The organism is Paenactinomyces guangxiensis (genome assembly GCF_016055185.1).
Taxonomy (GTDB): Bacteria; Bacillota; Bacilli; order Thermoactinomycetales; family Thermoactinomycetaceae; genus Paenactinomyces; species Paenactinomyces guangxiensis.
On record NZ_JAECVR010000008.1, the window covers coordinates 1 to 57,671 of the forward strand.

Consider the following 57,671-nt stretch of genomic DNA (forward strand, 5'->3'; position numbering starts at 1 on the left):
CTAGACTGGGTTTCTTAAGTTTTGCCTTTTTTAGATAACAGGGGCTTTATAATTTCCAATTTCCCTGTTTCAATGGCTTGACATATTACCGCAGGACTGTTTGTACTTGTTGTGAATGTAAAAACCTAATCGTTAAAAAAATGATAAGCATGATCTTTTCCTGCACGGAAACCCATTTTACCGTTATGAACTTATTCAATGCCCGCTTCACCCAAAACAACCAAGTCCGAGTCTTTCTCTCTTTAGCACAACAGTTCATGTTGACGGGCTGGTCATTGACATGAATCATTCCCGTTTCAATTAAGTGAGTAACTATGACACACACCTTCAATATCCCGGCGTGTACCAAACCAATCAATTCGCAGGGAGTGCCGACTACGCTTGAATTCTCTCCCTCACAATTGGCGGGGACACCACCGTGCCCTTTTGCATTGGAGCTTAGATTTTCCCGAATCGGAAATCCATACTATATTTAATATCCCGTGTACGGGAAACTTGTATGCACGGTTAGAAGGAAACACCCCTAAAAAGAACCTGCTATCCTAAACCCAAATTTTAACGGGCAGGATGCTATCTAGGGGCTTCAACATTCCGTTTTCGTATACGGCCTACCATCAACAGTAACAACGATCGAGAAGGAAAATCGGCCCCACCACTTCGGCCTACAGCAAGGGTCAGCACTGCACCCAGCATCACAGCAATCCATGCATCCTGTTTCGGAGAGCGGGGTTAAGCGCATTATAGGCCTGAATGCTAAACATTATCCAGAACAGCTGTGAGCTGGAAAGTTTCACGTGTCCTCCTCCTTCGCTACGGACTATAACAGGAAACATTTCACCGAAGTTAGAATTACATTACCTTCCCGTTGAGTATTCATCTCCGAGCCGCTACCAGTTTCAAATCTTACCATTGTATTATTTAACAATTTTATGTTCAGAGTATGCCAGAAAAATTATTGGAAAATGTTTACCGATTAACGAGACACAAAATTATTGCACAGAATGCGTGCATTGGGTATTAATAAAAATCCCTGCCTTCAAATTCGATGGAAGGGGAAACGTACAAACTATATGCCACTCACCTAAACATTCGTCTAATCTTTTATAAATAAACGACGGTAATGAATCCTGAAAATCAACCGTTCGATTTTGTCTGCTTGCAGTTGCAGAATAGATATTTTCTTCCCATTGTCTGCCAGATACCATTTTCCGGTACCCTCAGCTTTCATGAGGTCAGTCCCCTCACCGGATAATGACCGTTTTATCCCGTTTAAATTTGATGTTTCCGTTATAGGCAATCATAGATCCCATCTTAGCCCATACCTGTCCATTCAGGTTTACTTCCAATGTCCTTGGATTTTCTAATTCAAAAAACCCTTCTCCCTTGTCTTTTTGAGCGGTTTGTTTCATAAATTCATCAATAGAATATCTGCTCATAATCATTCTCCTCCGACTTGAATTCAGCAGAAAAGCGTGGCAAAGATGATACTCAACCCCGCTTTCCGATTTTGGCGAAGGTTATATCATCTTCATCCTATTGATCTGTTGATCAAACAACAGTACATTTTTTATTTTTCATCAATAAAGATTCATTTTCCTCCTTCAATAAATGAAGCTACCTAAATACAAAATGCCGTTAAAACAAAAGCAGTCTATTTTAAAATATTCCCGTATATGGCAGCCTGTTGAACTTCTTTCCAATGCTATAATGTGAGAAAAGACAATAAGAAGCGAGGGTAAAACGTGACCGAGGGAACAACTAATCCCGCAAACTGTCCCATCTGTGGCAAAGATAACAACTGTGGCAATCTTGCTGATAAACCGCAAGGAACCTGCTGGTGCAGCAAAGAGATCTTTCCCTGGGAAATATTTGAACTGGTACCGGCCCATGCATTGAAACAATCATGCATATGCAAAGGCTGCCTGGAGAAATTTAAGGCTCAAAACTCTTTGTAAAGACATTGATCAAGGCTGTTATTGTATGCAATTTCCATTCTGTTTCATTCACTTCCAATTATTTCTACTTAATAAACTCTCAACTTATGTTACCCTCTAATAGAGTAAAGTTCACCAGAATGGTTGAACTAAACTACTAGGAGGGTGATTCTGTGAAAAATCGTCGCTTTTTGACTTCATTGGCCATTGCGGGAGCATTGGTCGTCACAAGTCCGCTTAGTGCATTTGCTGAAGGAAAGCAGGATCCCGGGACGGCAAATCAACCGGTCTCCTCTTCCTATCGCACCCACATCCAGGAAGTTCTGAAGGATTTGAATCTTAACATACTTCTTGAAAAATACGGAATCCGTTTGGATTTCCCAGAACTGACCAAAATCCAGCAACAACCGGTTCAACCGCAACCGGCAACAACAAAAAAACAACCTTATCCCGAAAAACAACCGGCTCCAAAGCAAACAGTAAACCAAACACCATCCCGCCCAACAGCTCCCGGGCAACAACAAACCAGTTACACACTCAGTGAATACGAACAACAAGTAGTGGATCTCACCAATAAAGAGCGGGCCAAATACGGATTGCCTGCGCTTAAAGTGGATCTGAAATTGAGTAAAATGGCGCGTGACAAAGCACAGGATATGCATGATAAAAACTATTTCGACCACAACAGCCCAACCTACGGCTCCCCGTTTGACATGATGAATCAGTACGAAATCCGGTACAACGCCGCAGGTGAAAATATTGCAATGGGACAACCCAGCCCGCAAGAAGTGGTAAATGACTGGATGAACAGTAAAGGGCACCGTGAAAATATCTTGAGCAAAGATTTCAATTATATCGGTGTGGGCTATGTAAAAGACGGAAACTACTGGGTACAAGAATTCATCGGGAAATAAGACCAAACAGGCAGCTCCCTCTCAACTTCCTCAGAGGGAGCTGCCTGTTTCTATGTATCCCGATTCAGCGGTAGCGTTCTTCTTTAAAAGGGTTAGCCGTCATTGAATAGCCCAATTCTTCCCAAAAACCTGCTTCATCTTCTTTCATAAATCGAATTCCCGAAGCCCACTTTGTACCTTTCCATAAATAGAACGTGGCGGGCGGAATAAATCGTAAGGGATAGCCATGTTTGGGGGTAATATCCTGCCACTCATGATTTTGATCCTTCCATCGGTAAACAAACAAGGCATCATCTCCTAACAGTGCGTCAAGAGGCAAATTAGCCGAATATCCGAATCTGTCACCGTTATAGTAGCCGTATATTTTAACATATTTTACATTCTCATTTATTGCAACTATTTTCATTAAATCACGGAATGCAATTCCCTCAAACGTAGTAGCAAATTTTGACCATGTAGTCACACAATGCATATCAACTGTCGACACCGTTTTTGGCAGCTTCATTATTTCCTCATATGATAGGGATATTTCTTCTTTCACTTCACCAAATAATCTAAAATCCCATGTAGCTTCGTTAAATTCGTAAACATCTCCCTGGTGCAGGATGGGCCATTTTTCTGTTTCAAATTGTCCAGGAGGCAGCCGGTTTCCCATCTTGCTTCATCCTTTCTTATAACTTGATACTCCGTTTGCGCCGCAAGCGATAGAAACCAAATTCTGCAAATCATTTCCAACCCGGAACAATACCGGAATTTGTTTATGCACAGTTTGGATTACATAATACTATTATTAGTTTACATTATTCAAACCATGCACAGGTTTTAGCAATTAACTTGTTCTATTTTGAAACAAAACAAAACAATTGATAAAATATAAGCACTCGCCATTATAAAGAAAGAAGATGAAAAAATGTCTATAGATAAAAACACAAACCAACTTAGTGATATTCCTGTTTCAGTACTTGATCTTTCCCCTATTGTCGTTGGCGGTACTCCCTCCGATTCTTTACGAAATACCCTTGATCTTGCTCGCCATGCCGAAAAGTGGGGTTATCACAGATACTGGCTGGCGGAACACCATAACATGCCCGGTATTGCCAGCTCGGCAACATCCGTCGTCATTGGCTATGTGGCAGCCGGTACTTCAACAATCCGAGTAGGCTCCGGTGGAATCATGCTGCCCAATCATGCTCCCCTGGTCATTGCTGAACAGTTCGGAACACTTGAATCCCTGTTTCCCGGACGTATTGATCTTGGCCTTGGCCGCGCACCGGGGACAGATCATCTTACCGCGCGTGCTCTCAGGCGGGACCGCAGAAGCGATGGAGAGGATTTCCCTGAGCAATTAGCTGAACTGCGTGCCTACTTTAACCCTTCTTTAGCTTCTGGAAGAATGCACGTAAGGGCAATTCCGGGTGAAGGGCTGAATATTCCGATCTGGCTGTTAGGTTCAAGTGGTTTTAGTGCTCAACTGGCCGCACAGCTCGGTCTTCCCTTTGCCTTTGCCAGCCATTTCTCCCCTCATTACACACAGACGGCTCTGGATTTATACCGCAGTCACTTCAGTCCGTCAGAGGTGCTTGATGAGCCATACGCCATGGTCGGGGTAAATATTATTGCCGCCGATACGGATGAAGAGGCGCAGTGGCTGGCAACCTCAATGCAACAACAATTCCTGAACTTAGTTCGGAATAAGCGAGAGCCGCTGCAGCCACCAGTGGAAAATATGGATGACCTCTGGAGCGAATACGAGAAGGCAGCCGTGAAGCAGCAGCTTAGCTCCTCCATCATCGGTGCCCCTGAGACTGTTAAAGAAAAACTGCAGAAATTTTTAACGGATACTCAAGCAGACGAGATCATGATAAATGCCCAGATTTTTGATCACCAGGCGCGTCTTCATTCCTATGAGATTGTGGCCGAAATTGCCAAACAGGCAGAACCCTGCTTATAACAGCTGATCTGATCAATTTCCGGCGAACCAATCCATAATGACATGCCCTAAAAATGTAAATCAGCCCGCTTTTCTTCCAGAGACAAGCGCAAAGGATTCCAGATGGGTAAGGTGACAGCGGTTCTGCTGCACATAAAGCGAAAATACATGTTATATCGAAAGATTCATAACCAAACGCCATCTTTTCTCTGTTACTATGAGAAAGGATGGCGTTCAATTTTTTAGAGGCTTTGTACGTTACCATAGAGAAAGGAGGTATTTTTGAAACGATTTTACCACTTTATCGCGCTTTTTTTGGGAATGTCTATTCTTTCAGTTTTCATCTTATAATGCTCAAGGTGACCGCATATCCCTGGGTTATCACGGTCAAACCATGATGTTGCAAGGAGATGAATACTACGATAATGAACGGATGGAGTTTCTCAAGAAAGATTTTGAGGTCAGCGTCCATTTTTCGGTCGGCTCGAGTCAAAAAGGGAAAAACCCTGTCTACCGTATGGAAATTGCCCCAAGATCCGGAGAACCTGTATTTGAAGACAAGATTGAATTTAACGGAACCGGTTTATTTATTCCCCTTCCTGTGGAACAATGGAAAGACGGAACTTACATCATCCGCTTATTCCGCGATAACCGGTTAACGGCCAAGCGAACATTCCGTCTGGTTTCCCACATGCCGTGGTGGCAGAAATATTTCCCCTGGACGGAAAAACTGTTTCAGTAAGTCCAGGGGGTTAAGACTTCAAGCAAACATTTGGCTAAACTTGACACCACAAAACTAGCAGGGTCACGTACAATATATTTTCAACTCACCCAAACGCACAATTCAACGGCGGCTTGTGACCTTCTTGAACGTTGATCTTCTCTGCATCACATTGGTGATCTGTTACATTCGCAAACCATGATACAAGAATGGGATGTATTGTCTGGCACCACTCATCTTTAGGAGTCAAAGCTTATGGTAGCCTTAGCATAAAACAGTTTTCGTGTTCACGGTCCATTTTTGTTATTCATCATTTGCTGGCGTCTATTTTTTATCGTCCATGTTTTCGTCCATCATCTTGCTGTCATCCATTTTTTTATCGTCCATGTTTTCATCCATCATCTTGCTGTTATCCATTTTTTTATCGTCCATGTTTTCATCCATCATCTTGCTGTCATCCATTTTTTGCTCAGCCGGTTGACCATTGGTGTCTGAACATCCTGCGGCCAGCAAACTCGTCCCCACAAATGCAGACAACATTATCAGTTTCCATTTTTTCATTTTCAATTTTGTTTTCTCCCTCCATTCGTCTATGTTCAGGATTCATCTTAGCGAAAGAGGCTAACATTTCTCGAACGAAACCCTTACATAACTCTTACAGTTTACTATCATCTTTGTAAGGCTGCTGAAGAGGGAGGCGAAACCAAAACTCGCTGCCACGCCTTCCGTCAAGCGGTGGACGAACACCAATCGTCCCATGGTGTAACTCAACGAGTGAACGGGCGATGGCCAAACCCAGACCGGCACCGCCCGATTCTCGGTTACGCGATTGGTCGGTTCGATAAAACCGTTCAAAAACCCTAGACCGTTCTTTTTCCGGAATTCCGTCACCCTGGTCGCGAAGACGGATTTCTACTTCTTTTTTTTCCTGAATCAACCGGGCTTCCAACTGAATAGTTCCACCGATGGGAGAATAGCGAATCGCGTTTTGTAACAGGTTGCTGATGACACGGGCAATTTTATGCGGCATGATCGGCAAACGGGGTAAATTGCTGTCGACATTGACGTCCAACTGCAGTTTTTTTTCGCGAAGAAGTAAAGCATGACTATCCAAGACTTCGATCAGTAATTGATCGAGATAAGAAGGAATAGGGGTAAACGTTTGTTGACCAGCTTCGAGCAATGATAATTCAAACAAATCGTCAATCATCACGTTCAATCTTTTTGTTTCTGATCGGATCGTGGACAGATACTGATGAAGGGTGTCAGGATCTTTAAGGACTTGATCTTGCAACGCTTCGACAAAGGATTGGATGGAAGAGAGAGGCGTGCGCAAATCATGGGATACATTGGCTACCAATTCTCTGTGTGCCCTTTCGCTTTGCTTTAATTGTTCAAAACTGGATTGCAGCCGTTTGCTCATGTTGAGAAACGAGCGGGCCAACTGCCGAAGTTCCAGCGGGCCCGTTTCTTCGATTTCACTCGTTAGAAATTGCCGTTCTGCCATCTGTTCTGTCACCCGAATCAAACGGATAAGCGATCGGATGATGGGCTTCGTCATTAGCCAATAGGAGACTGCAGAAACAGCACCTGCTGCCATCGTAAAAAGTGTGAGCCATTTTGTTTGCTCTAACGTCAGCAACATTTGTCGATAGCTGTAAACCAGGGCAATAAGTAATACAGAAAGACTGATAAGGTTGATGATTAACAGTTGTGTACGCAATCTCACAGAGAAACTCCTCCCCCTCCCGGTTCAAACCGGTACCCGATCCCCCACACCGTATGAATCCAGTAAGGTTCAGAAGGATTTACTTCAATTTTCTCTCGCAGCCGGCTGATTTGCACAGTCACCGTGTTGGCATCGCTTTCATATTGGGAACCCCAGACAAGGTCCAGCAGTTGCATCCGTGAAAAGACTTGTCCGGGCCTCTTGGCCATTAAATAGAGCAGTTCAAATTCTTTAAGGGTCAAATCAATTCTATTTCCATTTACAAAAACGCGCCTCGCCTGTGGATCAATGAGAAGCCCTTCAAATTTCAGCTTCTGGTTTTCCCTGTTGTCTGTATGTGGTTTCATCCAATTTCTGCGACGCAAGATGGCCCGAACCCGCAACACCAATTCGCGGGGAGAAAACGGTTTGGTAAGATAATCATCTGCGCCAATCGTCAGTCCCATCAACCGATCTCGCTCTTCCCCGCGCGCTGTTAACATAATGATGGGAATATCGGATTCCTGGCGAATTTCCTCACACAGGCTCCAGCCGTCTTTTTTGGGCATCATCAAATCGAGTATCAACAAAGAAGGGGTCGTCCTTCGATAGAGCTCCCAGCCCTCCAGGCCATCAGTTGCCGTATACACTTCATATCCTTCTTGCTCCAAATAACGACGGCAAACATCCTGGATGTTCGTATCATCTTCCACGATTAAAATCCGCATTTGCATCTTCTTTCCTCCCCTCCTTTAACCAAAGGGAATGGTGCTTACTGGCCCAACTTCTTTTCACTTTACCACAAATGATACCGAATAACGCATGACGCGTTGGTTTATAGAGGGTTGCCAAAAATACGTGACCGCTTACTTGAATCGTGAGTAGATAAAAAAGCAATCGATGCCAGGAGTAGAGAAACTCCCTGGTTTCATTTGAGATGAATTGCTGCTGCCAGATGAAAAATCCCGTGCTTGCTAAACCGATCATCCAGATGGTCACCAATAGGAAATTTAGCTTTTGACCCCCGTTAAATTTATGCGCCTGTTTCGTTTTTCCCTTTAACCAATCAAGTTCTACTTGTCTCCAATGAGTCATCTCACGCAAAAAAGCGGCTAATGATTTGTGCCAAACTGCGATAAATAGGAGAGGGATGATCATCAGCGATAATCCTGCATAATGGTGTATTGTCCGGACGAAATATCGTATGCTCCCCAACTGGGACCTCATCCAATCCACGTAAAGACATAATCCAGTGGTGAGCAGAATTAAAAACAAAAAGACTACCACCCAGTGCAAGATTTGTTCCTGCAGGTTAAAACGCGTCATCCATTTCATCGTGGAGGAGTCACTCCATCTACATTATAGCCGTACTGTTCCCAATATCCTAAATGTTGATAGTCAGTAAATTCGATGCGATGCAGCCACTTAGCTCCTTTATAACCGTACATGCGGGGAATGATCACTCGCAGCGGATACCCTTGCTGCGATGGTAATTCTTTGCCGTACAGACCGTAAGCCAACAGCGTTTGTTCTTCAGATGCTTCGGAAAGGGTTAGACTTTCGGTGTATACACCGCCCAGGGAATAGAAGGTGACATGAGATGTTTCCCGTTTTGGTTTCACTGTTTCGATCAATTCCCGGAGCCGAACCCCTGTCCAACGCACGTTTTTCACTCCCCAACCTTCTACACAATGAAAATCAGAGATTTGTTCTACTTCTGTCAGCTTTTCCTTCAGATCGGCAAATGTCCACTGAACCGGGTGTTCAACTAATCCATCGACATTTGCCAATTCAAATTTGAAACACTGCTCCCAACCCCACAAAATCTCTCATGAGGCAAACTAAAAGAGCTGGAGGTTTCCCTTCCAACTCTTTTGGCAAGATCCGTAACAAACTCCTCAAAACAATTCTAAAATGATGTAAACTGTACTTATCCCATAAGACCTCAAGAAAACATGTAGTTAACTTAACACCACAAAACAAAAATCCCTGCCGGCTCCACATTACACGGCAGGGTCACGTATACACTATATTTTCAACTCACCCAAACGCACCAATTCAACGACGGCTTGCGACCTTCCTTTGACGTTGAGTTTCTGCATCACATTGGAAATATGATTACGGACCGTTTTTTCGCTGATAAATAACTGTTGGGCAATTTCTTTAGTAGTTTTGTCTTGAACCAGTAATTCAAACACTTCCCTCTCCCGGTTGGTCAACAAGGGTTTGCCTTTTTGGTTATTCAAATTGTGCCACCCTTCCTTGCTCGAGCACTTAGAACACGAGGGTCAGGGACCAGTCAAGTTATAGTATGAACGGGCTTCCGTCGTGGTGAAATATAAGAGGAAAAATAGGCTTCATTTTCGATGGATTTTTCAGTCCTTCTCCACTATGCTTTCACATCCTATGCAGAGGGAAGGTGTTAGGTTCCATAAGGTTTTATTACGCTAGGATGCGGCAACTCCCCGTGGAAAAGACACCAGACCCGTTAACTGTAAAGAAGGGCGGCAGATTCCAAAAGACTCCATATACAAGTTTTTTTATTATCCCGCCGGAATCCGGATCAATTCTTCGCTGGCAAAGGTAATGGGCTCCAAACCATTTTCCGTTACCAGATAGGTATTTTCAATTCCCACAACGCCACGGCCCGGGAAGGTGAATTTTGGCTCAATCGCGATGACCATTCCTGTCTCAAGCGGCTGGTCAAAAGCTGTGGCCAGGACAGGCAGCTCATCAAATTCCAGCCCGACACCATGCCCCAGAAACTTGGCCCGGTCTTGGCCGTAACCCATAAAGTGTTCGGTTAAGCCAGCCTCTTCCACCATTTCAAGCGCTCTGGCATACAAAAATTTCCAGGGGACTCCCGGTTTTCCCATTGTCTCTGCTTCTTTTAGGATTTTTCTCGTCAGCTCATAGGCACTTTCCAGCTCTTGATCCAGTTCCCCGATCACGGCAATGCGTGTTTGATCAACGATATATCCCTCATTTACCATACTAATATCTACCAAAATCGGCTCCCCGGCAGCAATCGTTTCATGGCTTGCCCCTTGCGGACTGGCGGTTGTAAGGCCCAGTCCTCCTGCGGGGCCGTCAAAATAAGTAGGTGTGGCTGCCGCGGACCCTGATGCTACAACTCCCAATGAGAGTTCCTGATTATAGCCGCGCATGCGATATATACCCGGATTCCCATGTAAATGAAGTTTATATTCAATTTTTGCCGCCAATTCTGCCTCACTCATCCCGGGGCGAATGATTTCCGGCAACAAGGCAACAATCTCATTCACCCGTGATGCAGCGACCCGCAATTGTTCCAGTTCATAGTCTGATTTTACCGCCCGCTGCAGGCGAAGCGGGAAAGAGATATCCACAGGCTCCCCGTCCGGAAACATGCTTAAGTAACGAATTGCCAAACCATATGGGAGTACATCCATCTCAATGCCTATTTTTTTGACCTGCCCAAATCGGGACTGAATCTTTTTGCCCAGTTCTTTTATTCTGCCCATCGCCTCGACAGGAACAGAAGCTTCCACCTCTGCTCTGGAAACACTTTTTTTCACATAAAACCGGGGCTGTCCGGATGCCGGAACAAACAGCACTCCATTTTGCATGCTGCCGGTCAAATAATAGATATCTACGTTTTGTGTGATAAGTGCTCCGTCCAATTCAAACTGCTGCAGTGTTTTTTGAAATTTGTTGATTCTGTTTTCCACTTCAGTTGCTGGCACTTTTGGCAGTTGATGCATGAGGCATTCATTCCTTTCTGTAGTCGAAGAATCCCGTTCCCCTCTGTTTTCTCGACAGAAGGGTTGAAATCCTTTTCTTCCTGCACCTCCTCTTTAGTATAAATAAAAAACCTCTGTGCAATGATAGAATTAGCACATGAAAAGAGGATGGAACGGATGCAACCCAAGATGATGTTTGCCATTATTGCTCTCATTGTAATCGGAATCTTTGTAGCTCAAACTTTTAAGCCCGACAAAGCAGAGGTTAAACCGTTAACCATTTCACCAGCCTCCCCCCGGCCGGTAATGATGATTGTGATCGATTCCTTGATGGATGCCCCTTTACAGAAAGCCATTAAAGACGGCCATACCCCGGCGATGAAGTTTCTTACACAAAACGGATATTACTATCCGCGAGTGGTTTCCGGATTCCCAACAATGTCTGTCTCAATTGACAGTACCCTGTTAACCGGAACTTTGCCCAATCAGCACAAGATCTTTGGATTATCTTACTTTCACCCCGAGCAAAACCGGCTGGTTAACTTTGGTACCGGTCTGCGCGAAGCCTTTGCTGTCGGTTTAAAGACGGTGGTTAAAGACGGCATGCAAAACCTGAATCAACAATTTTTAAGCAAAGACGTACAAACCATTCATGAAGCTGTAGATAGACCAACCGCTTCCGTCAATGCGATGATTTACCGTGGAAAGAAAAAACATATCCTTAAATCTCCCTGGCTTCCAGTGGCAGCCGGTGTGATTCCGGATCAAGTGGAAACGATTGGGCCAGATCTTTTTTCATTTGGCACCTTTTCTAAAATTGATCCGAACAGCGGGCATGATCAACCCTGGTTCCGCTATGGAATCAATGACACATTTGCCAGAATGGAGATTGTCTCCTTAATTAAACAGAACCGGCTTCCTCTGTTCACGATTGCTTATTTTCCCAAAAACGATGATGTTGTCCATAAAAAAGGAGCTTCCGCAACTGCGGGGATTAGAAAGGCAGATAAAGAGCTGCAGGCTATATTGGATGCTTTCCCCTCCTGGGAAGAAGCGATTCAACATGTCACCTTTATCATCCTGGGTGACAGCGGTCAGGCAGATCTGGTCAAAGACCGGCAGCAAGCTTATATTGACCTGAGAAAAGTATTAAACAAATATTCGATTATGCCTTTAAAACGAAAAAAGCCCTTGCCTCAAGACCAAATCGTGCTCTGTGTCAATGAGCGAATGGCTTATATTTATCCTATGGATGAACGGCTTTCAATCAGGGAAATGGTTGACCAGCTGCGCCGTGAACACCGGTTGGACATTATTGCCTGGAAAGAAAACGGATCAATCCAAGTGGTAAGCGGGAAAAGAAAAGGAAAACTGGAATTCCGTCCCGGTGGTGACAAGGCTGATCCCTATGAACAATCCTGGAAACTAAACGGCGATTTGTCCATTCTCGACCTTACTGTAAGGGATGAGAAGCGAATTCAATATGGAATGTACCCCGATGTTTTAGCCCGTTTATCCGGAGTGATGGATACAGCCAAACGGGTCATCGTGGTCACCTGCGAACCAGGTTACGAGATGGTGGGTGAAAGTTCCCCCACACATAAAGGGGCTTCACACGGCTCCTTGCATCAGGCCGATTCTTTGGTCCCCATGATCGTTTCCGGTACGGAAAGCCGACCGGAGCATTTACGCCTGATTGACTTTAAAAATTGGATTCTGCAACTGCTCTCTCCGGATCACAAAGAAGTACATACGCATCACTGAATCGCCAGCTGTACCTTCTTTTTCCGTGAATGTGTGTACCAGGGTAAGGCAGAATACTGTCTCGCTCCCGATCGGCGCCCTGCAAGTAAGTAAAAGCGGCCGCTCCAAAAACTGCACAAGGGGCGTCAGGCATTCGGCAAGGAAGCCAGTACAAGGAAGAGTTGCCTCGCTTTATCCCTTGTTCCGTTTTTTCCGCTGGGTGGGTCGCCAAAAGGGTGGCTCCCCGGATTTTTGTTTCACGGCATGATTCAAACTTTCTTCCCGGGTTGTGTGGTATGTTTCTATATCAAATTTGGAATGGGCCAAGCTGAAATCGTCATACAAGTGAATTAAAAAATGCCGAAACGAGGAAAGCCTATGAAAGTCTTAGCGACGAGTAAGAAGCCTTCTGACACGAAAAGCAAACGCCTTAAATATGTTTCTCTGGAAAGAAGCTGGCCGGTACTCAACCCTGTCTTGCTCGGATTTATGGAACTGAAGCAGGATAACTATTTTCCATTTATCCCTAAAGAACAAATTCCTTTCTATATAGAAAAAGCGATCCAATTTGGACAGGATGCTGCACAAAGATATGCCAATGATTTCAGTTTGAAAGAGTTTATCAATATACTTCTCAAACAGGGCGTGCGTGTAAACTTTGTAAACACACACCCTTCGGACCAATGGATTCGTGCTCAATATCTGGAAAAAAAATCGACCATAGAAATATATCGGCCCTCACTTGTACAAATCAAAAGCTTCTTTCAGGAGATTGACGAGTCTGTTGATGAAAAGGATATTATTGTCCTCCATCTGTATCATGAATGGTTTCACCATCTGGAAGAAAAAAAATTCGGCCGCACAGACCGCTCGCTCCCCAAAACAAGGATTAAAAAATGGGGACCTTTCGTCTACAAAAGAGGAATTCGCCGTACAAGAGAAATTGCCGCCCATGCATTCACACAGGCTGCGATGAACATCAATTGGTCACCGCTGCTCCTGGACTACCTGTTGCTCTTTACCCGGCAGGGGTGGACCAAAACGCAAATCCGTGAACACTTTCAACAGATTAAAAATCAATATGAACAGCTGACAGAACCAGAATTTGCTGAAGATGATGAACAGGCAAATCCTTAACCGATTTGCCTGCTTCTATTTATGTGTCCAATGTCAGGCGCAGTCTGTCGGTGCTTTTTTCTCCTGCCCGGACAATATTTGGTTACAAGTTATTTGCTCTCGTTCTCAGTCAGTTTTGAGTATTTTAATCCGCGGTGTTTCATAATTACTTTTCTCAACAGAACATGACATTGAGCACCTTTGGGAAATATAACAGATGGAGGTGTCTTTGATGTCATTTCCTTATCTGTGCCCCGCCTGCGGAACCAACCGAAGCCGTTTTAACATCATTGAGCAGGTGGTACAATCAGTTAAAAAAGATGCCAAAACTGGCGAAATTATAGGACGTGTTGACCCTTCGGACCCGTTCCAGCATCCGTACCGCGGTGAAAAATATCGGGTGCAATGCGGAGTCTGTGGCATCGTTGAGTCCGAAGAGCGGTTCATCCTTAATGCCAAACGAAATCATTTAAAAGCGGACGTCTTTCCCAACATCTAGTTATCCGACGCCTTACTTCCAAAAGTAAGGCGTATTTATTTGGATATACACAAAATCCGGGATAACTATTTTCATATTTTACAACTTCTTAACTTCCCTGTTGCAACGCCGGGCTAAGCTCATATTTGGGTCCCAGAGTGATTGCTTCAATCTTCAAAGTAGATTACCATTTTACAAAATACGATAAAAAGGTGGAGAGAACATGCAAATTACACCCGTTGAACTAAAAGGGAACCGGGTTCGTCTGATTCCGTTGGAACCGTATCACACAGAAGCCCTCTTCAGGGCCGGGAACCATCCTGAGATATGGACCTATATGACAAGTCCGATGAACAATCCGGAAGATATGGAAAAAATCATTACTCATGCGTTGGCTCAAAAGGAAAAGGGATTGGAACTGCCCTTTGTGGTTATTGATCAAGAAAGTGATGAAGTGATTGGAAGCACCAGATTTCTTAACGTCTCCCGGCAAAACCGCAGTCTGGAAATCGGCTCCACCTGGTACACTCCCAGGGTTTGGCGTTCCCCCGTCAACACAGAGTGCAAATACCTTTTACTGCGGCATAGCTTTGAGAAATTGCATGCCCTTCGCGTACAAATCAAAACAGACTCCCGCAATCTCCGTGCGCAAAAAGCAATCGAGAGATTGGGGGCTGTCAAAGAAGGGACCCTGCGAAACGAACGAATATTGTATAATGGATATATCAGGGACGCCGTCTATTACTCCATCATTGACGAGGAGTGGCCGGCGATCAAAAGGAAATTAGAAAGTTTTCTATCACAAAGCGGCGAGGTTCCTGAGCGATGACGGATGAAATATTGTTCAGCAGCCGCGGCCCTTGCTTAAGTAATTATAATGGTAAAAAGAATCATTGTTTTATAATCCGTACACAAAGAGGGGTTTCATATGAAGGCATTTAAAGATTCCATATTACAACTGATCACTGAAACATCAACCAACTTACCTCCTGACGTACGCCAGGCGATCCGCACCGCGAAGGAAAAAGAAGATGCGGGCACTCGTGCCGCCCTGGCATTGACGACAATTTCCCGCAATATTGACATGGCAGAGGAAAACGTCTCCCCCATCTGTCAGGATACCGGAATGCTTACTTTTAAAATATATGTGCCTGTCGGAGTCAACCAGATTGAGATGACCGCCGCCATTAAAGAAGCAGTGGCAGAAGCTACCAGGCTGGGGAAACTGCGTCCAAACTCCGTAGATTCATTGACCGGAGAAAACAGCGGGGATAATCTGGGTGAAGGAACTCCGGTTATCCACTATGAACAATGGGAGAAAGAAAAGATCGAAGTGCGCCTCATTCTGAAAGGCGGCGGATGTGAAAACAAAAACATTCAGTACAGCCTCCCCTGCGAACTGGAAGGGCTTGGACGCGCCGGACGGGATCTGGACGGGATTCGCAAATGTATCATGCACAGCGTTTATCAAGCGCAGGGACAGGGATGCAGTGCAGGATTTATCGGTGTCGGAATCGGAGGTGACCGTACAACCGGCTATGAACTGGCGAAAAAGCAATTGTTCCGCAAAGTGACTGATACCAATCCTAATCCGGATCTGGCGAAACTGGAAGAATACGTGATGGAAAAAGCGAACACCTTAAGTATCGGCACGATGGGCTTCGGGGGAAACACGACTCTCCTGGGCTGCAAAATCGGAGCAATCAACCGAATTCCGGCCAGCTTTTTTGTCTCAGTTGCCTATAATTGCTGGGCTTTTCGGCGTCAAGGAGTTTCCATTGATCCCCGGACCGGAGAGATTGTTGACTGGCTCTACAAAGAAGAAACTCCTGCCGGTGTTCAACAAACAGAGGAAAAAATTTCCGTAGCAAAGCACCCCGAAGGCTCACGGCAAATCGAGTTGACCACACCGATCACTGAAGAGCAAATTCGTGAGCTGAAAGTGGGAGACGTTGTTATCCTAAACGGTTACATCCACACCGGCCGTGACGCCCTGCACAAATACCTGATGGATCACGATGCACCTGTTAACCTTGAGGGAGGTGTCATCTACCACTGTGGTCCTGTCATGCTGCGGGATCAAAACGGAAACTGGGAAGTAAAGGCGGCAGGCCCAACCACCAGCATCCGTGAAGAGCCCTATCAAGCTGACATTATCAAGAAATTTGGGATCCGTGCCGTGATCGGGAAAGGCGGCATGGGTCAAAAAACACTGCAAGGCTTAAAGGAACACGGAGCTGTCTATCTTAACGCCATCGGCGGGGCCGCCCAATACTACGCAGACTGCATCACCAAAGTAGAGGGTGTTGACTTGATAGAATTTGGTATTCCTGAAGCGATGTGGCACTTGCATGTAAAAGGATTTGCCGCCATTGTCACCATGGATTCGCATGGTAACAGCCTTCATGAAGATGTGGAGAAATCATCGCTGGAAAAACTGGCTGAATTACAAGAGCCGGTTTTTAAATAACGATAAACGGGGATAAAAGTAGGGAACCATTTCACTAATTCCCTACTTTTTTACTGTTCACAGGAGCACAAAGAAACGATAAAATAAAATTTGGTATATCCCGTTGATAAGCTTCAGACGCCTGCTCATGCCCCATCGACCACCATAACTTTTCCTTTGTCATCAAATCTTCAAAACATACGTTTGAAACTTATCGGGAATCTTTCGCGTCTTTACTAAAAAGGGGGTTTCATTGCCGATGAAAAGCTGGAAAAAAATTGGCATCTTTGTCCTTGCTGCTTTTACTGCTGTCTCCATTCTGATGCCGTCAATCGCTTCTGCCGATGCCGTTGTTGGCGAAACAGTAGTAACTTTGGGAAAAGACTTAACCGGAACACAACGTGACAGTATCCTCCAAGAAATGCAAGTCCCCAGCGATGTCAAGATCATTGAGGTCACAAACGAGGAAGAGCATCAGTATCTGGGCAAATATATCAGCAAAGCAACGATTGGGACACGCGCGATCTCATCCGCAAAAATTGTGCTGGCAGACAGTGGAAAAGGGATCTCTGTTAACACCAAAAACATTACCACCATCACTCCCAGCATGTACGCCAATGCTGCGATTACAGCCGGGATTAAAGATGCCGACATTTACGTAACCGCACCGTTTAAAGTTTCCGGTACCGCCGGTTTGACTGGTATTATTAAAGCATTTGAAACAGCGACCGGGCAAAAAATCGATGAAAACAAAAAACAAGTCGCAAACGAAGAAATCGTGCGCACCTCTGAAATTGCCGAGCAGATCGGCGATCCCAACAAAGCGGCTCAATTTATGAACCGGGTTAAGGAAGAAGTTGCCAAAGAGCAACCAAAAACCCAAGAGGAATACAAAGATATTATCATTAACGTATCCAATGAGTATAACATTAACTTGAACGAACAAACAATTAACCAATTGGTTCAATTCTCACAAAACTTCTCTGAATTAAATATCGACTGGGACCAGCTGAGCGCACAATTTGAAAGCCTTCGCGGGGATATCAACAAAATCCTCAATGATGAGCAAACTCAGGGAATCATTGATAGTATCCTGGAATGGTTTGGAGACCTCTTCAGCGCAATCGGTGACTTCTTCACCTCTTCTTCCTCCCGCCAGTGAAATAGCAATCCCCCTGCAAAGATGGGGCTGTTGACAAATTAAAGGTAAAAGCATGATTAATGGCTGACTCTGTCGAATAAAATGCAGAGTCAGTCATTATTTGTTTGGAGGAGTAATCTATGACAATGGGTAAAATGGAGAGCCGACAAGGTCAGTTCGTATATTTTAATCTGGAAGATTTTGTTCCCAAAGACCATCTTCTTCGTCAGATCAATGATGTAGTTGACTTTTAATTTCATCTATGAAAAGGTTAGCCACCTTTATTCTGAAAGAGGGAGGAAATCGGTAGACCCAGCACTTCTTATCAAGATGCTCCTTCTGGGTTATTTGTACGGGATTAAGTCAGAGCGTCGACTCGAAGAAGAGGTAAGGATGAATTTGGGGTATCGGTGGTTTCTTGGGCTATCGATTGAAGATCCTATTCCTGATCATTCTACTATTAGTCAGAATCGGCGTCGCCGATTCAAGGATAGCTCTGTATTCCAAGAAATATTTGATCAAATAGTTATTCAATGTATAGAACTTGGGCTTGTAGATGGCGAGGTAGTAGTGACCGACTCCACCCATATCAAGGCATGTGCTTCAGAAAAATCGTAAAGGTATATGAGCAGCCAGCTACCTACCTGGAAAGTTTAGATGAGGAAATTCGTCTATATCGTCAAAAAGAGGGCGGAAAAGCGCAATGGTGCCAAGGTACGCGGTCGAAAGCCTTCACCCTCCAAACCAATCGAAAAAACGGTGATTAAAAGCTCGACAGACCCCAGTGCAGGCTATATGAGCCGTTCTGGGAAGCCGAAAGGCTTCCATTATCTCGCCCATGCCAGTATTGATACAATGATCGGAATCGTACAAATATAATTCTTCTATAGACTGTCCATTCCACTTCTTCACTGTCAACATGTTAAAACTGTCCGACTCATACAGATCGGGAATTTTAGACCTGACGCATGGAAAATAAATATATAGAGGCGGGACTTCTATGAAGAAGAGTATCTTTTCAATTATATTTATTTCAGTTTCATTAATCTGTACTTTTGCAATAACTGGGTGCCGAAAAGCCCCCAAAGTCAATCCTAATTTCGGTGATTATGAAAAAAATAAACAAACTGATAAAAAACCTGATAATAATCAAAAATATGACCATTTAGAAGAACGTCAGAGCAATCTTTACCCTAGTCTGAATCATCGATCAACGGCTAATGCAATCTTCGCTATTCAGACTTTCACCCTACGGACTACGCCTATACCGAGCAAAGCACAAAAGACGACAAAATATTGTTTTTTTGCCATCTTTTGTGCGAAAAGCAAAATATTTATGAAGAGAAGACATTTGGAAAAACGGCATGAAGAAACAGGTCAGCAGATATATGTGCAATAATGGCGTATTCCAAGCCTTTTTTCCAGTACAAATATCCAAAGTAAATCCCTAATAATCCATTCATTAGCAATCCTCTCGTCACGATCAAGGGCGTCAACTCACCAAAGGCTTGCTCGGTTGTTGGTAAATGAAGGGATCCGAATAAGAGAGCCGCCGCAAAAATTCCCAGCCAAAAAAAACCAGCCGGAATATTCCCCCGCTCTTTGCCGGTTATCTGTGCCAATAGCCATACGAACAATGTCATGACAAATAACCGAGCTAAAACCTCCTCAACGATCCCACCATATAACATAGTCAGCAGACCGCTCCACCACGGACTTGGTTCTACTTTCGCCAGCTGGGAGATATGGGGAACAAAAATGAACTTGTCAATAAGAACAATCAGGAGTGCTCCCAACGCTCCTCCCAAAAAGGAAAAGCAAAGCCAAGATGTTGAAAAGGAAGGTTTATGTCTTTGGTATAGCCATTTTGATAAAATTGGAGTTGATAATCCTACTCGTGCCGCCATTTTGAGACCAATGAAACTCCCGACAAATACCATCGCTCCCGTTTGTAAAGCAAGCATCCAGTAAAGCAAGGGCAGCGGCAACGGAGGATTCTTGCCTGAATCCATTCCGACCAGATTTAGTTGATAAGGAATAACAGCGAAAGCGGCTATGATCCCTAATCCTGTAAAAAAGAAAACAATCCGAAGATTTTTTTGCTTATTCATTTATATCCTCCCTGTGTAGTCATCGTACATATCATGAAGGATAACATACAATGCCACTCCCTATTGCTTTTCAATTCGATAGTAACGTTCCCCCGTATTGGGGTTATAGTACACGCGACGTTTTTCATTAGTGACGGGATCAATCGTCACTTCTTTCGTTGGCTCAAACCCGTTGCAACCAGGCGATATAAGAGGCAAACGGTGGAACGTTTTTCAGTTTCGCTTCTTTTCCTTCGTAAATGGCCCGGTAAAACATCTGCCAATCTTTGAGAACTAACGGAACGCTCCATCCATCGAGTAAGGCATTATGGAAACTCCAGATAAAGCGGTACCCATCGTTTAGCCGGAACAATCCCCAACGCATCAACGGCGCCTGAACGATGTCAAAATTGCGTTTTCGGTCTTCCGTGAGATAGACCAGCAATCGCTCTTCCAGTTGGTCTATCGGGACATGACGCCAATCGTGATGTTCAACGCAAACTTCCACCTGCTTGTGAACGATTTGGTGTGGTTTTTCCACCGCTTCCCAGACGAAAGAAGTGCGTAAAACGGCATGCCGATTCACAACTTTTTTCCAGGCCTGTTCAAAGGCGGAAATATCCAGATCGTTTGACAATTTCATTACGAGTTGGACAACATAATCACCCTCTTCTTGAGCGTACAGAGAGTGGAATAACATCCCTTCTTGAAGCGGGGTCAAAGGATACACATCGTCAATCTGATGATCACAACCCAGATGACGGTCAATGCTTCTCTGGCCGAGCTTGGCAAGCGGGAAGTCCGACGGTGTATAGCCCCCCGCTTCTTCTGTACGGCAATGGGTAATAATCCCCCGCAAGGCCTCCATGTAATCAAGGGCAACAGCTTCCAATGTGCTGTACTTGAATATATCTCTACTGAACATCCAAGTTACTTGCAGTTGTTCATTGGTGACCGAACCAATGATGTCAATCAGGTGGGCCCGCTTCTCATCCCCCTTCACATTGGAAACAGACCAGTTTGGAATCAGTTCAAACAGCGAATGCTCCGATTGTCCTTGGTCAAATTGTCCCAAGTAGTTAAAGCTGATCTGAGGTTGCGGCAACAACTTGAGCCGCTCCATGCCCTCCTGATCTTCGCCGAGATAACGGCATATACCGTAAGGGATGCCCTTGTTGGGAATGCTGCGAAGCTGTTCCTTCACCGATTTCAGCGTATCCCCCCACGACTTCCCATGATCCAGCTGAAGCAAAACGGGGTACATGCTGGTAAACCATCCCACCGTACGGGACAAATCAATTCCCTCTATGATATCTTCGCGCCCATGTCCCTCCAGAGTGAGATACATTGTTTTTTTGCCGGTCCAACGGCAAATTACTTTGGTAAGAGCACTTAACAAAACATCATTAATCTGCGTCCGGTATGCAGCAGGCACTGTTTGCAGCAGGGCTTTCGTCTCTTCCGCGTCCAATGAAAGGGTAATCTGTTCCACATCCGCTTCCGTATTGGAGCCTTCTGGATTGTCAGCCAGGAGAACAGGCAATGATTCTGGCTGAATTGCCACCCAATATTCGTCAACGTCAACCGTTTTCGCGTACTGCTCCAATGCATGGGCCCATTGTTTGAACGATGTCGTTTTTGCGGGTAATTGCACCTTCTGATTGTATCTCAGTTGCTGGCACAGGTTATGCAAATCCTCCAGAATGATCCGCCATGACACCCCATCGACAGCCAGGTGATGAATTGCTATAAACAACTGGTCCTTATGCTCCGGGGCAAGTTTGAAGTATACCGCTCTCATCAGGGGACCTTCTGAAAGACTCAGGCTTGCCTGGGCTTTGTCGGTTACCTCGACCATTCGGTGTTTCTGCTCGGTTTCCGACATAGCCGAAAGATTTTCCACCCACAGCGGAACTGAATCCGTCAAACCTTCGTTATACTGTTCACGCTTTCCATCCACCTGTCGGAATCGCAGGCGCAGTCCGTCATGATGCTTCAGAATGCAGTGCAAAGCCTGTTCCAGTATTGGAATATCCAAAGGTTGGTTCAACTTGAGCATGACAGACTGGTTCCAATGATCAACATGGACAAGCTCTTGCTCAAAAAACCACTGCTGAATCGGAGTCAGCGGCAGAGTGCCCGTCACCTCACCTTGCTCAGCTACTGTTTCACGCAACGCGTTGTCAACCATGACGGTAGCTGCAATCTCTGCAATGGTCTGATTTTCAAACAGTTGTTTCGGTGTCAGGTGCAGACCGGCCTGGTTCGCCTTGGATACGATCTGAATGCTCAAAATTGAATCGCCGCCGAGTTCGAAGAAGTTATCGTGAATGCCGACCTCTTCAACTCCCAGTACCTCTCTCCAGATCTCTGCCAATTTTTTCTCGACAAATGTCTCTGGCGCCACAAATCCCCCGTCCGAACCCGGTTTTTGGGAATAATCCGGCACCGGCAAAGCGCTGCGGTCCACTTTGCCATTTGGCGTCAGCGGCAAACGGTCCATCATTACAAACGCCGACGGCACCATGTATTCCGGCAGCTTTTCTTTCAGGTACGCACGCAGATCGTCTGCCTGTACCTCCTGCTCCTCCTCCGTCACCAGATACGCGGCGAGCCGTTTGATGCCGGGTACATCCTCACGAGCCAGGACCACCGTTTCCCGCACGGCCGGATGACCGTACAGCACGGTCTCGATTTCTCCCAGTTCTACGCGGAAGCCCCGGATGCTGGTCTGGTGGTCGCCACGACCGATAAACTCGAGGCTGCCATCCGGCAGATAGCGAACCACATCGCCTGTTTTGTAGAGACGGGCGCCCGGTTCGGCCGAGAACGGATGGGGCAGGAATCGTTCGGCGGTTAAGTCCGGCCGGTTCAGATAGCCGCGCGCCAGACTGTTTCCGCTGATATACAATTCGCCCGGTACGCCGACCGGTACCGGCTGCATGTGCTCGTCAAGCACGTACACCTGCACATTGTCGATCGGCCGCCCGATGGAAGGCGCTGCCGTCTGCCCCGCCTGAACCGGCACCACGCCGGCCGTGGCAACTACCGTATTTTCCGTCGGTCCGTAATGGTTGACAAGGGTAAACGGCACCTCCTCCGACGGATAGTGGTGCAATTTGTCGCCGCCCGTGAGCAAATAACGAAGCGGTGCATCCGCCGGCCATTCGAGTGACAGCATACTCTCTGCCAGCGGGGTTGGCAGGAAGCTGATGGTCACCCCTGATTCCACCAGCCAATCCCGCAGTTGCTCCGGAACCAGACGAATTTCTTCCGGTGGCAGCAACAGCGTAGAACCTTTAGTCAGATAAGGCCAGATCTCCCAGACGGAGGCGTCAAAAGCCGTACCGGCCATTTGTGTGGCCCGGCTGTCGACGGTTACGCCATAGGTTCGTTGATGCCACTCCACCAGATTGAGAAGCGAGCCGTGCTCGATTTCCACCCCTTTGGGCAGGCCGGTGGAGCCGGAGGTGTAGATCACATAGGCGAGGTGCTCTGCGGCCGTTTCCTCCTCCGGAGCCCGTTCGCTCTCCTCAGCGATCATCGGCCAGTCACGGTCCAGGCAAATCAAGGTGCCGTCTTCCGGCGAAAGTTTCACCTTCAAATCTTCCTGGGTGAGGACAACCGGCATGCGGGCATCCCGCATCATGAAGGCCAGCCGTTCCTGCGGATAGGACGGATCCATCGGAACGTAGGCCGCACCCGCTTTCAAAATCCCGAGCAGTCCGATGAACATCTCCACCGAGCGCTCCATGCAGATGCCCACTGGGGTTTCATAACCGACTCCCTGCTTCCGCAGGTAATTCGCCAGCTGATTGGCGCGGCGGTCCAGTTCTGCATACGTGATGTTCGCGTCGCTGGCGACGACCGCCGGGCGGTCCGGCCACTGTGCCGCCATTTCCGCAAACAGCTGATGAACGGTTTTCCCGCGCGGATAATCCACGCTCGTCTGGTTCCATTCCGTTAACAACTGTTTCTTTTCTTCGTCGTGCATGATCGGCAGAACCGAAATGTTTTGTCTCGGCTGCTGTGCAATTGACTGAAGCAGTGTAGACATATGGGCTGCCATTCGCTCCATCGTGGTGCTATCAAACAGATCAGTGCTGTATTCAAATACACCCTTGAGACCATTCTCAGTTTCAATCATCGTCAGTGACAAATCGAATTTAGCCGTCTGATTCATGGTGAATTCCAAAGGTTTGACGGAGATCTCGTCCAGCTGGCGAACGCCCGTCGAGGCGTTTTGCAACGAGAACATGACCTGAAACAGTGGTGAGCGGCTCAAACTACGTTCAATTTGCAGTTCATCTACTAACTTTTCAAACGGTATTTCCTGATTCGCAAAAGCGTCCAATGCCGTCTCACGAATACCGCCCAACAACTCCAAAAACGTGGAATCATCTGACACCTGCGTACGTATAACCAGCGTGTTGACAAAAAATCCAATCAACCCTTCAATCTCTTCGCAGGTTCGTCCTGCGACAGGAGTGCCCACGAGGATATCCTTTTGTCCCGTGTAACGGTACAGCAGGCATTTGAACGCGGCCATCAGCGTCATGAATAGAGTAACGCCTTCTTGACGGCTTAGAGCGCGCAATTTGGCAGCGACGTCATCTGGAATAGTAAACGATAAGTGAGCTCCATCGTAAGTTTGCACTGCCGGACGAGGCCGGTCAGTCGGCAATGCCAGCAACGGCTCGCTGCCGCTCAATTGCTTTTTCCAATACGATAATTGCTTTTCCAGCAGTTTACCTTCAAGGGTTTCCCGCTGCCAAACGGCATAGTCCGCATACTGGATCGGAAGCCCGGGCAATGAGGGAGATTCCCCTTTTTTAAAGGATTCATACAATGCAGTTAATTCATCGACAAAAATATCCATAGAATAGCCGTCTGAGACAATATGATGCATGTTCAAAAGCAAGACAAATTCTTTCTCCTCCAGTTGGATCAAGTGAGCACGCATCAACGGACCCTGGCTCAATTCAAATGCTGTGGCGGCATCTTCCTGCGCCAATCGTTTTACTTCCTTTTCTTTTTCCAATGCGGATAAATCACGCAAATCAAGCGTATCCAACGAGAGGATCATGTCGTCATGAACAAGCTGGATCGCCCGTCCGTCCTGTTCGATAAAGGTCGTCCGCAATACTTCATGCCGTTTAATGATTTCATTTAAACTTTTTTCGATCAAATCGCCTTGCAACGCACCATAAAGCTGGAAGGCGACCGGAATGTTGTATATGGCACTTTGGGGCAACAAGCGGTCAAAGAACCATAAACGCTGCTGAGCATAAGACAACGGGAGACCCGTATCATCATTGCGAGGAATTGGCTGAAGCGGCGCCGCTTCAGTTGATTTGCCAGGAAACGTGTTGGAACTCACTCCATAGCATGTTACCTCCAAAAAGGGCTAGTTTTTCAGAAGATCCGATAAAAATCCAGAAACAATTGATAATATTTTGTCTTGCTGCGAGTGAATAAAGAAGTGATCCCCTTCCAATATATGTACTTGGAACGAGGAAACCGTCTGTTCCTTCCATGCCTGAATATGTTTGATACTCACCTCGGGATCTTGCGATCCGCCAAATGCAGTAATAGAGCATGCCAAGGGTTCATCCTGCCGGTAAGTATAAGTGTCGGCTAATTTAAAATCGGCTCGGAAAAGAGGCAGCATTATTTCCATCAATTCCTTATGTTCTAGTAGTTCTTTTGGTGTTCCATTCATCTTTTCCAACTCTGATAGAAATTCATTATCAGGCAAATGAAAAATCGGGGCACCGGGATCAGGTAGTTGAGGAGCATGATAACCAGCCACAAACATATGTATAGGAAGCAGATTATATACCTTTCTTATGTACCTTGCTAATTCGAAACTGATCAACGCGCCCATACTATGTCCAAAAAAAGTAAAAGGACGGTCAAGATACGGTCGAATGGCTTCCGCCAGAGCAGGAATCAGGGCTGACAGGTCCGTATAACACGGCTCTTTGAACCGGTTACTTCTCCCTGGTAACTGGATAGGGCAAACTGCCACTTGAGCAGGCATGTATTTATACCAGTCTTTATACATACTGGCGTTCCCACCGGCATAATGAAAGCAGAAAAGAAGTAACTTGGTTTGGTCTGTAATTACTGAAGATAATAGCCAGAGATTTTTTTCAGTAAGTTTATTCCCCATGGATTATTCTCTCCTTTCGATGCATAAATTTAATATGAATCATCTGCAGGTTGACTGTCGTTCCTAGTTAATCAGTAAATTTTACGACATGCCATTCTGTAATGATTATTCGTAATTAATTATTTGTTTTTGTCATTAGTGAAATAACTTTCTATAAATGATTCCAATCTAACATCTTTTAAAAAGAGTATTTTAGTAAACACCTCCAGTTTTGTCTGTTGATTATCCAAAATTCGGAATACGAATGAAGAGGAGACACTCTCGTGTAACGGTTTTGTTACGGACAATATCACAAACAGGTCTTTTTATGCAAGCTACCATTCTTCTCAATACATTGCAAGCTTTGAACTACTATCACCTGGAGAAGGGGTAGATTCCTTCGAACATCAGTCCAACGACCAGTTATCTTAGCAGCCTCTACCTCAGTTCCTGCGGTGAGAAACAAAGTATGCTCTGATCTGCTTCCATGCTTTCACTTGGTTTTCGCTACTTTGGTGATTTCAGCAGGGGGATGTCACGCAAAAAAGAGCTGATTGAACCCGAACTTGCAAGAGATTCGGGTTTGAATCAGCTCTTATTTCTTATTGCCAGTCCCCCCACATGTTGCGGAGAAGTTCAGCTTAGAATGACAGCCATTTTTTAAACATATATTTGGATGCAGCGCGGTTGGTGGCTGCAATCGCCGTGGTGAGCGGAATCCCTTTCGGACATGCCTGTACGCAGTTTTGGGAGTTTCCGCACTCCTGCACTCCGCCTTCACCGATCATTGCTTCTAAACGCTCTTCTTTATTCAGTGCACCGGTTGGATGGGAATTAAACAGTTGCACTTGCCCGACTACAAAAGGTCCAACGAAGCTGGATTTGGTATTGACATTTGGGCAAGCTTCCAGGCAGACACCACAGGTCATACACTTGGAGAGCTCATAACGCCACTGACGTTCCACATCCCCTTGCCGGGGACCCGGACCGAGGTCGTGGGTGCCATCAATCGGGATCCAAGCTTTCACACGTTTAAGAGCATCAAACATGCGTCCGCGATCCACGATCAAGTCACGAATGACCGGGAACGTTTTCATCGGCTCAATGCGGATCGGCTGTTTCAGCTTGTCAATCAAAGCGGTACAAGCCTGACGAGGCCGTCCGTTGATCACCATGGAACAGGCTCCGCAGACTTCTTCCAAACAGTTGGATTCCCATTGGATAGGAGCAACTTTTTCCCCTTTGGCATTGACAGGATTGCGCTGGATCTCCATAAAAGCGGAAATCACGTTCATATTTTTGCGGTAAGGGATTTTAAATTCCTCTTGATAGGGAGTCCCATCGGGACCGTCTTGACGGGTGACGATCAGATGAACGGACTGTTCCGCATGGCCCGCTTTTGCCGATGCAACCATTTGATTAGAAGCATCCGATTCAGGATGTGATTGAGGCTTGCCCTGAGAAGCAGTGCTTTGATCTAAAGTTTGTTGTTCACTCATTTTTTGATGCTCCCTTCTTAGCCACGTCATAGCGGCGCGGGCGGGGTTTGATCAGAGATACGTCAACGGGTTCGTACTCAAACACAGGGCCGTCTGCTGTAAACTTCGCTTTGGTGGTTTTCAACCATTTTTCATCATCGCGATCCGGGAAGTCCGGCTTGTAGTGGGCCCCGCGGCTCTCATTGCGATGGTACGCACCCAGCGTGATCACTCGGGCCAGTTGCAACATGTTCCACAGATGGCGGGTAAATGGTGCTGCCTGGTTGCTCCACTTGCTGGTATCAACCATGTTGATGTTTTGATAACGCTCCATCAACTCCTGAATTTTTTCATCCGTTTTCTTCAGGCGGTCATTATAACGGACGACTGTTACATTGTCAGTCATCCATTCACCGAGCTCTTTGTGCAACATATACGCATTTTCATTACCTTCCATTTTGAGGATCTTCTCGTATTTCTCTTCCTGTTCCTTACGCGGTGCTTCAAAGATGCTTGCATCCAGCGCATCAACAGATTTGTCCAGACCGCGGACGTATTCGATCGCTTTGGGGCCGGCAACCATTCCGCCAAAGATACAGGATAGGAGAGAGTTTGCCCCCAAACGGTTGGCTCCATGATATTGATATTCACATTCTCCGGCTGCAAACAGGCCGGGAATATTGGTCATTTGGTTATAGTCGACCCAGAGTCCGCCCATCGAGTAATGTACCGCCGGGAAAATTTTCATTGGAACTTTACGGGGATCTTCACCCATAAACTTCTCATAAATCTCAATAATCCCGCCCAGTTTGATGTCAAGCTCTTTCGGGTCTTTGTGAGAGAGATCCAAATAAACCATGTTCTCTCCGTTAATTCCGCGCTTCATATCGACACAAACTTTAAAAATCGCGCGGGTAGCGATATCCCGCGGAACGAGATTACCATACGCCGGATACCATTCCTCAAGAAAATACCATGGTTTTCCGTTTTCATCATACGTCCATACGCGTCCGCCTTCACCCCGGGCCGATTCGGACATCAGGCGCAGTTTATCGTCTCCGGGAATCGCGGTCGGATGAACCTGGATAAACTCACCGTTTGCGTAATAAGCACCCTGTTGATATACAGCACTGGCCGCAGTTCCGGTGTTAATCATTGAGTTGGTCGATTTACCAAAGATAATTCCCGGTCCGCCGGTCGCCAGGATGACCGCATCTGCCGGGAATGATACAACTTCACCACTTCTCATATTCTGGGCAACGATTCCACGACAGCGTCCGTCATCATCCTGCACGATTGATAAAAATTCCCAATGTTCATATTTGGTCACTTTACCTTCAACTTCGTAGCGGCGTACCTGCTCGTCAAGCGCATATAACAACTGTTGGCCTGTTGTGGCGCCGGCATAGGCGGTACGGTGATGCTTGGTGCCCCCAAAACGGCGGAAATCGATGAGGCCCTCCGGAGTACGGTTAAACGGAACTCCCATACGGTCCATCAAATAAATAATTCCCGGTGCCGCTTCACACATCGCTTTTACCGGAGGCTGGTTGGCCAAGAAGTCACCACCGTAGATTGTATCGTCAAAGTGTTCCCAGGGAGAATCCCCTTCCCCCTTGGTATTTACGGCACCGTTTATGCCCCCCTGTGCACACACAGAGTGAGAGCGTTTCACGGGAACCATCGAAAAGAGTTGAACATTGGCGCCTGCCTCTGCCGACTTGAGTGCCGCCATTAAGCCGGCCAGACCGCCGCCGACAATGATTATTTTTTCATTCATTGGCTAGTGCTCCCTTCTACCGCTGTGCCAGGCTAACAAAATTTGGATCTGCAAAAGCGAGTGCAGAGTGAATCCCGAAATAGGAAAGCAAGACAAACACAACACCCCATACCCAGGTAGATACGTACTGGGACCGCGGTCCGACTGTCACACCCCAACTGACCAAAAACGACCACATTCCATTGCTGAAGTGGAAAACAGCGGAAACGATACCGATGATGTAAAGGGTCAGTGTGACCGGATTTTGCATGAGCTGCGAGGTTTGTTGGGCGAGCTCTGCCGCCGTATAATCATGGATGGCAAGTTGAATGCGGGTTTGCCACACGTGCCAGACAACAAAGACCAGAGTGATCACCCCGGTCACCCGTTGCAGCATAAACATATAGTTACGAAATGTACTAAAATTACCGACATTGTTTTTTGCCTGGAAAGCTACATACAAACCATAAATAGCGTGGTACATCAGAGGCAGGAAAATAAAAAAGATTTCCAGTATGACCAGTAATGGCAGGTCCCAAATCCACTCTACCTGCTCAATCCATTCCTGTACCCCTTCTGTCGCATGGTAGTTGGTGTAAAAGTGTTCAATCAAAAAAAACCCCACCGGTATGACGCCCAATAAAGAGTGTAACCGACGGTTTAAAAAACTGCGTTGCGTGCTCATCGTGTGCCTCCAATCCAATCTTAGACTTAGTCGGGGGTTCTGTAAGGAAGTTTCCCCTGTGTTTCACAACTGTGAACAAGTAAGAGGATTCATGCTTTTATTATACCTCCACTATCTTCACTCGCTCCCATGTGGTGGTTCGCGTGCACTCCGTCGCACCGGGAAAGCGAGAGGCAACAGAGTGGAACCCTTTACACAACTCCACCCACCAGTGGGTTTCGTTCAGGACATATTGTAACACAAAAAATACGAACTTGCGATACGGCAGGTCGCCCCTCAGAAAAAAGTGGGTTCTTGAAAAAACACTATATTTGGATTCTTATAACCCGAAAATCGTACCTGGTAATCCAAAAATTTTTTTCTGATATTCAGACTTATCATATTCAACAAAGAGTGCATCAGGATTCGAAGCAAAAGAAATTCCTTTCCACGCGGGAAGCCTTTTTTCTGATAAAGTGCTGTGTGTCACAGGGAGAGGGCAGGATTAAAACTTTCATCAGGGTTGTGTCGCCCAGGTCATGAGGGTTTTCTGTAAAAGTGTGTGTCAAGGAGATAGCTGACATCGTATTAAATCATTATATAAACAGTGAAACACCGATCACCCACTATACTTGATGACAGGTGATCGGTGTTTTGAAAACAAATCATTTGTCCAAAAATCTCTAATACAAGCGTCTATATTTCTACCATGCGATACGGATGTCAGGCCGTTCCCTGGTTGATTTTTCCCCGTTCCACCGATGGTGCTTCCGGATCCTCCAACCAGCAGGCCACCTGATGATTGGAGGACACCTGAGTCACGGGTGGCATCTCCTCCAGGCATACATTCATCGCGTGCGGACAACGATCAGCAAACGGACAGCCGGCAGGCGGATCAAACAAGTCCGGCGGTGAACCGGGAATCGGTTCAATTTGTTGCGCCTTCGGCAAATCTAATCGTGGCATCGAAGCGAGCAGCCCCCATGTGTAAGGGTGGCGTGAATGGTGAAAAATCTCATTCACCGGCCCGGTCTCCACGATCACTCCGCCATACATAACTGCAACTCGTTCTGCTGTTTCAGCAACCACACCCAGATCGTGGGTGATTAAGATAATCGCTGTTTCCGTTTTTTCTTGCAGATCTTTCATCAAGCTCATGATCTGGGCTTGAATCGTCACATCAAGGGCAGTGGTCGGCTCATCGGCAATCAGGATTTTCGGGTTGCTGGCCAGGGCTAAGGCAATCATCACCCGCTGCCTCATCCCGCCGCTAAACTCATAGGGGTACTGAGAGACACGCTTTTCCGGGTTAGGGATGCCCACAAGTTTTAACATCTCAATCGCTTTGTTTTTAGCTTCTGTCACGCCGATTTTCTGATGCCAGCGAATCCCCTCAATAATTTGTTTGCCAACGGGCATAGTTGGATTGAGCGAGGTCATCGGGTCCTGGAAAATCATCCCGATCTCGGAACCTCTCACTTTAAACATTTCCCGCTCCGTCAATTTAACCAGATCTTTCCCCTGAAAAACAATCTCACCCTTTTTGATTTTGCCGGGAGGAGACGGTATTAAACGTACCGTGGACAGGGCAGTGACACTTTTCCCGCTTCCTGATTCCCCGACAATGGCCAATGTTTCCCCTTTATTCAGATGAAAAGTTACACCACGGACAGCTTTTACTTCGCCTCCTACTGTTTGAAAGGAGACATGCAGGTCATTTACTTGCAGCAATGGTTCCATCTGGCTCTTCCTTTCTTATTTGCGCATCTTAGGATCGAGGGCATCTCTGAGTCCGTCACCGAAGGCGTTAAACGCCAGCATGGTTAAACTGAGAAAGAGGGCCGGGAAAAAGAGGCGCCACCATTCACCGGATAAAACAGTAATGAGTGCATCATTGATCATCGTTCCCCAGCTGGCAACCGGGGCTTGGACACCCAGACCTAAGAAGCTCAGGAATGCTTCAGCAAAGATCGCTTGCGGAACAGTTAAAGTCAGCATGATAATAATTGGCCCCATCGCATTAGGAATCAGATGTTTAAATAATAAGCGCTTTGTACTTGCACCAAGGGTAGCGGCCGCCAAAACATATTCCTGTTCTTTCAGCTGCAACACCTGGCCTCTGACCAAACGAGACATGTTGAGCCAGCCGGTCACTGTCAAAGCGATAATAATCGTTCCCAGTCCCGGCCCCATGACGACCAGCAACAAAATAACTGTCAGCAAATATGGCAGACCCCATAACACATCTACAATCCTCATCATGATTTCATCAGTGCGTCCCCCGCGGTAACCGGCGATCCCGCCGTAAATCACCCCAATAACCAAATCAATCAGAGCGGCTACCAAACCAATCGTAAGTGAAATCCTTCCCCCTTGCCAGGTACGGACAAAAACATCGCGCCCCAGATCATCCGTACCAAACCAGTGCTTGCTTGAAGGTTCCAGATTTTTCCCTGTTTCCAGGTTTTGCTCACTGTAATCATAAGGAGAGATCATCGGTCCGATGATCGACATAAACCCAATCAGTAAAATTAAAACAAGACCAGTCATCGCCAACCAGTTTTTGCGGAGCCTGTACCAGGCATCTTTCCAATAACCAATATGGGGGCGCCTGATTTGTTCCATCGCGGTTTTTGAACGAACGGCAGGTTGAAAGCGTGGATTCACAGCTGGTTCCATCCTATTTGCCCCCTTTTTTGAACAATTGAATTCGCGGATCAATCATTCCGTATGCAAGATCTACAATAAAATTAACACTAATCAAAAGCGCGGAGTAAAACAGAGTAACCCCCATAATCAGAGGATAGTCGCGGTTCGAAATACTCTCAACAAAATATTTCCCAATCCCGGGAATGGAAAAAATATGCTCGATAACAAAACTGCCTGTTAAAACATTCACCGCGAGCGGACCGAGAATGGTCACAACTGGCAAAATTGCGTTGCGGACGGTATGTCGTAAAACAACCAGATAGGGGGGCAGCCCCTTGGAGCGGGCGGTACGAATAAAGTCATTGGTAAGAACCTCTACCATACTTGAGCGCATCAGGCGTGTAACAGTAGCCAGGGCATATGCCGACAGAGCGACGGTAGGCAAGACGGTAGAGTTAAAATCACCCCATGTGGCTACCGGCAACAGCTCCCATTCCACTCCGAAATATTTCTGCAAGATCGGGGCCAGCACAAAGCTTGGAATGGAGATAAGCAATACAGCCAGAACCATCGCACCATAATCTACCGGCCGGTTTTGATACAGTGCAGCAATTGTCCCCAGAGTCAGCCCGATGATAATAGCAAATATGAGTGCCTGAGCTCCCAATTGCGCAGATACGGGAAAACCTTCAGCCAGAATCTCGTTAATCGTGCGTGTGTCATATTTAATAGATGGCCCCAGATCCAATTGCAGCAAACTTTTCATATAAATCACATATTGGACAGGAATTGGTTTATCGAGATGGTAATGGGCCATCATATTTTTCAATACTTGTTCAGGCAGCTTTTTTTCGCTCGAAAAGGGATCACCCGGGATCGCATGCATCATGATAAATGTGAGTGTGGCGATCACCCATAAGGTCACGAGCATTTGTAATAAGCGTCGAATAATATATCGATTCAATAAAACACACCCCCTGGTTAATTGTGGGAAAATTAAGGTGACCCAAAGGAGAGTGACCTTTTTTACTCTTTATAATCATCCCTCAACCTTTACTCTTCAGTCAAGAAAATCCAGTTGTTTCCTTTTTGTATCGGACCGCTTTGGAACATGGCCGATTTTGCAAAAAAGGCTGCTGACTTTCACTCTGTCAGCAGCCTTTAAAACCCTTTGACGTGAATCAATCAGCTATACGAAGTCTTATTATTCTTCGATATAAGCGTAAGTATAATCCGTATGGCCGGTCACATCGTGGATGACATTTTTCAACTTATCATCCATCATATAGTTGATGGTATAGAAATAGAGAGGCGCGACCGGCATTTCGTCCATCAGGATCGCCTCGGCCTGGTGCATTTTTTCCATACGGACCTTTTGGTCTGCCGTCGATTTTGCTTCAGCGATTAATTTATCGTACTCCGGGTTGCCCCAGTTGGTGTCATTGTTTCCGCCGTCGGTTAAATAGTAATCGGCAAAGGTCATCGGATCAACATAATCCGCCAGCCAGCCCATCCGGGCCACTTGAAAGTCTCCGGCTTTTGTTTTATCCAGATATACTTTAAATTCAGAGTTTCTCATTTTTACTTCGACACCCAGGTTTTCTTTCCACATTTGCTGGACCGCTTCCGCGATTTTTTTGTGGGCTTCACTGGTATTGTAATCGAGAGTAACCTCGGGAAGTTCGGTCATCCCCAATTCTTTCAAACCTTCTGCAAGCAACTTTTTAGCTTCATCAGGATTGGCGGTACTGGGCAAGTACGGGGGACGTGCCTGATAGAATGGTTTGTTGGCTACCGGATCGTTGAATTCCCACGGAACCCATCCCGTCGCCGGCGCTTGCCCGCCCTGAGTTACATTTTTGACAAGCTTCTCCCGGTCGATCGCCAGTGAAAATGCTTTCCGTATTTTCGCATTATTAAAAGGTGCTTTTTCTACGTTGAACATATACATGTAGGTTCCCATGATCGGGGTTGATTTTGCTTTTCCTTCTTTCAGAAGCTTTGGCACCAGATCTGTGGGTATGGTACCTAAGTAATTAATTTTTTTCGATAAGAACATTTGGTAAGCCGTTTGCTCCTCGCCGACCATCGGAAAATTAATTTGTGTCAGCTGGACTTTATTTTTATTCCAATAGTTCTCATTTTTCACAATTTCAATTTTTGAATCGTGAGCCCATGTTTTTAATTTAAATGGGCCGTTCCCCACATAGCTGTCTGCATTTTTCGCCCAGTCAGGGTTTTTCTCAACCACATTTTTGTTGGTTGGGAAAAGGGCATAAAAGCCGGTTAAGCTGACGAAAAAGGGAGTCGGCTTTTCCAGCGTAACTTGCAAGGTTTTATCATCAATGGCTTTTACGCCGACATCTTCTGCTTTCGCTTTTCCCTGCTGGTATTTCTGCCCGTTTTTCAGGTAATAAAGCTGATAAGCATAGTCTGCTTCACCTGCATTTTTGGGATCAAGCATCCGCTTCCACTGGAATTCAAAATCATGGGCAGTGACCGGGTCCCCATTGGTCCATTTCGCATCGCGAAGATGGAAGGTAAAGGTTAAATTATCAGCACTTACTTCCCATTTCTCCGCCATACCTGGTTGCGGTTCCCCTTTAGCATCAGTGCGAACCAATCCTTCCATAACATGGGTTAATACTTCTCCCGACTGGGAATCAGTAGCCTTCAGCGGATCCAGGCTGGCCGGTTCGCTGGTCACGTGATTGACCGTTGTAAGCACTTGCTCTTTCGCTTTTTTCCCTTTGTCGCCTGAGGACGGATCAGTACATGCACTCACGATTAATAAAGATGCAATAATACCTAGCAGTAAAAATTTGTTGCGCCAAATCTTCATAAACACCCTCCTTTTTGACTCATAGGACTATATGCACGCAAAAAAATTGTGCTAATCAACTATATTCTACAAACTATTTTTATAACCTGCTAAAGTTTATTAATATTAAAGATTTTAATTTATTCGACCCAGCTTACTGTATAAATATCCCAATATAAAATATCGCCGCTTTTTGTTGTCCGGAATTTTCAATTAAAGTACCTGCTACATTCGCATAAATGTAAGCTGATATTCAAACAATTCAAAATCAATGTCCGTCAAGTTCCCCTTTTTTGAACAGCTAATGGTTGCAAAGATATTGGCAATCTATTACAAAATATAAAGTTTACAAGGAAGCGGCGGTCATAATCTACTAAAAAAGCCCTTCCCCGTCAGGAAGAGCTTGTACATGGAGCGAATCATCATTGTGCCACTTCAGCCAGTTCCTTTGCATCCAATCCAAACGCATGATGAAGTCTTTGTACAGCTTCTAAAGCGTCCTCTCGTTCTACGACACAGGAGATTTTAATTTCCGATGTAGAAACCATCTTGATGCGGATACCTGCTTCACTTAAAGTGGCAAACATTTTCGCAGCCACGCCCGGGCGGGTCATCATTCCGACACCGACAGCGGATACTTTGGCCAAACCCGACTCTGACAATATTTTTGCAAATCCTAAGTTTTCTTTGGCTGCTTGCAAAACCTGTCTCGCTTCTTCTCCTTCACCTTCATCCACGCTAAAGGCCACATCAATATGTTCATGGTCATGTTCGCTCTGTACAATCATGTCAACATTGATATGTGCATCAGCCAGACAAGCAAACAGGCGGGTCAACGTATTTTCACGGTTGGGCAAGCCCAGTACTTTGATTCTTGCTACTTTTAAATCATGTGCAATTCCACGTACATTTAATTCCGTTTCCATCATGTCTGCCTCCTTCACCCATGTCCCGGGTTCATCAACAAAACTGGACCGCACTACTAAATGGACTTGATGGAGCAATGCACCTTCTACCGAGCGCGGGTGGAGAACCCCGGCACCCAGATGGGCTAACTCAAGCATTTCCTCATAAGAGATCTCATCGATTTTTCGGGCGAGCGGGACGACACGCGGATCCGCGGTATATACTCCTGTCACATCGGTATAAATTTCGCAGTAATCTGCATGCAAAGCCGCAGCTAACGTGACTGCAGTGGTATCCGATCCTCCCCGCCCCAGCGTAGTGATCTGCCCATCGGCTGAAATTCCTTGAAATCCGGCTACGACCACAATCTCCCCACGCTCTAAACTTTCTGTTATTGGTTTTGTATCAACTTTTTTCACCAGAGCTTTTCCATGGACCGGGTCAGTTTGAATTCCCGCTTGCCATCCGGTCATGGAACGAGCTTTATATCCTCTTTCCTGCAAAGCCATGGTAAGCAAAGCGATGGTCACCTGTTCACCTGTTGTAAGCAACATATCCATTTCCCGCGGGGCAGGCCGTTCACTGATCTGGAAAGCGAGGTCGACAAGCTCATCCGTCGACTTCCCCATCGCAGAGACAACAACAACTACCTGATGCCCCTGGTCTGCCGTTCTGGTAACGGTGTCGGCCACTTTCCGGATTCGTTCCACACTTCCAACAGAGGTTCCGCCAAATTTTTGTACAACGATTCCCATGGTTTCTCCCTTACTCCTCCCTGCATGTTGTCAAAAAACTCGCCTATAAAAAAACAGAAGACCACAGCAGAGAGTAGCTAGCTGTCGTCTTTAGAACAAAACGCTCCAGTTCACTCTTCTCTGTGAGATAGCCCTCCACAAAAGCAGTGGCTTCTGTGACAGTGCCGCTCCTGTTCGGATACGGCCCCAGCCCAACTAATTTCCGGGTAAATAATTGGACTTCGGCAAATATTCCCTTTCCCTGTTCTTCACCGGTCCCGTCCTCAGAACAAGTACTGATGAACATCTGCACCTCTACTTCACATGATTAGCGAGAATGTTTAACACTCCCAAACCTGGCTGCGGACCGCAAGAGTCATGTAACCAGGAGAGTGCATAAATATGAAGTTATTAATATTGGTTTCGATACTACCACAAACGATGCCCATTTGACAACTAAAACTTTTTCGATGTGCAGCCAATATTGGTACAATTTTCATGATTTGATTGATTGGTTGGGGAAATGTTGGTTCATTATCAGATTAGAGGCAAGCTTTCTCTTTCCTAAGCTTGTATATGATCCGTGTACTCAGAAGGGGACCCATCTGAAAGTGAGGTGAACGATTAAAAGCGGGATCCGTCAGGATTACCAATTGTTTCGACGAAGTTTTAGGGCCCGGTTACCCGTTCCTGATCAATCGCTGGATTTTTCAGATTTGCGGGCTGTTCTCACTCAGTTGTCTCACGATATGTAGGGAATTTGAACCCTGTCCTCCACAACCGAGCTAAAATCATTTTCATCCACAATGATAAACATGACGCGATTTGATCTAATTAGCCGGAACCATTTTTACGTTTGACCCCATCAGAGGTTGAAATTGAGATATTTTTATGCAAAAATATCAAAAACTCTTCCACTGACATAGGTGACGCTATCGTCCAATTGAACTACGATCCCGTCAAGCAGGCTGATTTCAAGCTCTTTTCCCTCTTTGGTTTGCAATTTTACCGTCATAGACTTGCGGACTTTCGGTTTAAAATCTACATTTGCCATCACTCTTAATTCTTCCTGATTGCAGATGTCGTATTCTTTTGATTCCTGGTTTACATCGTACTGCGGTTGAGATTTAAAATCATTCATAAAATGATCCAACTCATTGGGATTGCCTACGACACACAACTTCAACATTAAAAATCTCTCCTTTTTCAATAAAATTAACGTTTTTTTAGTCTCCATCTGAATTTAAAAGCTTTATCACCAAGTAATGTGGACTGTTATTCCTTTTATAATTGTACATATTTTACAATAATTTTTCAAATATTAAAAATTATTTTTTTGGTTTACCTTCATATGATAATTATTCCCAATCTCTGAGCATATAGATCAAGCCCCGCTTCAATTGCAAATATTTCTTCGCAATTCAGGATGTAAATGGTGATTTTGAGGAATTTATCCTGTTTACAGCGGCAAAAATATTGTAAGATTTTTGTTTGGATTTGAAGTTTTCCCTTCACCGGACACGGGAGGCTGATAGCATAACCAGAGCCACTCTCCGGGGAGTGACTCTCTTTTTTTGGTATGGCAATCAAATAGATTCTGTCGTTACTCATATTTCTGTAAAATCGATTGCAGCTTCAGTGCCTGTCCCAATTCACCTTTCACTTTCAGTTTCCCACTCATAAAAGCAGCTGTGGGACTTAGTTTGCCTTCGACGAGCTTGCTAAAATTATCGTCGCTTATCTGCAATGTGCATTGAGATTCCCAGGGTGTTCCTTCAGCACATTCAGCTTTCCCCCGGCTAAACCGAACCTGATATGTACCCCCGCTTAAATCCAGTTGATAAACCGCCTCCACTTCGCTGATTCCTTCCGGATTTTCATTTATTTTTTCTACAAGTGCTGTTAAAACAAAATTTGCGGACATAAAAACAGCCTCCTAAGCAAGATTGAATACATATTCATTTTACTACGGGCTAAACGAAAAGTCAGAGCATATTTTTGTGATACCCATTTGTTTAATAAACCTTAACTTGGCATTGTTCCCGGCAACAGATATAATGAACGTTGAAATTTATTGTAATGACTCCTATTGGAGCGTGATCAGTATGAGTACAATTGGAATCCCCGGTTTAATCCTGATCTTAATCGTTGCTCTGTTGCTGTTTGGGCCGAAAAAACTTCCTGAACTCGGACGGGCAACAGGTCAGACCTTAAAAGCATTTCGTGATTCCATCTCCGGAAAAACGGAAGATGAGAAAGAGAAAAAAGAGGGGACAAAATAATTCTCTCACATCGGTATCCTTTGGCATCATCCTTGCTCACCAATCAGGTGAGTTTTTTTTAATTGCGGGCGATTTCACTGGTGATATCATTCACGTACAAAAAAGAACAGGCTACTTACCTGCTCTTTTTTGTAATTCCCGCTCATGGTCCAGTTGGATCATCTGAGCAATGTTTAAGCCGCGAAGTGCTGCCATGGCCGCCCCGCCACACAGGAAAGGTGGACCGCTCGTGTAGTACAATCCTTTTACTTTCCTCTCTTTCATCACGGGACGGAAAAAGGTACGTCTGTGGCAGGAAACGGGATCATAGAGTGATCCCCCCGGAGCACCGCATATTTGTTCAATCTCAGCAGGCCCGTATACCTTCTCTACTTCGATCTCTTCAGACAGTCCCGACAGCCCCCAGTTATTTTCCAGCCAGTATATGAGATGATTGCGGTATTCCCCGTATTTGGCTGCCAAATCTTCCTGCCGCTGTTCATGAACGGCTGGAACGTGAATCAGAACCGACAGGTTACTTCCGTTCACGGCACGATCCGGTTCTGAAAAGGCGGAGTTGCAAATGTAAATCGTCGGCGACAGCGACCACTCTTTTTGTTCAAAAATATCAATATACTGCCGCCCAACATCTTGCGGAAAAAAAAGATTATGATGATGCAAATGGGGATACACTCGTTTTACGCCAAACAGGCAGAGAAAACTTGATACGCCTAACGAATCTTGAGTTTCGGGTTTTCTTTTTTCCGAAAGCAATAGTTCCTGTGTTGTCCGCACGTCGGCATTGGACACGATAAAATCTGCTTCCCAGCTATCCATACCAGAGCGAACGCCCGTCACCTGCTCACCCTTTATCATAATTTCATCAACCTTACACCCGGTATAAATCCGGACTCCCAACGAAACTGCCAACCGCTCAAATGCTTCAATCAGACGGTAATTTCCTCCCTCAATATAGTACACCCCTTGTACCAGCTCCATATAACCGATCAAGGACAGAGTAGCTGGCAACTGATAGGGGGAAGCTCCCACATATGTAGCAAAGCGGTTCATTATCGCCAGTAAGCGCGGATCATCAAAATAACGGCGATGAAAGGAATCCATCGATTGAAATGGATGAACAGACATGAAAGCCTTAAGGTACCGGGGAGAGAAAACATCGGACCACTCGACCCACAGATGTTCAAACAAATGGTCTTCGGCAATCTCATACATACGCTGGACTTCCGTCAAATAATCAAGAAACCCCTGTCTATTCTCAGGTGAAAAGCCGGCCAGCTGCTCACTCATATAATCGGGATCTGCGGTTAAGTCGATCACCGTTCCGTTATTAAAAAAATTGCGGCTGTTGACGGCCAGCGGAATCAAACGAAGGGCAGGGTCTATCTTTTGTCCCGCTTCCCTGAAAACCCGTTCAAAAACCCAGGGTAAAGTAATGTTTGAAGGCCCAAAGTCGAACTGATATTTTCCCAGCCGAACTTCTTGTATCTTCCCGCCTAGTTTTTCTTGTTTTTCAAGCAAGTTGATCTCATAGCCCCGGGCAGCTAGATGGATGGCCGCCACCAATCCCGAAATTCCGCCTCCGATCACCACACCTTTTTTCATCGATTCCCCCCCTTTCTCACTTCCATCTTTCAACTTTACAACAGCAAACGCAGGCTTGATTCTGTTTCCAGACAAGGAAGGGCTTTTATTCCTGAGCCCGCGGCTTGTGAACATGGTAACCTCTCTGTAAAGGCAGGAAAACCATTAACAACAACTATGAAGAAACATTGCTGTTTTTTATCGACACTCCGTCCAAAAAGACAGATACAATCATCTCTGTCGTCTCAAGCAATTTTTCACGATCTTCACGCATATAAAATACATGAGCAGACAGTGAATCCAGTAAACCTAACCAAATATCCGTGAACAGCCGCACTTGATCAGGGTGATTTTCCAATTCGCCACTTTCCATTCCCCTCCGAATCAACTCACAATGAGGTTCCACAATGAACAGGTCATATGTCGTACGTACTTTTTCCACCAAACAGGAATGCAAATGCTCTTCCACATCTCTCATAAACGTGCTGATCGACATCCGGGCATACAAAAAATAGCCGTACGCCAAATGAAACAACTTTTCGCGGACGGTTCCTTTCCTTTCAATTCCGGCGACAATCTCCTTGCCCGTTCTCTCCAGGCAGTCACATATAACTGCGGTATAGAGATGCTCTTTATCGGGAAAATAATGATACAAAGTGGGCTTTGTAATACCTGCCGCATTCGTGATAGCACTGATTGAAACAGCGGCATACCCGCTCTTCAGAAATAGTAAGCTGGCATGCTGCAAAATAAGCTTTGCCGTATCCGTCCGTTCCGCTTGATCCAAGCGCTTTGGCCTCCCTGGTGGTCTTTTTTCGGTCGGGTGCTGATCTTTTTTGTGTTCCAAGGCCATAATGACTCCTTGATATAAACAGACTTAACAGTATAACTATTGTAGAATTTTGATTCGGTTTTCGTCAATTTTTCACCGCCAGACTACTGACAATCCGAACCGGCTGTTATTTTAAAAGGCGGGTCAACTGTCGCAATTGCTTTTCTATTTGATCCAATTGTTCATTCATTTGATTAACCTTTATGTTTACTTCTTTACGCAACTCGTGAAGTTGTCGGGCGATCAAAGCAATATTTGTTTCCACATATTCCGAATTGTATTCTAAATTTACGGAATGATGATGTTTACCATTTTTGTCCTGTTCACGCCAGCGCACATTGTTTAAATAAGAATAAACCTCCCGCACATTTCTGACTCCAGATTGATGTAATTCTCCTGCAAGTTTCATTACATAGGTACGGGAAATTTTATTGTTATTTTCAAGTAAGCAAAACTCTAATAAACTATTTATAACTCCATTTGAAAATCTATATTTTTCCTTCAGTTCGTAAATAATTTGGATGATCGGCTTCGGTATGGTTTGTCCGCCGGCGTATTGTGAAAGTAATTCCAAAGGGTCAAGCGACTCTAATTGTTGAAGGTGCTGTTCCTGTTCACTCATGAATTTTCCTCCTGGCTGTCAAGCTAAGGTGATTATACCATTTCCAAAAGGTAAAAAATTTTTTCCGAAAAACAAATTTTCTTTTTCTATAAAGAAGCAGCTATATCATACCGATTTGTTTTCAGGTAAAACCAGGACATTGTTTTAACATGATTCCGTCGGCAACATTATAACTTTGACACAACCCTATGGATGAAAGATTGATTATGTATAAGTGGTTTTTCTACAGTCTGTGGGGAGAATTCATTCTCCCCTCCTCACTGATACACACTTTCACAGAAAAAAGTCAGACCGATCATATTGATCATCAAACTCCGGTTTTCTCATTTTTTTGCAGTTCCGCTATAATCGTACGGGCCAATTGATCTCCGATCCCTGCGTTCCGGTATTCTTCCACGGTTGCTTTACGCATATTTTCAATCGAGCCAAAGTGGCGGAACAACTGCTGTTTCCGTTTCGGACCGACTCCGGGAATTTGATCAAGCCGGGACTGAAGCAGGTTTTTGCCTCTGGTTTGACGATGGAAAGTAATCGCAAACCGGTGAACTTCTTCCTGAATGCGCTGGATGAGATAAAATTCCTGCGTTCCGCGCTTCAGGTCAACCTCAATCGGCGGGTCTCCGTATAGCAGACGGGATGTCTGGTGCTTCTCATCTTTCACCATGCCACCGATCGGAATAAAAAGCCCCAGCTCATTTTCCAGCACATCAGCCGCTGCGGACATTTGTCCTTTTCCGCCGTCAACGAGAATAAGGTCCGGCAAAGGTAATTGTTCCTTCAATACACGCGAGTAGCGGCGGCGAATAACTTCACGCATCGTTTCATAGTCATCAGGCTTTTCCACAGAACGAATCCGGAATTTGCGATACTCTTTTTTATCCGGTTTCCCATCTGTAAAGCAAACCATCGCCGAAACCGGGTCGGTCCCCTGTATATTAGAGTTATCAAATGCTTCAATTCTGCGGGGAATGCCGATTCCCATAGCCGCACCCAGATTCTGCACAGCCTGGATCGTTTTTTCTTCATCCTTCTCCATTAGCTGAAATCTTTCTGTTAAAGCGATTTTCGCATTTTCTGTCGCCATATTGACCAGATTTTTCTTCATGCCTCTTTGGGGGACATGGACCTGGACTCCTGTTAACAAATCCCGGATCAATTCATCATCCACATCGGGGGGTAAAATGACTTCTTTCGGCAATGTAGGCATATCGTGATAAAACTGGGCAACAAAAGAGAGAAAATCCTCTTCTGCATCATTGTAGTGATGGAAGATGGAAACATCTCTTTCCATTAACTTCCCCTGACGGACAAAGAAAACTTGAACACACATCCACCCTTTGTCTGCAGCATATCCAAAAACATCGCGGTCGATCTGATCGTTGAGCACGATATTTTGCTTTTCCATCACCGCTTCAATATCGCGGATCAGGTCCCTGAGTTCTTTGGCCCGTTCAAATTGCAGAGCTTCCGCCGCTTCTTCCATCTTTTTTCTCAGTTCCTGTTGCAGTTCGGGATAACCGCCATTTAAAAACCGAGTAATTTTTTTGGTAATCTCTTCATAGTTCTCCGGCTCCACTTCGTATTCACAAGGAGCCAAACATTGATTTAAATGATAGTAGAGGCAGACCCGTTTGGGTAACGTCCTGCATTTTCTCAGAGGAAAGAGGCGATCCAACAGCTTTTTCGTTTTCTGTGCGGCTCCTGCATGGGGATATGGCCCAAAATACTTGGAGCCATCTTTTTTCAACTTTCTCGTCACTTCCAAACGCGGATGTTTTTCCATGGTCAACCGGATGTATGGATATGACTTATCATCCTTTAACATCACGTTATATCGGGGACGGTACTTCTTGATCAAGTTGCACTCCAAAATGAGAGCTTCAAGAGCACTGCCTGTCACGATATATTCAAAATCGACGATATCCATAACCAAACGCTGTGTCTTGCCGTCATGGCTTCCGGTAAAATAAGAGCGCACACGGCTTTTCAAGCTTTTGGCTTTGCCTACATAAATGATCTCCCGGTCTTTATTTTTCATCAGATAACAACCCGGTTGGTCTGGAAGGAGAGAAAGTTTATCTTGGATAAGTGACATTTGAATCCTCTCTCCCTTCTATATAAATCTTTTACAAAAAGGTAGTCTTCAAACAAAAAAGAACATGGTATAGTTATTGTATATGAAAAAAGGGGGCGTTGTCTCGTTGAGTTATTTTGGAATTCTGAAAAGGCATGGGCTGAAGTTGTGGGTGAGCAATCTGCTGGGATACTTAGCCACATCGACAGTAACGTACATTCTGGCCTTAATATTGATAGCGATTTACCTCGTTATCGTGGCAGCAGTTGCAGGCAGTTCTATTGACGGAATAAGCGAAACCATGTCTGATACGGAAGCGGGTATGTATTTCCTGGAGATGTTGACATCCCCTGGAGTGTTGCTTCCCACTCTGTTCTTTTTTTTGCTTTTTATGATTGTCATCGCTCTTACAAGTGCCTTTCAATATGCCGGTGCAATTAGTGTAACAGTGGAAGCAGCCGAGCAGAATCGCTCTGACATCGGTACATACTTTACCAGAGGATTTAAATATACCGGAAAAATGTTTGTATTGATGCTGTTATGGTTCGCTGCATACCTGGTGCCAAGCATCATCGGAGGCATTTCCATCCCTCTGTTTATCACTGAAGAAGTTGTCGGCATCATTATAGGATTACTGCTCCTTCTAATTTCTTTCATCTTATATATTCTGATTTCAATTGCTTTTTTCCACGCACCTGTGATTCTCATTGTCGAAAACACAGGTGCAACTCAAGCGATGACCAAATCATTCTATTTGTTACGTAAAGCATTTGGCCGGGTATTTGGCAGTGCCTTCTATACCTTTCTAATCTATGCAGGCACCATCACCATCTTTATGATCGTAGTTTTTATACTCGCCTTTATGTTAGGGCTTGCTACTGCCAGCTCACCGGATGCAGAAGGGATTCTTGCAATCTTCTCAGTGGTAATCAATATTGTCAGTATATTTGTCAGTTGGGTTTTTACCCCTTTGTTGACGGTAATTACTCTCTTATTAATAACAATCCGTTATTATAAATATTTAAGGAGCTATATCAATCCTTACGGGAACGGAGGGCAGCCTTCCTTCTCCTACAACACTCCGAATGACGACAGCTCTCCATCCTTTTCTTTTAAAGTGGATGGACAGGCAGGAAATACAGGACAACCTACAAATGATTATTCCCCTTATGGTCATGATAAACCCTCCCCAGACCCTGATGACAAAAAGAATGGCAACTGGTCATTCTAATGGGAGATTCATATTCCACAAGGATGGAAGAAGACGTCTCTGTCGACAGAGGCGTCTTCTTTATAGAAATCATTTCCCGACTTTGGTAGACAAAAGAAAACATTTCCTTTATGATAGTACTTGTTTAAAAAAACAATTCTTTCATAAGGAAATATTGAAACATCTTTTTATTGGAGGTTAGAGAAGGTTACGATGAATTATATCTTTCGCCACGGTTTTAAATTAACCCTTGCCAATTTACTGGGTGGCTTTATTGCTACAACGGTTTCCATGTTAGGTTTCGCTTTCTTTTATCTCATCATTATGATCCTCATTTTGGGAGCAGCCGGAGTCAGTGCCATCGGAGGGGGAAGTTTAGAAGATCCTTTTGCGGCATTAGAAAATGCCGGTACTGGTACAGAGATTGGTCTTGCCATCGGTCTTGTGATTTTTTATCTGATATCTATCATTTTCTCCTACTTACCTTATTCGATGATGTTTGGGGGAACTTACACTTCAAGCATTGAAGCGGTGTATGAAAACCGCTCTTCTGTCGGAACCTACTTAAACGGCGCTTTTCGATATTTATGGAAGCTGACCGGTTTGCAACTGGCCTATTTACTTGTGTCAATACCACTCCTGGTTGTGCTGGTGATTACAGCCGAGTTCTCTGAACAGGGTGGGTTTGAACAAAGCCCTGTTTCCGGTATATTGCTCACTCTGATTTTCCTTCTTTTCACCTTTATTTATGTCATGATGTTTCTGTACAGCCCGATTTTCATTATTAAAGAAAGAACGGGTATATGGAAGTCGATCTCTTTGTCGTTTTCCCTGATCTTCAAAGCATTTGGCCATGTGATTCTCTCCGGATTCCTTTTTATTGGAATTGGCATTCTGTTTTGCGGGATCTTTGGAGTTTTTTCATTTATTGTTTTGGCTCTTTTTGGGGGGATTGACGTATTCACTTCCAATTCCGAACCAGGAATCGTGTTTATCCTGTTCGCTTTTCTTCTTGGTGCTATTTTCTTTCTGTTTGTGCTGCCTTTTACATGGAGCGCTTCTTTCCTGGTGTTTATTAACTACTATAAGCGGAAATTGCGTCATCGTCTTTTCCCGCCAACTGATTCGCCTGGACATCCGTTCCCGAATGGTCATTCTTTTCAACCCGCTTTTACCTATAATGCGAGAGGTAACCAGGCAGAGACAAACCATCGGCCTCCCGATTTCAACGTTTAAAAAAGCAGTGCTTACTTTTAGCACTGCTTTTTTTCCTGGTAAATAGGAAAGGCGGGGTGAACAAGTCACCACCCCTGTCTTTTTAGAGATACTCTTTAATCCATTCCAGCAATTGCTCTTTCGGTTGTAAACCGGTCATTTTGGCAACCATTTCCCCATTTTTGAAAACCATGAGGGTCGGGATGCTCATCACCCCAAAACGGCCCGCAGACTCTGGATTATTATCAACGTTCAACTTTCCAATTTTCAGTTTGTCGCCAATCTCAGCGTCTATTTCCTCCAAAATGGGAGCAAGCATTTTACAAGGCCCGCACCATGGTGCCCAAAAATCAACGAGTACAGTACCTGCATCTGCACTTTCCACTTCGCTGCCAAAATTTTGATCGGAGATTTCTACCATAGCCATAAAAAAGTAATCCTCCTTCTCAACTGTTCATAAAACTACATACGATTGAAATTCTTTCCTGTGAACAGTTTCACAGTGTTAGTATACCACTGTCTCTGCTATTATCCAAGTATTTCGAGTCGCGAAATAGAAAAAGAGCACCTGCCTGGGTACTCTTTTTTCCATTTTTAAGAAACTCCTTGAGATGAGACGGATTATTTATCTGCCAGCAACTTTTTAAACTCTTCGGTTAACATGGGTACAACATCAAACAGATCACCCACAATTCCGTAATCTGCCACCTGGAAGATCGGTGCTTCAGGGTCTTTATTGATCGCCACAATCACTTTGGAGTTGGACATGCCTGCCAGATGTTGAATAGCACCGGAAATACCGCAAGCAATATACAGGTCCGGAGTAACTACTTTACCCGTTTGCCCGATTTGCAGCGCGTAGTCACAATAGCCGGAGTCACAAGCACCACGGGAAGCACCCACTGCGGCTCCCAGTACGTCGGCCAACTCTTGCAGAGGTTTAAAACCATCGGCACTTTTCACCCCGCGGCCACCGGAAACAATGATCCGGGCTTCAGAAAGGTCCACGCCTTCAGTAGACTTTTTGACAATATTTTTTACCAGAGTGCGCAGGGAGTCAGATGTTAAATCAACTTGTAACTCTTCAATCACCGCTGTCCGGCTGGTGTCAGGCTCACCCGCGGAAATGTTATTCGGGCGCAGGGTAGCAAAGACCGTTCCTTCTTTCACCACTTTTTTCACAAATGCTTTTCCGGCATAGATCGGGCGGGTGAATACGATTTTGCCTTCCGCCAGTTCCACATTGGTACAATCGGAAACCAATCCTGTTCCCAACCTCGCTGCCACGCGGGGGCTGACATCTTTGCCCACAGCGGTATGGCCGGTAAAGATCACATCAGGTTGCACGTGTTCAACCACTTTTTTAAATGCCTGAAAATAGGCATCGGTCGTATATTGATCCAACTCCTGGTTTAAAACGGTAACCACTTTGTCGGCACCGTGATGGGCCAGGGTGTCTGCCAGATCTTTGCCGGAACTTCCGAAAACGGCGGCAGTAATCGTACCGTCTTCGGCAACTGTCCGTGCAGCCGCTAACGATTCCAGACTCACATTCCGCAGCTTTCCATCCCGAACATCTGCTAAAACGAGTACATGTTTGCTCATCACATAGATCCTCCTCGCTGTTTAGATCACTTTCGCTTCAGAATGCAGCAATTGCACTAACTCTTTCGCTTGATCGGCCAGGTCCCCTTGTAAAATTTTTCCTTCTTCTTTTTTGGGCGGAAGGAAGATATCAATCACTTCCGTTTTCGCGGCGATTTTATCTTCCTCCAGATCCAAGTCATCTAATTCCAGGCGAGTAAGCGGTTTCTTTTTTGCTTTCATAATACCCGGCAGAGAGGGATAGCGCGGATCGTTTAATCCTTGTTGTGCAGTGACGAGGATGGGCAGTTTGGAGTCAATGTATTCCACATCCCCTTCAACATCTTTTTCAACTGTTACGTTGTTACCATCCACAGTCAATTTGGTAATAGTAGAAATATGGGCAATTTCTAAGAGTTCAGCCAATCGCGGCCCCACCTGTGCAGACCCGTCATCTACCGCCATATATCCGCAGAGAATGATATCGTATTCCAATTCTTCTTCCTCGATCACAGCAGCAAGAACATGAGCAATCGTATGTTCATCTACCCTGTCATCCAGATCTTCAATGTCAACAATCACTCCTTTGTCCGCCCCCATTGCCATGGCAGTCCGGAGGGCTTGTTCCGCACGCTCAGGACCAATGGTGATAACAGTAACTTCTCCGCCGTGTTGTTCTTTAAGCCTGATCGCCTCTTCAACAGCATACTCATCATAGGGATTGATCACAAACTCGGCGCCTTCTTCGTTGATTTGACCATTTTCAATCGTGATTCGCTCTTCCGTATCAAATGTTTGTTTTAAGCAAACCAAGATATTCATGTGCTTTTCCCCTTTCAGTCATCCTGATGATGCCTTTGCTACTTACCCATCCCGCTGATAAACAGGCGATGAATTTCCTCAACCTGGTCTAACAGGCTGTATTTGTAGTCATTCATAATCCAGGAAGTCACCATTTCATCCAGGCTGCCAAAAATCATTTTTCTGCATACGCGGATATCCAGATTGGGGCGGAATAGCCCTTTCTCCATTCCGGATTCAATAATCCGGTCAATAATATCCAGATAACGCTTTAAAATTTCACCGATACCACGGCGCACTTCGGGATTGGATTGCCGCAACTCAATTTGTGTGACAGTCGCCAGTTGCCGGTCTTCCTCCAGCTTTTCAAAATGAAGCCTGATTAATGTATACAATTGGTCTGCCGGTGACTCGATCTCACGAAGTTTTTCTTCCATCTCCGTGATAAAAGAACCCATTTTTTCACTAAACAGTGAGATCAGAACATCATCTTTATTTTTAAAATAAAGATAAATGGTACCATCTGCCACCCTGGCTTCACGGGCAATCCTCGATACCTGTGCGTTGTGGTAACCGTATTCGGCAATCACCCGAACCGCAGCGTCTATAATCGCATCATACTTTTCACCAGTCCGTTTAGCCATAACATGTTCCTCTCCATCGTAACTGAATGACTATTCATTCAATTATAGTTTAGTATGCGTAACAACCCTTGTCAACGTATTTTGATCATTTTAGAAAAAGGAAACCAATGGAACATGACGGCTTTTTTACGATTATAAAAAGTTTTACTTCTCCTAAGAATAGTTTAGCAAATTTTTGAGGAACAAACAAACCGGAATACCCTGCGGTACCCCGGTTATCGACTATGCGGTTTATGTTTCCACTTTTGATGCTGAAAGAGTTTCTTTTGCCTCTTCCTGCAATACACGTCGCAATATTTTGCCTACGGCCGTTTTCGGCAGCTCATCACGAAATTCATAAAGGCGGGGAATTTTATAGCTGGCTAACTTCTCACGACAAAATTTCTCCAATTCTTCTTTTGCTACCTGCTTGCCCTGTTTGAAAACAACAAAAGCCATAACCGTCTCTCCACGGTAAGGGTCGGGCACTCCCACAACGGCCGCTTCTTGAATGGCAGGGTGTTCAAACAGGACTTCTTCTACTTCTCGGGGATAAATATTGAACCCTCCGGCAATAATCACATCTTTTTTGCGGTCCATGATGTAAAAATAACCGTCTTCATCCATTCTTACAATATCACCCGTGCTGAACCAGCCGTCTTTCAACACTTTTTCCGTTTCTTCAGGACGGTTCCAGTAACCTTTCATCACCTGTGGACCCTTAATTTGTAACTCTCCCACACTGCCGTCAGGGAGGACCTCGCCAGTTTCGGGATCCACAATGCGGCAGTCCGTATCCGGCCACGGTAAACCGATCGTTCCGCTTTTGACACGATCCCAGATCAGATTGGCATGAGTAACAGGCGAAGTTTCGGTCAGTCCGTAACCTTCAACCAGAAGACCCCCGGTCAATTCTTCAAACTTCTCCTGGACCTCCAGGGGCAACGGTGCAGAACCACTGAGACAAGCCTGGATGGATGAAAGGTTATACCGATGGATCTCCGGATGGTTGATTAAACCCACATACATCGTTGGTGCCCCCGGAAATAAAGTCGGGTGGTGCGTGGAAATCATTTTTAAGACGAGATCGCGGTCAAATTTAGGGATAAGGATCATTGTGGCGGCCATACGCATCGCAAAATTCATGACAACAGTCATCCCATAAACATGAAAGAACGGAAGGGCGCCGAGAATGGTATCTTGCCCGCGTTTAGCTTTGTAAATCCAGGCGGCTGCCTGGCAGCAATTAACAACTAAATTGCGATGGGTCAGCATCGTCCCTTTAGCAAGACCGGTTGTTCCACCTGTATATTGGAGGAGAGCGATATCATCCCCGGATTCATACGATGCCTCCAGGGGGGTTGGAAGCGCTTTCGAAATGAGTTGAACAAAAGATCGAACTTTTTCTCCATAGGGGATTTTGAGTTTGGTTCCTTCTATGATCTCTTTAAGGGAATAAAGCCAATTTTTCGGGAACGGAAGATAATCTTTCATACTGGTGACAATGATGCGTTTTAAGCGGGTATTCTCCTGCACATTTGCTATTTTTTGATAAACCAGATCCAAACTTATGATCGTCTCTGCACCTGAATCGACCAGTTGATGTTCCAATTCTCTTTCCATGTACAGGGGATTGATTTGCACAACAATCCCCCCGACAAACAGAATCGCGTAGTAAGCGATTACAGACTGAGGGCAGTTTGGCAACATAATCCCTACGCGCTCTCCTTTTTGCACCCCCAGATCTTTCAAGGCATTTGCAAACCGGAACACCTCAAGCTGCAATTCTTTGAAAGTCATCCGTTTTCCCAAAAAAAGAATCGCATCGCGGTCGGGAAAGTCTTTGACGGCATCTAACAGGAATTGTGTTAAAGGGACATCCGGATACTCAAGTGTCTCCGGGATCGACGGAGGATAATGACGAACCCAAATTTTTTCTGTCACTGACATCCCAACTCCTCCCTTTTTTGACTGAGCAGTCATTCATTTTTTGAGTAAAAATTGGCAAAATATTTTATGATCACTCTAGACTATTTTATCTAATTTTTGTCCGTTTTTGAATCACCTATTTTTTCAACCTGTTTATGTCCTATCGAGTTAATAACATCATTCCCCCCTGCCGTCTCCGGGTATGTGTCCACTTAAATAAATAAGCCCCTCCTGAAAAGAAGGGCTTGTACTTTCACAATTCGCGGCGATCCGGATCTTCCGGGGACAATATCCGCGGGCGCTTTGTTTTAATGGGAATCGGGGATCGAACCAGCACATCCAAAAAGGCTTTCCCATTGAAGGGAATAACCGGCCACAGATAAGGGGTGTTCAGCACTTGAATGCGCGCCAGATAAACGATCCAAAACAGGGTTCCGATGATCAGCCCCGGAAGGTGGAACGCCGCAGTGACAAAAAGAAGGATTAGTCTTACAATTTTATTGGCCAATCCCATCTCATAACTGGGTGTAGCAAACGTCCCGATCACAGCGATCGCCACATATAAAATAATCTCTGAAGTGAAAAGACCCACTTTAACCGCAGTCTCTCCCAGCAAAATAGCTGCGATTAGGCCCATTGCCGTCGCGAGAGGGGAGGGAGTGTGAATCGAGGCCATTCGCAGGATTTCCACCCCTATTTCAGCGATAAGTATTTGCAAAAATAACGGAAGGTGCGCCTTCGTTTCCGGACCGAAAAACTGCAGGGATTTGGGAAGGAGTTGCGGGTCTGCCGCTGCCAGATACCAGAGCGGCAACAAAAAGAGTGACGAGAACATAGCGATAAACCGGGTCCACCGTAAAAATGCCCCCACAATCGGCTGTTGCCGGTATTCTTCCGCATGTTGCACATGGTGAAAAAAAGTGATAGGCGTAATCATTACACTCGGCGAAGTATCCACATAAATGAGAACATGACCCTCAAGCAAATGAACAGCCGCTACGTCAGGTCGTTCCGTATAACGGACCATCGGATAAGGGTTCCAATACCTTTTGAACAAAAACTCCTCCAGACTCTTTTCAGCCATCGGAAGTCCGTCGATATCTACTTTTTTTATTTTTTCACGCAATGTCCGAACCAGATCAGGATCAGCAATATCCTTGATATAAGCGAGACAGACATCTGTTTTCGATCTTTTTCCCGCTTGCAGATACTCCATGCGCAAACTGGGATCGCGCAAACGCCTCCTCGTTAAGGCAGTATTCATTACAATCGTCTCCACAAACCCGTCACGGGAACCGCGTACCACTCTTTCTGTATCCGGTTCATCTGGGTTCCTGGCCGGATACGTGCGGGCATCAATACTGAGAGCCTGCGTTTCTCCGTCAATCAGCAGTACAACGGGACCGGATAAGACAGAATCAACGATCTTTTCCACCCGGTCGACCGTCTCAACTTCGATATAGGCAATTTCCGTCTTTAACAACTGCCGAATGGGATGAAGCGCTAACTTGCCCTTTTCCAGTCCGGAAAGATGGTCCATGATTCTGTTCAAGACGTCATCCTTGACAAAACCGTCAACAAAATAGAGCGCGAAATCTTTTCCGGCATAATGGAGTTGGCGGCAGATCACATCAAAACTCTCGCCGACACCCAGAACCCGGTTTAACAACTCTACATTTTTCTTTAAAGACGAATCTAATGGCTCGTTTTTCCATGTGGGTTGGTTTTCAGACTGGTTCATGAAATCACCTGTACTCAAGTAGATTTTCACATTATTTCCAGTCTGAGTCGGATTCAAACGGATCATACCGCCTTTTCTCTTTTCATCCTGGCCGCGCTGTCCTACAATAGGGAAAGTTAGGGAAAAATAAAGCAGATGAAGAAACAAAGGAGAAAAAAGATGTCATATGATGTGATCGTCATCGGAGGAGGCCCGGCCGGATTGATGGCCAGTGCCTCCGCCGGTATGCATGGGGCTCGCGTTCTGCTCCTTGACAAGGGAAATAAACCGGGCCGCAAGTTAGCTATTTCCGGCGGCGGCCGTTGCAATGTCACCAATATCAAGGAAGTGGACGAGCTGATCAGGCATATCCCCGGGAACGGCCGGTTTTTATACAGTGTGTTTTCCGTTTTCAATAATCAGGACATTGTCCGTTTTTTTGAGCAAATGGGCGTGGCCTTAAAAGAAGAAGATAACGGGCGCATGTTTCCCGTTTCCAACAGCGCCAAATCGGTTGTGCAAGCGTTAATTCATAAAGTAAAATCAGTCGGCGCGGAGATTCGGGTACATACACCAGTGAAACAAGTTCTGTACAAAGACGGAAAAGTGACGGGAGTAGAATGCCAAAACGGAACAAACATTCATGCCCCGGCCGTGATCGTTGCCGTGGGTGGAAAATCAGTTCCCCACACCGGCTCTACCGGCGACGGTTACGCCTGGGCGGAAGCAGCCGGCCACACCATCACCGAACTTTTTCCAACAGAAGTGCCCCTTACTTCAAATGAACCTTTGATCCAAAACAAAACACTTCAGGGGCTGTCTTTGCGGGATGTCACCTTAACCGTGTACAACCCCAAAGGGAAAAAGCTGGTGCAACATCGCGGAGATATGATTTTTACCCACTTTGGCCTGTCTGGTCCGGCGGCTCTTCGATGCAGCCAGTTTGTCGTCAAGACCTTAAAAAAATTTGCCGTCCCCACCATACTGATTGAGATCGATCTCTTTCCTGACCGGCATCCAGACCAGCTGGAACAGGAATTATGGGGAAAAATCAAAGAGAGCCCTAAAAGAACGGTCCGCAATACCCTTAAAAGTGTTTTCCCGGAGCGAGTTGTCCCTGTTTTACTCGATATGACCGGGCTTGATGGCAACCTTACCTGCGCCCGTATGTCCGTGGCACAGGTGCGTGAGTTAGGAAAGCGGGCCAAAGCGTTGCCTGTATGGGTCAATGGCACACTGCCCCTGGAAAAAGCCTTTGTCACAGGGGGCGGCGTACACATAAAAGAAATTGAGCCGAAAACGATGCAATCCAAGCTAATGCGGGGCCTTTATTTTTGCGGTGAAATTTTGGACATCCATGGCTATACTGGGGGCTACAATATCACTGCTGCTTCTTGTACCGGTTATGTCGCCGGCAAAAGTGCAGCAGAACAGGTTCATGACTTGAAGGAGGAAACAAAATGATTCCGCTTCCCCCGGATTATTTGGAACAGATGAAGCGGCTGCTTGGAAGCGAATATTCCGCATTCATTCGTACATATGAGCAGCCGCCTACCCGTGCATTGCGTGTCAATACATTGAAGATCACCCCTGAAGAGCTGAAAGAACGGGTTCCTTTTCATCTCAATCCTATCCCCTGGTGCAAAGAAGCCTTTTATTACGAGCACGACCTGGACCGTCCAGGCAAACATGTCTACCATGCGGCAGGATTGTACTATATCCAGGATGCCAGTGCCATGGCCCCCGCAGAAGCGCTGGAACCGCAACCGGGTGAAAAAGTATTGGACCTCTGTGCCGCCCCCGGCGGGAAAACAACACAAATCGCCGCTGCGATGAGGGGAGAAGGGCTTTTGGTTGCCAATGAAATTGATGGAAAACGAATCAAAGCGTTAGTGGAAAACCTGGAGCGATGCGGGGTAACCAATGCGGTTGTACTGAACGAAAATCCGATCCGCCTTACTGCTCGTTTTGCCGGATTTTTTGATCGTATCCTTATCGATGCTCCCTGTTCGGGAGAAGGAATGTTTCGCAAAGATAATGATGCCTGTGAGCGCTGGAGTCTGCGGGCAGTCGAGAAGTGCGGGGATCTGCAACTGGAAATTCTGACGTCCGCTGCTCCGATGCTGCGGCCCGGCGGGCGGCTTGTTTACTCTACATGCACATTTAACCCCACAGAAAATGAATCTCTGATCGGGCGTTTTCTCAAACAGCATCCGGAGTTTCATCTGATTCCCGTTCCCCAGGCGATTCATTACCAGCCGGGAAGACCCGACTGGATGGACGCTCCCCAGGAGAAGCTGACACAGGCGGCCCGGCTCTGGCCCCACCATTTGCACGGGGAAGGGCATTTTGTCGCTGTCCTTGAAAAAGGAGAAGCAGCAGAAGGAACAAAACAACGTCCGGGAAAGTTCCCCCCGGTTCATGCAGAAGCTGTCAAGCAACTGCGGCAATTTACAAAACAGACTTATGCCAAACATCAATTTGAAGGGCCGCTGACCCTATATGGCGAACATCTCTATCAAGTGCCGGAAAAACTTCCCTCTCTCAAAGGGCTGAAAGTTGAAAGACCGGGAAGATACCTGGGACAGGTGAAAAAAGGACGTTTTGTCCCCTCCCATGCGTTAGCCTTATCAAGCAGGGCGGAATGGCTTCAGCAGACGATCAACTTCAGTCCGGAAGATCCACAGCTGTTGCTGTATCTGCAAGGAGAAGCATTGCCTGTTGATATGGCCGGGGGATGGACATTGGTTACCGTTGACCAATTTCCTCTCGGTTGGGGCAAAAGCTCCGGCGGACTGTTGAAAAATCATTATCCCAAGTGGCTCCGCCGGGATAAATACTGATACATGCGATGATCATTTTTCATTATAAAAAGCGGATTCCTGCTGCATGACGCAGTTGGAATCCACTTTTTTCTTTCTCTTTTACATCTTACTGACTTACCAATGAGGGGAAACAAATGACGGTATATACCTGCTGAATGATTAAATCCCAAACTTTTTAGCGGTTTGGCTGAGGTCACCGCATTCTCTCATCTCATTGCGGCGGGCTTTCCAGTAGAGGAAACAGGAAACCAGCACAAACAGGATCGTTGAAAGAAACATTCCCCTGTACCCAAGCCAATTTACGACAAATCCTAACAAAAAAGAACCCAGACCAATGCCTGCATCAATGGCGATAAAAAAGGTAGCTGTTGCAGCACCACGGCATTGTGCGGGTACACATTGAATCACCAGCGCTTGCAAACATGGCTGAATACCGCCATATCCTATTCCGATCAGGGCACCTGCCAGATAAAACAAACCAGAATGATGAGCCAGTCCAAGACAGATCAGACCGGCGACATAACAAAGGATTCCCGGGTACACAACCAAATCAGAGCCCCTCTGATCAAACACTTTGCCGGAAATGATCCGGGAGGAGACAAGCGCGAGTGCATAAACAAAGTAAAATCCACCGGCCAGGTTGGGATCGCCAAGTTCCGAGGCATACAGGGAAATAAAGGAGACAATTCCGCCAAAAACGACAGCAAGACCCACTAAAGGGATCGAATATGGAAATGCAGCCGGTTCAATCATTTTTTTCCAATCAGACAATGAAAATCGACCAGCGACTTCTCTTTTTGCTCCCTGCTGCGGGTAACGAACCGACATAGAGCATAACAAGCCGGTAACAGCTAAAGCAAAACAAATAAAAAAGAGCCAACCGGAAGACAATTTTTGAATAATCAATAACCCCGTAGCCGGCCCGGCAACCATCGCCAACATATTAAAGGTTCCATAATAGCCGAGCCCTTCACCCCGTCGCTGTGCCGGGACAAGATCAACAGCTACAGTTCCCAGAGCGGTAGTTGATATCCCAAATGCCCCTCCATGGATTAAGCGAAGCAACAACAGCAAAACCAGTGTTGATACGAGGAAATACCCCGCTGATGCCAAAACAAATAAAGCCAGGGAATACAGGACCACTTTCCGGCGCCCTAATTGGTCCAGCATCATCCCGGCGTATGGCCGCATGATCACTGATGCCACTGTAAACACGCCAATAATCAGTCCCACCTGCTTTTCTTTGGCATGAAGCTCTGCTA

At 45.7% G+C, this 57,671-nt stretch carries 50 protein-coding genes, 1 pseudogene and 1 riboswitch (1 of these 52 running past the window's edge); of the genes and pseudogenes, 18 read left to right on the forward strand and 33 right to left on the reverse strand.

Annotated elements, in window-relative coordinates; translation table 11 throughout:
- Nucleotides 1–1,144: 1,144 nt before the first annotated feature.
- Nucleotides 1,145–1,436 (reverse strand): annotated as a pseudogene (locus tag I8U27_RS09180) (AIM24 family protein); the annotation flags it as partial.
- 306 nt (nt 1,437–1,742) lie between these two features.
- Between I8U27_RS09180 and I8U27_RS20595 the strand changes: the two are divergent.
- Nucleotides 1,743–1,955, forward strand: coding sequence for a cysteine-rich CWC family protein (locus tag I8U27_RS20595; protein WP_181751875.1), 213 nt, complete (start codon nt 1,743–1,745; stop codon nt 1,953–1,955).
- Between the two features lie 152 nt (nt 1,956–2,107).
- Nucleotides 2,108–2,848: a CAP domain-containing protein gene (locus I8U27_RS09190; protein WP_309506126.1), complete on the forward strand. Its 741-nt coding sequence runs from the start codon at nt 2,108–2,110 to the stop codon at nt 2,846–2,848.
- 64 nt (nt 2,849–2,912) lie between these two features.
- Here the strand turns inward: I8U27_RS09190 and I8U27_RS09195 are convergent, their stop codons facing one another.
- Nucleotides 2,913–3,503, reverse strand: a complete 591-nt coding sequence (locus I8U27_RS09195) for a molybdopterin-dependent oxidoreductase (RefSeq protein WP_181751874.1) — start codon at nt 3,501–3,503, stop codon at nt 2,913–2,915.
- A 255-nt stretch (nt 3,504–3,758) separates the two neighbouring features.
- Between I8U27_RS09195 and I8U27_RS09200 the strand changes: the two genes are divergently transcribed.
- Together I8U27_RS09200 and I8U27_RS09205 are read left to right on the forward strand one after the other, a co-directional pair.
- The gene (locus I8U27_RS09200; protein ID WP_181751873.1) at nt 3,759–4,799 is read left to right on the forward strand and encodes an LLM class flavin-dependent oxidoreductase; all 1,041 of its coding nucleotides are present in this window, start codon (nt 3,759–3,761) and stop codon (nt 4,797–4,799) included.
- Between the two features lie 376 nt (nt 4,800–5,175).
- Entirely contained in the window at nt 5,176–5,520 is a 345-nt protein-coding gene (locus I8U27_RS09205; RefSeq protein ID WP_181751872.1) for a hypothetical protein, read from the forward strand.
- A 303-nt stretch (nt 5,521–5,823) separates the two neighbouring features.
- Here the strand turns inward: I8U27_RS09205 and I8U27_RS09210 are convergent, their stop codons facing one another.
- From I8U27_RS09210 to I8U27_RS09240, 7 genes are all read right to left on the reverse strand, one after another.
- Nucleotides 5,824–6,066: a hypothetical protein gene (locus I8U27_RS09210; protein WP_181751871.1), complete on the reverse strand. Its 243-nt coding sequence runs from the start codon at nt 6,064–6,066 to the stop codon at nt 5,824–5,826.
- 88 nt (nt 6,067–6,154) lie between these two features.
- Nucleotides 6,155–7,228: a sensor histidine kinase gene (locus I8U27_RS09215; RefSeq protein WP_181751870.1), complete on the reverse strand. Its 1,074-nt coding sequence runs from the start codon at nt 7,226–7,228 to the stop codon at nt 6,155–6,157.
- On the reverse strand, nt 7,225–7,941 hold the full coding sequence (locus I8U27_RS09220; RefSeq protein ID WP_181751869.1) for a response regulator transcription factor: 717 nt from the start codon (nt 7,939–7,941) through the stop codon (nt 7,225–7,227). The genes I8U27_RS09215 and I8U27_RS09220 overlap by 4 nt, the downstream gene beginning before the upstream one ends.
- Nucleotides 7,910–8,542 (reverse strand): cytochrome b/b6 domain-containing protein, encoded by a 633-nt coding sequence (locus I8U27_RS09225; protein ID WP_181751868.1) that lies wholly within the window; start codon nt 8,540–8,542, stop codon nt 7,910–7,912. The genes I8U27_RS09220 and I8U27_RS09225 overlap by 32 nt, the downstream gene beginning before the upstream one ends.
- Nucleotides 8,539–8,997, reverse strand: a complete 459-nt coding sequence (locus I8U27_RS09230; protein WP_181751867.1) for a molybdopterin-dependent oxidoreductase — start codon at nt 8,995–8,997, stop codon at nt 8,539–8,541. The genes I8U27_RS09225 and I8U27_RS09230 overlap by 4 nt, the downstream gene beginning before the upstream one ends.
- 237 nt (nt 8,998–9,234) lie before the next feature.
- The gene (locus I8U27_RS09235) at nt 9,235–9,453 is read right to left on the reverse strand and encodes a helix-turn-helix domain-containing protein (RefSeq protein WP_124727022.1); all 219 of its coding nucleotides are present in this window, start codon (nt 9,451–9,453) and stop codon (nt 9,235–9,237) included.
- A gap of 297 nt (nt 9,454–9,750) precedes the next feature.
- On the reverse strand, nt 9,751–10,950 hold the full coding sequence (locus I8U27_RS09240; protein WP_181751866.1) for a M24 family metallopeptidase: 1,200 nt from the start codon (nt 10,948–10,950) through the stop codon (nt 9,751–9,753).
- Nucleotides 10,951–11,106: 156 nt separating this feature from the next.
- Between I8U27_RS09240 and I8U27_RS09245 the strand changes: the two genes are divergently transcribed.
- The 9 genes from I8U27_RS09245 (at nt 11,107) to I8U27_RS09285 (ending at nt 19,255) form a co-directional block, all read left to right on the forward strand.
- Nucleotides 11,107–12,693, forward strand: a complete 1,587-nt coding sequence (locus I8U27_RS09245) for an alkaline phosphatase family protein (protein ID WP_181751865.1) — start codon at nt 11,107–11,109, stop codon at nt 12,691–12,693.
- A gap of 357 nt (nt 12,694–13,050) precedes the next feature.
- Nucleotides 13,051–13,809 carry a hypothetical protein gene (locus I8U27_RS09250; RefSeq protein WP_181751864.1) on the forward strand — a complete coding sequence of 253 codons (759 nt, stop codon included), beginning with the start codon at nt 13,051–13,053 and terminating at the stop codon, nt 13,807–13,809.
- Between the two features lie 211 nt (nt 13,810–14,020).
- Nucleotides 14,021–14,287 (forward strand): DNA alkylation repair protein, encoded by a 267-nt coding sequence (locus I8U27_RS09255; RefSeq protein WP_181751863.1) that lies wholly within the window; start codon nt 14,021–14,023, stop codon nt 14,285–14,287.
- Nucleotides 14,288–14,489: 202 nt separating this feature from the next.
- Nucleotides 14,490–15,095: a GNAT family N-acetyltransferase gene (locus I8U27_RS09260; RefSeq protein WP_181751862.1), complete on the forward strand. Its 606-nt coding sequence runs from the start codon at nt 14,490–14,492 to the stop codon at nt 15,093–15,095.
- 99 nt (nt 15,096–15,194) lie between these two features.
- Nucleotides 15,195–16,736: a fumarate hydratase gene (locus I8U27_RS09265; protein WP_181751861.1), complete on the forward strand. Its 1,542-nt coding sequence runs from the start codon at nt 15,195–15,197 to the stop codon at nt 16,734–16,736.
- A gap of 238 nt (nt 16,737–16,974) precedes the next feature.
- Nucleotides 16,975–17,877: a DUF1002 domain-containing protein gene (locus I8U27_RS09270; RefSeq protein WP_232345342.1), complete on the forward strand. Its 903-nt coding sequence runs from the start codon at nt 16,975–16,977 to the stop codon at nt 17,875–17,877.
- Between the two features lie 222 nt (nt 17,878–18,099).
- Entirely contained in the window at nt 18,100–18,474 is a 375-nt protein-coding gene (locus tag I8U27_RS21330; protein WP_181751860.1) for a transposase, read from the forward strand.
- Between the two features lie 39 nt (nt 18,475–18,513).
- Nucleotides 18,514–18,735: a hypothetical protein gene (locus I8U27_RS09280; RefSeq protein WP_181751859.1), complete on the forward strand. Its 222-nt coding sequence runs from the start codon at nt 18,514–18,516 to the stop codon at nt 18,733–18,735.
- A gap of 121 nt (nt 18,736–18,856) precedes the next feature.
- A complete protein-coding gene (locus I8U27_RS09285) occupies nt 18,857–19,255 on the forward strand; it encodes a hypothetical protein (RefSeq protein WP_181751858.1) in 399 nt (132 codons plus the stop codon).
- Here I8U27_RS09285 and I8U27_RS09290 read toward each other — a convergent pair.
- From I8U27_RS09290 to I8U27_RS09355, 13 genes are all read right to left on the reverse strand, one after another.
- Nucleotides 19,191–19,967: a CPBP family intramembrane glutamic endopeptidase gene (locus I8U27_RS09290; RefSeq protein ID WP_181751857.1), complete on the reverse strand. Its 777-nt coding sequence runs from the start codon at nt 19,965–19,967 to the stop codon at nt 19,191–19,193. The genes I8U27_RS09285 and I8U27_RS09290 overlap by 65 nt on opposite strands.
- 163 nt (nt 19,968–20,130) lie before the next feature.
- Nucleotides 20,131–25,326 (reverse strand): non-ribosomal peptide synthetase, encoded by a 5,196-nt coding sequence (locus I8U27_RS09295; protein ID WP_309506125.1) that lies wholly within the window; start codon nt 25,324–25,326, stop codon nt 20,131–20,133.
- A gap of 27 nt (nt 25,327–25,353) precedes the next feature.
- Complete coding sequence (locus tag I8U27_RS09300; protein WP_181751855.1) at nt 25,354–26,121, reverse strand: thioesterase II family protein; 768 nt, start codon at nt 26,119–26,121, stop codon at nt 25,354–25,356.
- Nucleotides 26,122–26,741: 620 nt separating this feature from the next.
- Nucleotides 26,742–27,515, reverse strand: coding sequence for a succinate dehydrogenase iron-sulfur subunit (gene sdhB, locus I8U27_RS09305; protein ID WP_181751886.1), 774 nt, complete (start codon nt 27,513–27,515; stop codon nt 26,742–26,744).
- A gap of 76 nt (nt 27,516–27,591) precedes the next feature.
- Nucleotides 27,592–29,358, reverse strand: a complete 1,767-nt coding sequence (gene sdhA / locus I8U27_RS09310; RefSeq protein ID WP_181751854.1) for a succinate dehydrogenase flavoprotein subunit — start codon at nt 29,356–29,358, stop codon at nt 27,592–27,594.
- A gap of 16 nt (nt 29,359–29,374) precedes the next feature.
- On the reverse strand, nt 29,375–30,022 hold the full coding sequence (locus I8U27_RS09315) for a succinate dehydrogenase cytochrome b558 subunit (protein ID WP_181751853.1): 648 nt from the start codon (nt 30,020–30,022) through the stop codon (nt 29,375–29,377).
- Between the two features lie 702 nt (nt 30,023–30,724).
- Nucleotides 30,725–31,741 carry an ABC transporter ATP-binding protein gene (locus I8U27_RS09320; RefSeq protein ID WP_181751852.1) on the reverse strand — a complete coding sequence of 339 codons (1,017 nt, stop codon included), beginning with the start codon at nt 31,739–31,741 and terminating at the stop codon, nt 30,725–30,727.
- A gap of 15 nt (nt 31,742–31,756) precedes the next feature.
- Nucleotides 31,757–32,626, reverse strand: a complete 870-nt coding sequence (locus I8U27_RS09325; RefSeq protein ID WP_232345347.1) for an ABC transporter permease — start codon at nt 32,624–32,626, stop codon at nt 31,757–31,759.
- A gap of 55 nt (nt 32,627–32,681) precedes the next feature.
- Nucleotides 32,682–33,614 (reverse strand): ABC transporter permease, encoded by a 933-nt coding sequence (locus I8U27_RS09330; protein ID WP_181751850.1) that lies wholly within the window; start codon nt 33,612–33,614, stop codon nt 32,682–32,684.
- 240 nt (nt 33,615–33,854) lie between these two features.
- The gene (locus tag I8U27_RS09335; RefSeq protein ID WP_220185936.1) at nt 33,855–35,492 is read right to left on the reverse strand and encodes a peptide ABC transporter substrate-binding protein; all 1,638 of its coding nucleotides are present in this window, start codon (nt 35,490–35,492) and stop codon (nt 33,855–33,857) included.
- A 401-nt stretch (nt 35,493–35,893) separates the two neighbouring features.
- A complete protein-coding gene (locus tag I8U27_RS09340) occupies nt 35,894–37,132 on the reverse strand; it encodes an aspartate kinase (protein ID WP_181751849.1) in 1,239 nt (412 codons plus the stop codon).
- A gap of 120 nt (nt 37,133–37,252) precedes the next feature.
- Nucleotides 37,253–37,437: riboswitch (Lysine riboswitch) on the reverse strand.
- 563 nt (nt 37,438–38,000) lie between these two features.
- Entirely contained in the window at nt 38,001–38,300 is a 300-nt protein-coding gene (locus I8U27_RS09350) for a hypothetical protein (protein ID WP_181751847.1), read from the reverse strand.
- Nucleotides 38,301–38,714: 414 nt separating this feature from the next.
- Nucleotides 38,715–39,035: an SCP2 sterol-binding domain-containing protein gene (locus I8U27_RS09355; protein ID WP_181751846.1), complete on the reverse strand. Its 321-nt coding sequence runs from the start codon at nt 39,033–39,035 to the stop codon at nt 38,715–38,717.
- A gap of 181 nt (nt 39,036–39,216) precedes the next feature.
- Here I8U27_RS09355 and tatA point away from each other — a divergent pair, with 181 nt between their 5' ends.
- Nucleotides 39,217–39,393, forward strand: coding sequence for a twin-arginine translocase TatA/TatE family subunit (gene tatA, locus I8U27_RS09360; RefSeq protein WP_181751845.1), 177 nt, complete (start codon nt 39,217–39,219; stop codon nt 39,391–39,393).
- Between the two features lie 111 nt (nt 39,394–39,504).
- Here the strand turns inward: tatA and I8U27_RS09365 are convergent, their stop codons facing one another.
- The 4 genes from I8U27_RS09365 to uvrC form a co-directional block, all read right to left on the reverse strand.
- Nucleotides 39,505–40,995, reverse strand: coding sequence for a phytoene desaturase family protein (locus I8U27_RS09365; RefSeq protein ID WP_181751844.1), 1,491 nt, complete (start codon nt 40,993–40,995; stop codon nt 39,505–39,507).
- 154 nt (nt 40,996–41,149) lie between these two features.
- Complete coding sequence (locus tag I8U27_RS09370; protein ID WP_181751843.1) at nt 41,150–41,761, reverse strand: TetR/AcrR family transcriptional regulator; 612 nt, start codon at nt 41,759–41,761, stop codon at nt 41,150–41,152.
- Nucleotides 41,762–41,933: 172 nt separating this feature from the next.
- On the reverse strand, nt 41,934–42,428 hold the full coding sequence (locus I8U27_RS09375; protein ID WP_181751842.1) for a DnaD domain-containing protein: 495 nt from the start codon (nt 42,426–42,428) through the stop codon (nt 41,934–41,936).
- 307 nt (nt 42,429–42,735) lie between these two features.
- Nucleotides 42,736–44,523, reverse strand: a complete 1,788-nt coding sequence (gene uvrC / locus I8U27_RS09380; RefSeq protein ID WP_181751841.1) for an excinuclease ABC subunit UvrC — start codon at nt 44,521–44,523, stop codon at nt 42,736–42,738.
- Between the two features lie 106 nt (nt 44,524–44,629).
- Between uvrC and I8U27_RS09385 the strand changes: the two genes are divergently transcribed.
- The gene (locus I8U27_RS09385; RefSeq protein WP_181751840.1) at nt 44,630–45,733 is read left to right on the forward strand and encodes a hypothetical protein; all 1,104 of its coding nucleotides are present in this window, start codon (nt 44,630–44,632) and stop codon (nt 45,731–45,733) included.
- Between the two features lie 192 nt (nt 45,734–45,925).
- Nucleotides 45,926–46,948 (forward strand): hypothetical protein, encoded by a 1,023-nt coding sequence (locus I8U27_RS09390; protein ID WP_181751839.1) that lies wholly within the window; start codon nt 45,926–45,928, stop codon nt 46,946–46,948.
- An 82-nt stretch (nt 46,949–47,030) separates the two neighbouring features.
- Here the strand turns inward: I8U27_RS09390 and trxA are convergent, their stop codons facing one another.
- From trxA to I8U27_RS09420, 6 genes are all read right to left on the reverse strand, one after another.
- Nucleotides 47,031–47,354, reverse strand: a complete 324-nt coding sequence (gene trxA / locus I8U27_RS09395) for a thioredoxin (protein ID WP_181751838.1) — start codon at nt 47,352–47,354, stop codon at nt 47,031–47,033.
- Nucleotides 47,355–47,548: 194 nt separating this feature from the next.
- The gene (locus tag I8U27_RS09400) at nt 47,549–48,532 is read right to left on the reverse strand and encodes an electron transfer flavoprotein subunit alpha/FixB family protein (protein ID WP_181751837.1); all 984 of its coding nucleotides are present in this window, start codon (nt 48,530–48,532) and stop codon (nt 47,549–47,551) included.
- A gap of 21 nt (nt 48,533–48,553) precedes the next feature.
- Entirely contained in the window at nt 48,554–49,333 is a 780-nt protein-coding gene (locus I8U27_RS09405; protein ID WP_181751836.1) for an electron transfer flavoprotein subunit beta/FixA family protein, read from the reverse strand.
- 38 nt (nt 49,334–49,371) lie between these two features.
- The gene (locus I8U27_RS09410) at nt 49,372–49,956 is read right to left on the reverse strand and encodes a TetR/AcrR family transcriptional regulator (protein ID WP_181751835.1); all 585 of its coding nucleotides are present in this window, start codon (nt 49,954–49,956) and stop codon (nt 49,372–49,374) included.
- A gap of 231 nt (nt 49,957–50,187) precedes the next feature.
- Nucleotides 50,188–51,885, reverse strand: coding sequence for a long-chain-fatty-acid--CoA ligase (locus I8U27_RS09415; RefSeq protein ID WP_181751834.1), 1,698 nt, complete (start codon nt 51,883–51,885; stop codon nt 50,188–50,190).
- Between the two features lie 232 nt (nt 51,886–52,117).
- Nucleotides 52,118–53,605, reverse strand: a complete 1,488-nt coding sequence (locus I8U27_RS09420) for a spore germination protein (RefSeq protein ID WP_181751884.1) — start codon at nt 53,603–53,605, stop codon at nt 52,118–52,120.
- 159 nt (nt 53,606–53,764) lie between these two features.
- Here I8U27_RS09420 and I8U27_RS09425 point away from each other — a divergent pair, with 159 nt between their 5' ends.
- Both I8U27_RS09425 and I8U27_RS09430 read left to right on the forward strand, forming a co-directional pair.
- The gene (locus I8U27_RS09425; RefSeq protein WP_181751833.1) at nt 53,765–55,048 is read left to right on the forward strand and encodes a BaiN/RdsA family NAD(P)/FAD-dependent oxidoreductase; all 1,284 of its coding nucleotides are present in this window, start codon (nt 53,765–53,767) and stop codon (nt 55,046–55,048) included.
- The gene (locus tag I8U27_RS09430; protein ID WP_181751832.1) at nt 55,045–56,427 is read left to right on the forward strand and encodes an RsmB/NOP family class I SAM-dependent RNA methyltransferase; all 1,383 of its coding nucleotides are present in this window, start codon (nt 55,045–55,047) and stop codon (nt 56,425–56,427) included. The genes I8U27_RS09425 and I8U27_RS09430 overlap by 4 nt, the downstream gene beginning before the upstream one ends.
- Nucleotides 56,428–56,568: 141 nt before the next feature.
- On the opposite strand, the gene I8U27_RS09435 is transcribed toward I8U27_RS09430, so the two are convergent.
- Nucleotides 56,569–57,671, reverse strand: partial view of an MFS transporter gene (locus I8U27_RS09435; RefSeq protein ID WP_309506127.1) — the 3' portion only. 124 nt of this gene lie beyond the right edge of the window; only the last 1,103 of its 1,227 coding nucleotides appear in the window; its start codon lies off the right edge, out of view; its stop codon occupies nt 56,569–56,571.

Bases quoted from the DNA above. Each gene is read 5' to 3' on its own strand.
- I8U27_RS09300 (WP_181751855.1), bottom strand. From the start codon at position 26,121: ATGGGGAATAAACTTACTGAAAAAAATCTCTGGCTATTATCTTCAGTA.
- sdhA (WP_181751854.1), bottom strand. From the start codon at position 29,358: ATGAATGAAAAAATAATCATTGTCGGCGGCGGTCTGGCCGGCTTAATG.
- I8U27_RS09420 (WP_181751884.1), bottom strand. From the start codon at position 53,605: ATGAACCAGTCTGAAAACCAACCCACATGGAAAAACGAGCCATTAGAT.
- I8U27_RS09430 (WP_181751832.1), top strand. From the start codon at position 55,045: ATGATTCCGCTTCCCCCGGATTATTTGGAACAGATGAAGCGGCTGCTT.
- I8U27_RS09355 (WP_181751846.1), bottom strand. From the start codon at position 39,035: ATGTCCGCAAATTTTGTTTTAACAGCACTTGTAGAAAAAATAAATGAA.
- I8U27_RS09200 (WP_181751873.1), top strand. From the start codon at position 3,759: ATGTCTATAGATAAAAACACAAACCAACTTAGTGATATTCCTGTTTCA.
- I8U27_RS09365 (WP_181751844.1), bottom strand. From the start codon at position 40,995: ATGAAAAAAGGTGTGGTGATCGGAGGCGGAATTTCGGGATTGGTGGCG.
- I8U27_RS09425 (WP_181751833.1), top strand. From the start codon at position 53,765: ATGTCATATGATGTGATCGTCATCGGAGGAGGCCCGGCCGGATTGATG.
- I8U27_RS09240 (WP_181751866.1), bottom strand. From the start codon at position 10,950: ATGCATCAACTGCCAAAAGTGCCAGCAACTGAAGTGGAAAACAGAATC.
- I8U27_RS09415 (WP_181751834.1), bottom strand. From the start codon at position 51,885: ATGTCAGTGACAGAAAAAATTTGGGTTCGTCATTATCCTCCGTCGATC.
- I8U27_RS09225 (WP_181751868.1), bottom strand. From the start codon at position 8,542: ATGAAATGGATGACGCGTTTTAACCTGCAGGAACAAATCTTGCACTGG.
- I8U27_RS09350 (WP_181751847.1), bottom strand. From the start codon at position 38,300: ATGTTGAAGTTGTGTGTCGTAGGCAATCCCAATGAGTTGGATCATTTT.
- uvrC (WP_181751841.1), bottom strand. From the start codon at position 44,523: ATGTCACTTATCCAAGATAAACTTTCTCTCCTTCCAGACCAACCGGGT.
- trxA (WP_181751838.1), bottom strand. From the start codon at position 47,354: ATGGCTATGGTAGAAATCTCCGATCAAAATTTTGGCAGCGAAGTGGAA.
- I8U27_RS09265 (WP_181751861.1), top strand. From the start codon at position 15,195: ATGAAGGCATTTAAAGATTCCATATTACAACTGATCACTGAAACATCA.
- I8U27_RS09400 (WP_181751837.1), bottom strand. From the start codon at position 48,532: ATGAGCAAACATGTACTCGTTTTAGCAGATGTTCGGGATGGAAAGCTG.
- I8U27_RS09340 (WP_181751849.1), bottom strand. From the start codon at position 37,132: ATGGGAATCGTTGTACAAAAATTTGGCGGAACCTCTGTTGGAAGTGTG.
- I8U27_RS09410 (WP_181751835.1), bottom strand. From the start codon at position 49,956: ATGGCTAAACGGACTGGTGAAAAGTATGATGCGATTATAGACGCTGCG.
- I8U27_RS09405 (WP_181751836.1), bottom strand. From the start codon at position 49,333: ATGAATATCTTGGTTTGCTTAAAACAAACATTTGATACGGAAGAGCGA.
- I8U27_RS09315 (WP_181751853.1), bottom strand. From the start codon at position 30,022: ATGAGCACGCAACGCAGTTTTTTAAACCGTCGGTTACACTCTTTATTG.
- I8U27_RS09205 (WP_181751872.1), top strand. From the start codon at position 5,176: ATGTTGCAAGGAGATGAATACTACGATAATGAACGGATGGAGTTTCTC.
- sdhB (WP_181751886.1), bottom strand. From the start codon at position 27,515: ATGGTTGCATCGGCAAAAGCGGGCCATGCGGAACAGTCCGTTCATCTG.
- I8U27_RS09255 (WP_181751863.1), top strand. From the start codon at position 14,021: ATGTCATTTCCTTATCTGTGCCCCGCCTGCGGAACCAACCGAAGCCGT.
- I8U27_RS09325 (WP_232345347.1), bottom strand. From the start codon at position 32,626: ATGGAACAAATCAGGCGCCCCCATATTGGTTATTGGAAAGATGCCTGG.
- I8U27_RS09320 (WP_181751852.1), bottom strand. From the start codon at position 31,741: ATGGAACCATTGCTGCAAGTAAATGACCTGCATGTCTCCTTTCAAACA.
- I8U27_RS09245 (WP_181751865.1), top strand. From the start codon at position 11,107: ATGCAACCCAAGATGATGTTTGCCATTATTGCTCTCATTGTAATCGGA.
- I8U27_RS09285 (WP_181751858.1), top strand. From the start codon at position 18,857: ATGAAGAAGAGTATCTTTTCAATTATATTTATTTCAGTTTCATTAATC.
- I8U27_RS09270 (WP_232345342.1), top strand. From the start codon at position 16,975: ATGAAAAGCTGGAAAAAAATTGGCATCTTTGTCCTTGCTGCTTTTACT.
- I8U27_RS09260 (WP_181751862.1), top strand. From the start codon at position 14,490: ATGCAAATTACACCCGTTGAACTAAAAGGGAACCGGGTTCGTCTGATT.
- I8U27_RS09390 (WP_181751839.1), top strand. From the start codon at position 45,926: ATGAATTATATCTTTCGCCACGGTTTTAAATTAACCCTTGCCAATTTA.
- I8U27_RS09280 (WP_181751859.1), top strand. From the start codon at position 18,514: ATGAGGAAATTCGTCTATATCGTCAAAAAGAGGGCGGAAAAGCGCAAT.
- I8U27_RS09195 (WP_181751874.1), bottom strand. From the start codon at position 3,503: ATGGGAAACCGGCTGCCTCCTGGACAATTTGAAACAGAAAAATGGCCC.
- I8U27_RS09220 (WP_181751869.1), bottom strand. From the start codon at position 7,941: ATGCAAATGCGGATTTTAATCGTGGAAGATGATACGAACATCCAGGAT.
- I8U27_RS09290 (WP_181751857.1), bottom strand. From the start codon at position 19,967: ATGAATAAGCAAAAAAATCTTCGGATTGTTTTCTTTTTTACAGGATTA.
- I8U27_RS09375 (WP_181751842.1), bottom strand. From the start codon at position 42,428: ATGAGTGAACAGGAACAGCACCTTCAACAATTAGAGTCGCTTGACCCT.
- tatA (WP_181751845.1), top strand. From the start codon at position 39,217: ATGAGTACAATTGGAATCCCCGGTTTAATCCTGATCTTAATCGTTGCT.
- I8U27_RS09335 (WP_220185936.1), bottom strand. From the start codon at position 35,492: ATGAAGATTTGGCGCAACAAATTTTTACTGCTAGGTATTATTGCATCT.
- I8U27_RS09250 (WP_181751864.1), top strand. From the start codon at position 13,051: ATGAAAGTCTTAGCGACGAGTAAGAAGCCTTCTGACACGAAAAGCAAA.